At 73.5% G+C, this 57,671-nt stretch carries 43 protein-coding genes and 1 tRNA gene (2 of these 44 running past the window's edge); 22 read left to right on the top strand and 22 right to left on the bottom strand.

Annotation, left to right across the window (positions count from 1 at the left end; genetic code table 11):
- Positions 1–2,338 carry the 3' portion of an ATP-dependent helicase HrpB gene (gene hrpB / locus ACIBAI_RS09665; RefSeq protein WP_399032558.1) on the top strand. It extends 209 nt beyond the left edge of the window, so only the last 2,338 of its 2,547 coding nucleotides appear in the window; its start codon lies beyond the left edge, outside the window; the stop codon is at positions 2,336–2,338.
- 109 nt (positions 2,339–2,447) lie between these two features.
- Here the strand turns inward: hrpB and ACIBAI_RS09660 are convergent, their stop codons facing one another.
- Both ACIBAI_RS09660 and polA read right to left on the bottom strand, forming a co-directional pair.
- A complete protein-coding gene (locus ACIBAI_RS09660; protein WP_399032556.1) occupies positions 2,448–4,256 on the bottom strand; it encodes a lytic murein transglycosylase in 1,809 nt (602 codons plus the stop codon).
- Positions 4,257–4,836: 580 nt separating this feature from the next.
- Positions 4,837–7,557 carry a DNA polymerase I gene (gene polA, locus ACIBAI_RS09655; protein WP_399032554.1) on the bottom strand — a complete coding sequence of 907 codons (2,721 nt, stop codon included), beginning with the start codon at positions 7,555–7,557 and terminating at the stop codon, positions 4,837–4,839.
- Between the two features lie 461 nt (positions 7,558–8,018).
- Here polA and ACIBAI_RS09650 point away from each other — a divergent pair, with 461 nt between their 5' ends.
- The 8 genes from ACIBAI_RS09650 (at position 8,019) to ACIBAI_RS09615 (ending at position 18,372) form a co-directional block, all read left to right on the top strand.
- Positions 8,019–10,298 carry an FdhF/YdeP family oxidoreductase gene (locus tag ACIBAI_RS09650; protein WP_399032552.1) on the top strand — a complete coding sequence of 760 codons (2,280 nt, stop codon included), beginning with the start codon at positions 8,019–8,021 and terminating at the stop codon, positions 10,296–10,298.
- Positions 10,299–10,368: 70 nt separating this feature from the next.
- Positions 10,369–10,857 (top strand): PaaI family thioesterase, encoded by a 489-nt coding sequence (locus ACIBAI_RS09645; RefSeq protein ID WP_399032550.1) that lies wholly within the window; start codon positions 10,369–10,371, stop codon positions 10,855–10,857.
- Positions 10,858–10,998: 141 nt separating this feature from the next.
- The gene (locus ACIBAI_RS09640; protein ID WP_399032548.1) at positions 10,999–11,871 is read left to right on the top strand and encodes a trypsin-like serine protease; all 873 of its coding nucleotides are present in this window, start codon (positions 10,999–11,001) and stop codon (positions 11,869–11,871) included.
- Between the two features lie 817 nt (positions 11,872–12,688).
- Positions 12,689–13,903, top strand: a complete 1,215-nt coding sequence (locus ACIBAI_RS09635; protein WP_399032546.1) for a branched-chain amino acid ABC transporter substrate-binding protein — start codon at positions 12,689–12,691, stop codon at positions 13,901–13,903.
- A gap of 116 nt (positions 13,904–14,019) precedes the next feature.
- Positions 14,020–14,949, top strand: a complete 930-nt coding sequence (locus ACIBAI_RS09630; RefSeq protein WP_399032544.1) for a branched-chain amino acid ABC transporter permease — start codon at positions 14,020–14,022, stop codon at positions 14,947–14,949.
- Positions 14,950–14,954: 5 nt separating this feature from the next.
- On the top strand, positions 14,955–16,781 hold the full coding sequence (locus ACIBAI_RS09625; RefSeq protein ID WP_399032542.1) for a branched-chain amino acid ABC transporter permease: 1,827 nt from the start codon (positions 14,955–14,957) through the stop codon (positions 16,779–16,781).
- A 5-nt stretch (positions 16,782–16,786) separates the two neighbouring features.
- Positions 16,787–17,659, top strand: a complete 873-nt coding sequence (locus tag ACIBAI_RS09620; RefSeq protein WP_399032540.1) for an ABC transporter ATP-binding protein — start codon at positions 16,787–16,789, stop codon at positions 17,657–17,659.
- A complete protein-coding gene (locus ACIBAI_RS09615; protein WP_399032538.1) occupies positions 17,656–18,372 on the top strand; it encodes an ABC transporter ATP-binding protein in 717 nt (238 codons plus the stop codon). Before ACIBAI_RS09620 ends, ACIBAI_RS09615 begins: the two co-directional genes overlap by 4 nt.
- A gap of 79 nt (positions 18,373–18,451) precedes the next feature.
- On the opposite strand, the gene ACIBAI_RS09610 is transcribed toward ACIBAI_RS09615, so the two are convergent.
- Positions 18,452–19,108 (bottom strand): response regulator, encoded by a 657-nt coding sequence (locus ACIBAI_RS09610; RefSeq protein WP_344601017.1) that lies wholly within the window; start codon positions 19,106–19,108, stop codon positions 18,452–18,454.
- Positions 19,109–19,213: 105 nt separating this feature from the next.
- Here ACIBAI_RS09610 and ACIBAI_RS09605 point away from each other — a divergent pair.
- Both ACIBAI_RS09605 and ACIBAI_RS09600 read left to right on the top strand, forming a co-directional pair.
- A tRNA-Leu gene (locus tag ACIBAI_RS09605) sits at positions 19,214–19,286 on the top strand.
- A gap of 106 nt (positions 19,287–19,392) precedes the next feature.
- Positions 19,393–20,148 (top strand): transcriptional regulator, encoded by a 756-nt coding sequence (locus ACIBAI_RS09600; protein ID WP_399032536.1) that lies wholly within the window; start codon positions 19,393–19,395, stop codon positions 20,146–20,148.
- A 41-nt stretch (positions 20,149–20,189) separates the two neighbouring features.
- Here ACIBAI_RS09600 and pyk read toward each other — a convergent pair whose 3' ends face one another.
- Positions 20,190–21,626: a pyruvate kinase gene (gene pyk / locus ACIBAI_RS09595; RefSeq protein ID WP_399032534.1), complete on the bottom strand. Its 1,437-nt coding sequence runs from the start codon at positions 21,624–21,626 to the stop codon at positions 20,190–20,192.
- 641 nt (positions 21,627–22,267) lie between these two features.
- On the opposite strand from pyk, the gene ACIBAI_RS09590 reads away from it, so the two are divergent.
- Positions 22,268–24,070: a bifunctional metallophosphatase/5'-nucleotidase gene (locus ACIBAI_RS09590; protein ID WP_399032532.1), complete on the top strand. Its 1,803-nt coding sequence runs from the start codon at positions 22,268–22,270 to the stop codon at positions 24,068–24,070.
- Positions 24,071–24,316: 246 nt separating this feature from the next.
- Here ACIBAI_RS09590 and ACIBAI_RS09585 read toward each other — a convergent pair whose 3' ends face one another.
- The 4 genes from ACIBAI_RS09585 to ACIBAI_RS09570 all read right to left on the bottom strand — a co-directional run bounded on the left by ACIBAI_RS09585 (position 24,317) and on the right by ACIBAI_RS09570 (position 30,453).
- Complete coding sequence (locus ACIBAI_RS09585) at positions 24,317–25,720, bottom strand: lysine N(6)-hydroxylase/L-ornithine N(5)-oxygenase family protein (RefSeq protein ID WP_399032530.1); 1,404 nt, start codon at positions 25,718–25,720, stop codon at positions 24,317–24,319.
- A complete protein-coding gene (locus tag ACIBAI_RS09580) occupies positions 25,717–27,108 on the bottom strand; it encodes a pyridoxal phosphate-dependent decarboxylase family protein (RefSeq protein WP_399032528.1) in 1,392 nt (463 codons plus the stop codon). The genes ACIBAI_RS09585 and ACIBAI_RS09580 overlap by 4 nt, the downstream gene beginning before the upstream one ends.
- A 188-nt stretch (positions 27,109–27,296) precedes the next feature.
- Positions 27,297–29,846: an aminopeptidase N gene (gene pepN, locus ACIBAI_RS09575; protein ID WP_399032526.1), complete on the bottom strand. Its 2,550-nt coding sequence runs from the start codon at positions 29,844–29,846 to the stop codon at positions 27,297–27,299.
- Positions 29,847–30,099: 253 nt separating this feature from the next.
- Positions 30,100–30,453, bottom strand: coding sequence for a chorismate mutase (locus ACIBAI_RS09570; RefSeq protein ID WP_399032524.1), 354 nt, complete (start codon positions 30,451–30,453; stop codon positions 30,100–30,102).
- A 157-nt stretch (positions 30,454–30,610) separates the two neighbouring features.
- Between ACIBAI_RS09570 and ACIBAI_RS09565 the strand changes: the two genes are divergently transcribed.
- From ACIBAI_RS09565 to ACIBAI_RS09555, 3 genes are all read left to right on the top strand, one after another.
- Complete coding sequence (locus tag ACIBAI_RS09565; RefSeq protein WP_399032522.1) at positions 30,611–31,507, top strand: hypothetical protein; 897 nt, start codon at positions 30,611–30,613, stop codon at positions 31,505–31,507.
- 40 nt (positions 31,508–31,547) lie between these two features.
- Positions 31,548–32,189, top strand: a complete 642-nt coding sequence (locus ACIBAI_RS09560) for an SIMPL domain-containing protein (RefSeq protein ID WP_399032520.1) — start codon at positions 31,548–31,550, stop codon at positions 32,187–32,189.
- A 426-nt stretch (positions 32,190–32,615) separates the two neighbouring features.
- Positions 32,616–33,521 carry a chitosanase gene (locus tag ACIBAI_RS09555; protein ID WP_399032518.1) on the top strand — a complete coding sequence of 302 codons (906 nt, stop codon included), beginning with the start codon at positions 32,616–32,618 and terminating at the stop codon, positions 33,519–33,521.
- Positions 33,522–33,629: 108 nt separating this feature from the next.
- Here ACIBAI_RS09555 and ACIBAI_RS09550 read toward each other — a convergent pair whose 3' ends face one another.
- The 3 genes from ACIBAI_RS09550 to ACIBAI_RS09540 all read right to left on the bottom strand — a co-directional run bounded on the left by ACIBAI_RS09550 (position 33,630) and on the right by ACIBAI_RS09540 (position 40,817).
- Entirely contained in the window at positions 33,630–35,093 is a 1,464-nt protein-coding gene (locus ACIBAI_RS09550; protein ID WP_399032516.1) for a glutamate synthase subunit beta, read from the bottom strand.
- On the bottom strand, positions 35,086–39,678 hold the full coding sequence (gene gltB / locus ACIBAI_RS09545; protein ID WP_399032892.1) for a glutamate synthase large subunit: 4,593 nt from the start codon (positions 39,676–39,678) through the stop codon (positions 35,086–35,088). Before gltB ends, ACIBAI_RS09550 begins: the two co-directional genes overlap by 8 nt.
- Positions 39,679–40,085: 407 nt before the next feature.
- A complete protein-coding gene (locus tag ACIBAI_RS09540; RefSeq protein ID WP_344601039.1) occupies positions 40,086–40,817 on the bottom strand; it encodes a VIT1/CCC1 transporter family protein in 732 nt (243 codons plus the stop codon).
- A gap of 258 nt (positions 40,818–41,075) precedes the next feature.
- On the opposite strand from ACIBAI_RS09540, the gene ACIBAI_RS09535 reads away from it, so the two are divergent.
- The 6 genes from ACIBAI_RS09535 to ACIBAI_RS09510 all read left to right on the top strand — a co-directional run bounded on the left by ACIBAI_RS09535 (position 41,076) and on the right by ACIBAI_RS09510 (position 48,406).
- Positions 41,076–42,182: an ADP-ribosylglycohydrolase family protein gene (locus ACIBAI_RS09535; protein WP_399032513.1), complete on the top strand. Its 1,107-nt coding sequence runs from the start codon at positions 41,076–41,078 to the stop codon at positions 42,180–42,182.
- Positions 42,179–43,552 carry an ADP-ribosylglycohydrolase family protein gene (locus tag ACIBAI_RS09530; RefSeq protein ID WP_399032511.1) on the top strand — a complete coding sequence of 458 codons (1,374 nt, stop codon included), beginning with the start codon at positions 42,179–42,181 and terminating at the stop codon, positions 43,550–43,552. Before ACIBAI_RS09535 ends, ACIBAI_RS09530 begins: the two co-directional genes overlap by 4 nt.
- Before the next feature lie 7 nt (positions 43,553–43,559).
- On the top strand, positions 43,560–44,726 hold the full coding sequence (locus ACIBAI_RS09525; RefSeq protein WP_399032509.1) for an ADP-ribosylglycohydrolase family protein: 1,167 nt from the start codon (positions 43,560–43,562) through the stop codon (positions 44,724–44,726).
- A complete protein-coding gene (locus ACIBAI_RS09520; protein ID WP_399032507.1) occupies positions 44,714–46,075 on the top strand; it encodes an ADP-ribosylglycohydrolase family protein in 1,362 nt (453 codons plus the stop codon). The genes ACIBAI_RS09525 and ACIBAI_RS09520 overlap by 13 nt, the downstream gene beginning before the upstream one ends.
- Positions 46,076–46,403: 328 nt before the next feature.
- Complete coding sequence (locus ACIBAI_RS09515; protein ID WP_399032505.1) at positions 46,404–47,594, top strand: CaiB/BaiF CoA transferase family protein; 1,191 nt, start codon at positions 46,404–46,406, stop codon at positions 47,592–47,594.
- A complete protein-coding gene (locus ACIBAI_RS09510) occupies positions 47,591–48,406 on the top strand; it encodes an HpcH/HpaI aldolase/citrate lyase family protein (protein ID WP_399032503.1) in 816 nt (271 codons plus the stop codon). Before ACIBAI_RS09515 ends, ACIBAI_RS09510 begins: the two co-directional genes overlap by 4 nt.
- 75 nt (positions 48,407–48,481) lie before the next feature.
- Here ACIBAI_RS09510 and lgt read toward each other — a convergent pair whose 3' ends face one another.
- The 11 genes from lgt to hisI form a co-directional block, all read right to left on the bottom strand.
- Positions 48,482–49,489 (bottom strand): prolipoprotein diacylglyceryl transferase, encoded by a 1,008-nt coding sequence (gene lgt / locus ACIBAI_RS09505; protein WP_399032501.1) that lies wholly within the window; start codon positions 49,487–49,489, stop codon positions 48,482–48,484.
- A 93-nt stretch (positions 49,490–49,582) separates the two neighbouring features.
- Positions 49,583–50,359, bottom strand: a complete 777-nt coding sequence (locus ACIBAI_RS09500; protein WP_399032499.1) for a DsbA family protein — start codon at positions 50,357–50,359, stop codon at positions 49,583–49,585.
- A gap of 83 nt (positions 50,360–50,442) precedes the next feature.
- On the bottom strand, positions 50,443–51,261 hold the full coding sequence (gene trpA, locus ACIBAI_RS09495) for a tryptophan synthase subunit alpha (protein ID WP_399032497.1): 819 nt from the start codon (positions 51,259–51,261) through the stop codon (positions 50,443–50,445).
- Entirely contained in the window at positions 51,258–52,544 is a 1,287-nt protein-coding gene (trpB, locus tag ACIBAI_RS09490) for a tryptophan synthase subunit beta (protein WP_399032495.1), read from the bottom strand. The genes trpA and trpB overlap by 4 nt, the downstream gene beginning before the upstream one ends.
- Positions 52,545–52,678: 134 nt before the next feature.
- The gene (trpM, locus tag ACIBAI_RS09485) at positions 52,679–52,849 is read right to left on the bottom strand and encodes a tryptophan biosynthesis modulator TrpM (protein WP_399032493.1); all 171 of its coding nucleotides are present in this window, start codon (positions 52,847–52,849) and stop codon (positions 52,679–52,681) included.
- 22 nt (positions 52,850–52,871) lie between these two features.
- Positions 52,872–53,681 (bottom strand): indole-3-glycerol phosphate synthase TrpC, encoded by an 810-nt coding sequence (trpC, locus tag ACIBAI_RS09480; RefSeq protein ID WP_344601051.1) that lies wholly within the window; start codon positions 53,679–53,681, stop codon positions 52,872–52,874.
- A gap of 143 nt (positions 53,682–53,824) precedes the next feature.
- Positions 53,825–54,265, bottom strand: coding sequence for a DUF2752 domain-containing protein (locus ACIBAI_RS09475; protein ID WP_399032491.1), 441 nt, complete (start codon positions 54,263–54,265; stop codon positions 53,825–53,827).
- A gap of 95 nt (positions 54,266–54,360) precedes the next feature.
- Complete coding sequence (locus ACIBAI_RS09470) at positions 54,361–54,612, bottom strand: HGxxPAAW family protein (RefSeq protein WP_399032489.1); 252 nt, start codon at positions 54,610–54,612, stop codon at positions 54,361–54,363.
- A gap of 190 nt (positions 54,613–54,802) precedes the next feature.
- On the bottom strand, positions 54,803–55,444 hold the full coding sequence (locus ACIBAI_RS09465) for a TIGR02234 family membrane protein (protein ID WP_399032487.1): 642 nt from the start codon (positions 55,442–55,444) through the stop codon (positions 54,803–54,805).
- A 25-nt stretch (positions 55,445–55,469) separates the two neighbouring features.
- On the bottom strand, positions 55,470–56,966 hold the full coding sequence (locus tag ACIBAI_RS09460) for an anthranilate synthase component I (RefSeq protein WP_399032485.1): 1,497 nt from the start codon (positions 56,964–56,966) through the stop codon (positions 55,470–55,472).
- An 8-nt stretch (positions 56,967–56,974) separates the two neighbouring features.
- The gene (gene hisI, locus ACIBAI_RS09455; RefSeq protein ID WP_344601061.1) at positions 56,975–57,373 is read right to left on the bottom strand and encodes a phosphoribosyl-AMP cyclohydrolase; all 399 of its coding nucleotides are present in this window, start codon (positions 57,371–57,373) and stop codon (positions 56,975–56,977) included.
- 83 nt (positions 57,374–57,456) lie between these two features.
- Here hisI and ACIBAI_RS09450 point away from each other — a divergent pair, with 83 nt between their 5' ends.
- Positions 57,457–57,671, top strand: partial view of a TIGR03085 family metal-binding protein gene (locus ACIBAI_RS09450; RefSeq protein WP_399032484.1) — the 5' portion only. The gene runs 421 nt beyond the window's last position; the window shows 215 of its 636 coding nt (coding positions 1–215); its start codon is at positions 57,457–57,459; its stop codon lies off the right edge, out of view.

Raw genomic sequence — 57,671 nt, 5'->3', positions numbered from 1 at the left:
GGCGGCGGCCCGGCGGATGGCGTGGCTGCTGGGCGAGCAGGCCGGCGACAGCGTCGGGTACACCGTGCGCGGGGAGCGGGTCGTCGGGCGGCGCACGCGCGTGGAGGTGGTCACCACGGGCGTGCTGCTGCAGCGGCTGCAGCGGGACCAGGAGCTGGCCGGCGTCGACGTGGTGGTGCTCGACGAGTGCCACGAGCGGCACCTGGACGCGGACACGGCGGCGGCGTTCCTGTGGGACGTCCGCCAGTTGCTGCGGCCGGGGCTGCGCCTGGTGGCGGCCTCCGCGACGACCGACGCCGAGGGGTGGGCGCGGCTGCTGGGCGGGGCGCCGGTGGTCGAGGCGCGCGGGGCCGCGTACGAGGTGGAGGTGGTCTGGGCGCCGCCGCGGCGCCCCTCCCCCGCTCCCGCCCGGGCGGGGGGCGCTCCCGGGGCGTCGCACGGCCCGGGGGCCGATCCGGCGCTGCTGGCGCACGTGGCGTCGGTGGTGCGGCGGGCGCTGGCCGAGCGGGCGGGGGACGTGCTGTGCTTCCTGCCGGGGGTCGGTGAGATCGCGCGGGTGGCGGGGCTGCTCGGGGACCTGGAGGGCGTGGAGGTGCTCCAGGTGCACGGGCGGGCGCCGGCGGCCGTGCAGGACGCGGTGCTGACGCCCGGGCGGCGGCGCCGGGTGGTGCTGGCGACCTCCGTGGCCGAGTCGTCGCTGACGGTCCCGGGGGTGCGGGTGGTCGTGGACTCGGGGCTGGCGCGGGAGCCGCGGGTGGACCACGCGCGCGGGCTGAGCACGCTGACGACCGTGCGGGCCTCGCGGGCGGCGGCGCGGCAGCGGGCGGGGCGGGCCGGGCGCGAGGCGCCGGGTGTGGTGTACCGCTGCTGGTCTCAGGCGGAGGACGCCCGGCTGCCGCGGTTCCCGTCCCCGGAGATCAAGGTGGCCGATCTGACGGCGTTCGCGCTGCAGGCGGCGTGCTGGGGCGATCCGGAGGCGTCCGGGCTGGCGCTGCTGGATCCGCCGCCGGGCGGGGCGATGGCGGCGGCGCGGTCGGTGCTGGCGGCGGTGGGGGCGGTCGACTCCGCCGGGCGGGTCACGGAGCGGGGGGCGGTCCTCGCGCGGCTGGGGCTGCATCCCCGCCTGGGGCGGGCGCTGCTGGACGCGGCGCCGCTGGTGGGCGCGGAGCGGGCCGCCGAGGTGGTCGCCCTGCTGAGCGAGGAGGCGCCCCGGGAGTACGGGGACGACCTGGCGTCCGCCCTGCGGGCCGCGCGGCGCGGGGGCGACGCCTATGCCGCGCGGTGGCGGGCGGAGGTGCGCAGGCTGCGGGCCGTCGCCGGGGAGGCGGTCCGGGCGCACGGCGGCTCCGGCGGGGCCGGCCTGCCGGAGGACGGGGCCGTCGGGCTGGTCGCCGCGCTCGCCTTCCCCGAGCGGGTCGCCAGGGCCGACGGCGGCTCGTGTCTGATGGTGTCCGGGACCCGGGCCGAGGTCGGTGAGGGGAGCGGGCTGCGCGGGGCGCCCTGGATCGCCGTCGCCGTGGCCGACCGGCCCGCCGGCGGGCGGCACGCGCGCGTGCGGCTGGGCGCGGCCGTCGACGAGGGGATCGCCCGGCGTGCCGCGGGGGCGCTGCTGACGGAGCGGGACGAGGTCCACTGGGGCGACGGGGACGTGGTGGCCCGGCGGGTCGAGCGGCTGGGGGCCGTGGAGCTGGCGGTGCGCCCGCTGCGGGACGCCGATCCCGGTCTCGTGCGCGCCGCGCTCGTCGAGGGGCTGCGGCGGGAGGGGTTCGGGCTGTTGCGGTGGTCGCCGCGGGCCGGTGTGGTGCGGCAGCGGCTCGCGTTTCTGCGGCGGCACCTGGGGGAGCCCTGGCCGGACGTCTCCGACGACGCGCTGCACGCGCGGCTGGCGGAGTGGCTGGAGCCGGAGCTGAGCCGGGCCCGGCGGCGGGCGGACCTGGCGCGGATCGACGCCGGGGAGGCGCTCGGGCGGCTGCTGCCCTGGGCCTCGGGGCAGGCGGCGCGGTTCGACGAGCTCGCCCCGGAGCGGATCACCGTACCCAGCGGGTCCAGGGTCCGGATCGACTACTCCGATCCCGAGCGGCCCGTGCTCGCGGTGAAGCTGCAGGAGATGTTCGGGCTCCGGGAGTCGCCCGCGGTCGCCGGGGTGCCCCTCCTGGTCCATCTCCTCTCCCCCGCCGGCCGGCCCGCCGCCGTCACCGCCGATCTGGCCTCCTTCTGGAGGGACGGCTACCGGGCGGTGCGGGCCGAGCTGCGCGGGCGGTATCCGAAGCACCCGTGGCCCGAGGACCCGGCGAGCGCCGAGCCGACGCGGCACACCACCGCGCGGCTCGGGCGGTGACGGGTTCCCGTCCGGGCCTTCCGCGCGCGAAGCGGCGGGAGGGGGAGACGGCGCCCGTACGGCGGCGGCGCTCCTCCGGGCGGAGGAGCGCCGCCGTGTCGTACGAGCGTCACGCGCCGGGGCTCGCCGACGGGCCGGCGCCTGCGGAGGGGCTGGTGGCGGGGCTGGGGGACGCCTCGGCCGCCGCCACGGTCAGCGGGACGTCGAGCGTGGCCCCGCCCGCGGTGGTGAGGCGGAGGACGAACGTGCCGGCGGTGTCGTCCGCGTACAGCTCGGGCAGCGTCAGCAGGCCGTCGGCGTCGGTCCGCAGGCCCGTCAGGGTGCGTACGGGTGCGCCGGCGGCGTCCTTGAAGTAGGGGCCCTTGTCGTTCTCGGCCGGGTCGGACGCCGACTTGACGAGGGTCGCCGTGACGGCGACCCGGCCGGCGGCGGCGCCCCGGTACGTGGCCCGCACCGCGACCCGGTCCGCGAACTCGCCGCCCGCGGTGCAGGTCAGGGCGGCGTCGTCGGTCCGGGTGAGGGTGTCGGCGACACGCTCGGTGACGGTCGCCGCGTAGTCGACGGTGGCGACCGCGCGGCCGACGACGGTGGCGCGGACCGTGAAGCCGCCGGTCTTCTCGCCGGCCCGCAGGACGGGCGCGACGGCCACGCCGGAGGCGTCGGTGAGGACCGTGGCGACGCGCTCGCCGCCGGTGAAGACGGCGTCGGTGTCACCGACGATCGTGAAGCGGATCCGCACCTTGGCGACGGCCTTGCCGCTCCCGGTCTCGGCGCGGGCGCCGATCCGCTCGGCGAACGCGGCGCCCGCCGTCGCGGTGAGCTCGGCGGCGCCGGCGTGCTCCAGGTGGTCCACCGTGTCGGTGGGGGTGGCGGGCGGCGAGGCCGGGGGCTGCGACGGGGACGGGCCGGGGTTCTGGGAGCCGCCGTCGCCGCCGGGCGGGGTGCTCGGCGGGGTGGTGTCCTCCGGCGGCGTGGAAGGCGACCCGGTCCCGCCGTCGCCGGAAGCGGAACCGGTGCCGGTGCCGGAACCGGTGCCGGAAGCTGCATTGGAGCCGGAGCCGGAAGCTGCATTGGAGCCGGTGCCGGTGGTGTCGCTGCGGTTGACCGGGATCGTGCCGGTGCCGTCGGGGACCTCGTGCGTGCCCTTGCGGTAGTACTCCAGCCACGACAGGACCGTGTTCAGGTAGTCCCGGGAGTTGTTGTAGCTGAGGATCGCGCGGTCGAGGTCGGCCTGGACGGACAGGTCCCAGCCGTTGCGGCACAGGTAGTGGCCGGCCGCGAGCGCCGCGTCGTAGATGTTGTTGGGGTCCTTCTTGCCGTCGCCGTTGCCGTCGCGGCCCGCCCACTCCCAGGTGGACGGGATGAACTGCATGGGGCCGACGGCCTGGTCGTAGCTGCTGTTGTCGTCGTAGGCGCCGTTGTCGGTGTCCTTGATGAGCGCGAAGCCGTTGCCGTCGAGCTGCGGACCGAGGATCGGGCTCAGCGTGTTGCCCTCCGCGTCGACCCGGCCGCCGCGGGCCTGACCCGACTCCACCTTGCCGATGGCGGCGAGGAGTTCCCAGGGCAGGTTGCAGCCCGGCTTGGCGGAGCGCAGCGCCGCCGCGGCCCGCTGGTAGGCGTCGAGGACGGTGGCGGGGATGCCCGCCTCCGCCGCGCCCCGGGCGACGGGGGTGCCCGCGGTCGGCGAGGGGCTCGGGCTGTTGAGCGGCGGCAGGTCCGTGTAGTACGGGGAGTTGCCGGTCGCGCTGCCGTCGGCGTTCGCCTCGGGTGAGGGCGTGGCATCGGTGGTGGACTGTCTGCCGAGGCCGTCGACCGTCGCCCCCGGAGCCTGGGACGCGGACAGGGCCGCGACCGCCAACGCGGCCACGGCTGTGGTTGCCGCTCCCTTGCGCAGCCTCCTGCCGAATTGCGCCGCCATAGAGTGAACCCCTCCTGTGGGCGCCCGAGCGCCCGTCCGCGTCTGCTGTGCTCGCCCTGGTGTGACGATCGGCCGGCGCCACTGGTTGCCCTCGCGGCGCGTCTGCCTGCGTTGTTCACTTGTCGTCGGCACGCGGCCGTTCCCTCGGCCCGCCTGCCCGGCCGGGACCCCGCCATGCCGACCCAGGCGACCCTACGACAACTTCCTTCGCCCGGACACCCGTTCGCGCCCGATTTTCACCGGTTGGCCATACGGCGTCGTCGCACCGGCCCTGCCCCGCGCCGAGGGCGCCCGATCGTCCGAGCCGGCCCCCGGCCAACACCCGGCGCGGGCAGCCGGGTTGCCGTTCCCCGAGTCGCGCGGCGGCCGCGCTGCCCGCCGCGCGCACCGCCGGGACCGGGCGGGGGGCAGGCGCCCCCCGCTCGCCGCACCGGCCGAGAACCCGAGCGCATCCGGCACGTCCGTACGCCCGTGCGGTCGGTGCGTCCGGCGCGTCCGGTGCGGGGGCTTCGGGCCGGCACGCCGGGAGCGCGCACCGGCCCCGCCGCTCCCCGGCGCGCGGGCGGCGCCTGCCGGGACGCTAGTGGGCCGCCGACTCCCAGTCCGGGCCGGCGCCCACCGAGACGCCCAGGGGGACGCGGAGGCGGACGGCGCCGGCCATCTCGCGGCGGACGAGTTCCTCCGCCGCCTCGCGCTCGCCGGGGGCGATCTCCAGGACGATCTCGTCGTGCACCTGGAGCAGCATGCGGGACTTCAGGTCCGCTTCCCGCAGCGCCCGGTCCACGTTGAGCATGGCGATCTTGACGATGTCGGCCGCCGTGCCCTGGATCGGGGCGTTCAGCGCCATGCGCTCGGCCGTCTCGCGGCGCTGACGGTTGTCGCTGTTCAGATCGGGCAGGTAGCGGCGGCGGCCGAAGAGGGTCTCCGTGTAGCCCGTCGCCCGCGCCTCGTCGACGACCCGGCGCAGATAGTCCCGTACGCCGCCGAAGCGCTCGAAGTACGCGTCCATCAGGGCACGCGCCTCGGCCGCCTCGATGTTCAGCTGCTGGGACAGGCCGAAGGCCGACAGCCCGTACGCCAGGCCGTACGACATCGCCTTGATCTTGCGGCGCATCTCGGCGTCCACCGCGGCGGGCTCGACCGAGAAGACCTGGGCGGCCGCCGTGGTGTGCAGGTCCTCGCCCGAGGTGAAGGCCTCGATCAGGCCCTCGTCCTCGGACAGGTGGGCCATCACGCGCAGCTCGATCTGGCTGTAGTCCGCCGTCATCAGGCACTCGAAGCCCTCGCCGACCACGAAGCCGCGGCGGATCGCCCGGCCCTCGTCCGTGCGCACCGGGATGTTCTGCAGGTTCGGGTCGGTCGAGGACAGCCGGCCGGTGGCGGCGACCGTCTGGTTGAACGTGGTGTGGATACGGCCGTCCGCGGCGATCGTCTTGATCAGGCCCTCGACGGTGACGCGCAGCTTCGCCTGCTCACGGTGGCGGAGCATGATCACCGGCAGTTCGTTGTCCGTCCGGGTGGCCAGCCACGCCAGGGCGTCGGCGTCCGTGGTGTAGCCGGTCTTGGTCTTCTTCGTCCTCGGCAGGCCCAGCTCGCCGAAGAGGACCTCCTGGAGCTGCTTGGGCGAGCCCAGGTTGAACTCGTGCCCGGCCGCCGCGTGCGCCTCCTTCACCGCCTGCTGCACCGCGCCGGCGAACATCCGCTCCATGGCCTGCAGGTGGGTGCGGTCGGCCGCGATGCCGTGCCGCTCCATCCGGGCCAGCAGCGCGGACGTCGGCAGCTCCACGTCGCGCAGCAGGTCCGCGGCGCCGACCTCCCGCAGGCGGCTCTCGAAGGCCTGGCCCAGGTCGAGGACGGCGCGGGCCTGCCTCATCAGCGTCTCGGCCTCGGCGCCGTCGTCCGCGCCGAAGGCGAGCTGGCCGTCGGCCGCGGCGGGGGCCAGCTCCCGGTGCAGGTACTCCAGGGACAGCGCCTCCAGGTCGAAGGAGCGGCGGCCCGGCTTGACCAGGTAGGCGGCGAGCGCGGTGTCCATGGTGACGCCCTCGACGCGCCAGCCGTGCTCGGCGAAGACCCGCATCGCGCCCTTGGCGTCGTGGAAGACCTTCGGCCTGCCGTCGTCGGCCAGCCAGGACGCGAACGCCCTCTCGTCGGTCTCGTCCAGCTGGGACGGGTCGAACCAGGCGGCCGGTCCCTCGGGCGCGGCCAGCGCGATCTCGGCGACCGAGCCGGTGCCGAGCGCCCAGGTGTCGACCGTGGCCACGCCGAGGACCTGGGTGCCGTGCTCGGCCAGCCAGCCGGCCAGCTCTCCGGTGCCGAGCACCGTGCCGTCCAGCTCCACGCCGTCCGCCTCGACCGGCGCGGACTCGGTCTCCCCGGCGCCGGGGTCGACGGCGAAGAGCCGCTCGCGCAGGGAGGGATTCCTGATCTCCAGGGTGTCCAGCACCAGCGCGACGGCCTTGCGGTCGTACGGCACCCGCTCCAGGTCCGTGACCGTCTTGGGCAGCTGGACCTGCCGCTCCAGCTCGGTGAGCCGGCGGTTGAGCTTGACGGCCTCCAGGTGGTCGCGGAGGTTCTGTCCGGCCTTGCCCTTGACCTCGTCGGCGCGCGCGACCAGCTCGGCGAAGGAACCGAACTGGTTGATCCACTTCGCGGCGGTCTTCTCGCCGACCCCCGGGATGCCCGGCAGGTTGTCGGACGGGTCGCCGCGCAGGGCCGCGAAGTCGGGGTACTGGGCGGGCGTCAGTCCGTACTTCTCGACGACCTTCTCCGGGGTGAACCGGGTCAGCTCCGAGACGCCCTTCGTCGGGTACAGCACCGTGACCTGGTCGCTGACCAGCTGGAAGGAGTCGCGGTCACCGGTGACGATCAGCACCTCGAAGCCCGCGGCCTCGGCCTGGGTGGCGAGCGTGGCGATGATGTCGTCCGCCTCGTACCCCTCGACGGCGAAGCGGGAGACGTGCATCGCGTCGAGCAGCTCGCCGATCAGCTCGACCTGGCCCTTGAACTCGTCCGGGGTCTTGGAGCGGTTCGCCTTGTACTCCGTGAACTCCTCGGACCGCCAGGTCCTGCGGGAGACGTCGAACGCCACCGCGAAGTGCGTGGGGGACTCGTCACGCAGCGTGTTCGCCAGCATCGACGCGAAGCCGTAGATCGCGTTCGTCGGCTGGCCCGTCGCGGTCGTGAAGTTCTCCGCGGGCAGCGCGAAGAACGCGCGGTAGGCCAGCGAGTGCCCGTCCATGAGCATCAGGCGCGGGCGGCCGCCGGGGGTGGTGTCGGTCTTCTTCGATGCTGTTTCTGCCACGCCCCCGATCCTGCCACGAGCCGCTGACAGTCGGCCGCCATCCGGGTCCGGTCGGCCCGGCACCGCCGGTCCGGGTTCGTCGTGACCGGTCACCGGCGTGGCGGGGAATCGCCCGAGGACCGGATGGCCTCCGGCGGCGGGAGCGGCTCCGCACGGCAGGGGTCCCGCCGGCGGGAGCAACCGCCGGCGGCGGGGCCCCGGCGGCGGGAGCGGTCCCCGACGGCGGGGCTCCCGGCGGCACGAGCGCGCGAGCGGGGGCTGTCCGGCCGGGAGTTGTCCGGTCCGTCGGCTCGCCCCGCGGCAGCCGCTCCGCCGCGGGCGTCGCTCCCGCTTCTCCGCACGCCCGTGGTCGCCGTCGGTGCACGTCCGTGATCGTCGTCGGTGTCCCGTGCGAGGATCGGAGTCGTACCGCACGCGGACAGCCGAAGCCTCACGCAGGCAGTCGAATGGGGAGGGGCGCGATGGCCACGAAGCCGCCCAAAAGTGATCCGGTGCAGGACGCGCCGCGGGTCGCCGAGCCGCAGCACGCGGCGGCGGGCCTCCCGGCCGTCGGGCACACCCTGAGGATCGCCCAGCAGCAGATGGGCGTGCGGCGCACCGCGCTGACCCTGCTGCGCGTCAACCAGAAGGACGGCTTCGACTGCCCCGGCTGCGCCTGGCCGGAGCCGGAGCACCGGCACACGGCGGAGTTCTGCGAGAACGGCGCGAAGGCGGTGGCCGAGGAGGCCACGCTGCGCCGGGTCACCCCGGAGTTCTTCGCGGCGCACTCCGTCGCCGACCTCGCCGGCCGCAGCGGCTACTGGCTCGGCCAGCAGGGGCGCCTGACGCACCCCGTGTACCTCCCCGAGGGGGCCCGGCACTACGAGCCGGTCACCTGGGAGCGCGCCTTCGACATCGTCGCCGAGGAGATCGCCGCCCTCGGCTCCCCCGACGAGGCCGTCTTCTACACCTCGGGGCGCACCAGCAACGAGGCCGCCTTCCTCTACCAGCTGTTCGCCCGCGAGCTGGGCACCAACAACCTGCCGGACTGCTCCAACCTGTGCCACGAGTCGTCCGGCTCGGCCCTGTCGGAGACCATCGGCGTCGGCAAGGGCAGCGTGCTGCTGGAGGACCTGTACCGGGCCGACCTGATCATCGTCGCCGGCCAGAACCCCGGCACCAACCACCCGCGCATGCTCTCCGCCCTGGAGAAGGCCAAGGCGAACGGCGCGCGGATCATCAGCGTCAATCCGCTGCCCGAGGCCGGGCTGGAGCGCTTCAAGAACCCGCAGACGCCCAGGGGCCTGACCGCCGGCGCCGCGCTCACCGACCTGTTCCTGCAGATCCGCATCGGCGGCGACCAGGCCCTCTTCCGGCTCCTCAACAAGCTGATCATCGAGACCGAGGGCGCGGTCGACGAGGACTTCGTCCGCGAACACACCCACGGCTACGAGGAGTTCGCCGCGGCCGCCCGCGCCGCCGACTGGGCCGGGACGCTGACCGCGACCGGTCTGACGCGGGCGGAGATCGAGGAGGCCCTCCGCATGGTGCTCGCCTCGAAGCGCACCGTCGTGTGCTGGGCGATGGGCCTCACCCAGCACAAGCACGCCGTGCCGACCATCAGGGAAGTGGTCAACTTCCTCCTCCTGCGCGGCAACATCGGCCGCCCCGGCGCGGGCGTGTGCCCGGTGCGCGGCCACTCCAACGTGCAGGGCGACCGCACGATGGGCATCGTCGAGCGCCCCGCCCCCGCCTTCCTGGACGCCCTGGAGAGGGAGTTCGGCTTCGCCCCGCCCCGCGCGCACGGCCACGACGTCGTCCGGGCCATCCGCGCGCTGCGCGACGGCGAGGCGAAGGTCTTCTTCGCCATGGGCGGCAACTTCGTCTCGGCCTCGCCCGACACCGAGGTCACCGAGGCGGCGATGCGGCGGGCCCGGCTGACCGTGCACGTGTCGACCAAGCTGAACCGCTCGCACGTGGTCACGGGCGCGCGGGCCCTGATCCTGCCGACCCTGGGCCGCACCGAGCGCGACGTGCAGGCCGGCGGCGAGCAGTTCGTGACCGTGGAGGACTCCATGGGCATGGTGCACGCCTCGCGCGGCCGGCTCCGGCCGGCGAGCCCGCATCTGCTGTCCGAGCCGGCCATCGTGTGCCGGCTGGCCCGCCGGGTCCTCGGCGAGCGCAGCAAGGTGCCGTGGGAGGAGTTCGAGAAGGACTACGCGACGATCCGGGACCGCATCGCACGCGTGATCCCCGGCTTCGAGGACTTCAACGCGCGCGTCGCCCGCCCCGGCGGCTTCGCGCTGCCGCACGCCCCGCGCGACGAGCGCCGCTTCCCGACCGCCACGGGCAGGGCCAACTTCACCGCCGCGCCGGTGGAGTACCCCGAACTGCCCGAGGGGCGGCTGCTGCTGCAGACGCTGCGCTCCCACGACCAGTACAACACCACGGTCTACGGCCTCGACGACCGCTACCGCGGCATCAGGAACGGCCGCCGGGTGGTCATGGTCAACCCCGAGGACGCCGCCGCCCTGCGCATCGCGGACGGCTCGTACGTCGACCTGGTCGGCGAGTGGGGGGACGGCGTGGAGCGGCGGGCGCCCGGTTTCCGCGTCGTGTACTACCCGACGGCCCGCGGCTGCGCCGCCGCGTACTACCCGGAGACCAACGTCCTGGTGCCGCTGGACGCCACCGCGGACACCAGCAACACTCCGGCCAGCAAGTCCGTCGTCGTCCGTCTGGAACAATCGACGACCGACTGAGCGTTTGCTCAGCCGACGGGCAGCCGTCGGCGGGCAGCCGCACCGATCACGACGAACGGAGCCGGGTCCCATGGGCGAGCAGCAGCACGTGAAGTTCCCTCAGGAAGTCGTCGACGAGTACGCCGCGCTCGGCGTCGACCTGCCGGCGCTGTTCTCCGCCGGGCACCTCGGGACGCGGATGGGCGTGCGGATACGGGAGGCGTCGGCCGAGCGGGTCGTCGGGACGATGCCGGTGGAGGGCAACACCCAGCCGTACGGGCTGCTGCACGGCGGCGCCTCCGCGGTGCTGGCCGAGACGCTCGGCTCGATCGGGTCGATGCTGCACGGCGGCAGCTCGAAGACAGCGGTCGGCGTCGACCTCAACTGCACCCACCACCGGGGCGTGCGCTCCGGGCTCGTGACCGGCGTGGCCACCCCCGTCCACCGGGGCCGCTCCACGGCCACCTACGAGATCGTCATCACGGACGAGGACGGCAGGAGGGTGTGCACCGCACGGCTGACCTGCATGCTGCGCGACATGCGGCCCGGCGACGGGGAACAGGCCGGCGCGGCGAGCTGACCGGTTGCGCGCGGCGGGCCCGCCGACCGAGGGAAAACCCTGCGGAGGCGGACGCGCTCTTGCCGCGGCCGCCTCCGCGCGCTTCACTGACTCCCCCCCACAGGAGAACCCACGCCCCACCCCACCCCGGAAGGGTTTCTCTTGACCGTCGTACGCGCTCTCGCCGTCACCGCCGCGGCCGGTGCCGCCCTGCTCGCCACCGCGCCGCCGTCCTTCGCGATCAACTCCTACAACGCGACGCCCGCACCCGAACGCACCGAGGTCGGCGCGCTCGTGGCCACCTGGGACGACGACGGCGCCCCCGCCACCCCCGACCGGGTCGACTGGGTCTGCTCCGGCACCATGATCGACGCGGACACGTTCCTGACCGCCGCGCACTGCACCACCGACTGGCCGGACAACGTGCGGTTCCACGTCTCGCTGGACCAGGACGTGCAGGCCGGACTGGACGCCGCCGCGCGGAAGCATCCGGGGGACCCGGCCGCGCAGGCGAGCGCCGTCGCCGTCGAGGGCACCGCCCACAGCCACCCCGGCTATCCGGGCCCCGCCTCCGACACGCACGACATCTCGGTGGTCGAGCTGCCCGCCGCCGAGGTCGGGGCGCGCTGGAACTTCACACCGGCCACGCTGCCGACCGCCGGCCGGCTCGGCGAGCTGGGCCCGCGCGGACTGAACTCCGCCGACTGGTTCGTCGCCGGCTACGGCACCCGGGAGGCCGTCAACGGCCCCGGCGGCCAGATCCACCCGGGCGGCGGCGTCCGGATGAAGGCGCCCGTCGCCTTCGACGCCCTCAACGACTCCTGGGTGCGCCTGGGGATGACCGCGCCGCAGGGCAACGGCGGCGCGTGCTACGGCGATTCGGGCGGCCCCAACTTCGCGGTGATCGACGGCAGGACGGTCCTGGCCGCCACCACCATCACGGGCGACACCCCGTGCTACGCGACGAACGTGACGTACCGCCTGGACACGGCGGGCGCCCGCGCCTTCCTGGCGCCGTTCGTGAAACTGCCGTAACCCGGCGCCCACCGCGATCCGGCGCCCGCCGGGCCGGGTTTCCGCCCCGGCCCGGCACCGGGCCCACGGCCCGCGGCGGTTCGCCGAGCCGCCGCGGACGCACCCCCTCCCCCGCCTCCCCGCCCGCTCCCCGGCACGGGGCCCCGCGTCGTCCCGGGGCGGTGCCGGCGCCGCCGGCCGGCGCCCGGCGGCGCCGGCTCCGCGGCGGGGTGGCGAGCGCGCCCCGCCTCCGGTGACCGCTTCCCGGACCACGCGGCCCCGCCCGCGGCCTCCCGGCCGCACCGGCCCCCGAGCCCCTCCTCCGGACGACGCCGGACCCTCGGAGGATCTTGATCACGCCGCATGTGGCGAATTGCGTGAAAGTATCGAGGAACGCCGGATTCCCTTTCCTGGGCGTAACTCTACGTAATAAGCACGCAATACAAGCTCGCGGTTTCCTCCCGGTTACACGCTATGCGCACCACTTCACCGAAGCCTCACAGGTCGCCTGCAGCAACGATTCCGGGTAATTACCAAAACAGTCGAGACGCCTGAACTTCCCCGGCACGTCCTGCGGATTCTCACCATACGGACCGGGCGAATCGGCCAGAATTCCGCGCTTCCACCCCCTCGTTACCGCTCTGCATTACCTCGTGTCATAACAAGAGAGTCACAGCCTCTGCCAGACACTCCTCCACGTTCCCTACACACGCTTAGAGTCACGGCCAGTCACCGCGCCACCGGATTCAAAACCACTTCGGTCCAGCGCTCGACTCGGCGCGTCCTGTGGAGGGCCGTCGTGCCAGGGAAAGGACTATTCGTGCGTCAACGTTCGCTCATGGCCATCACCGCGGCGCTCGCGGCGGGATCGCTCACCCTCACCGCCTGCGGATCGCGCGACGACAGCAGCGACGGCAGTGGCGGCGGCGACAAGACCACCGTGGTGATCGGCGTCGACGCCCCGCTCACCGGTGACCTGTCCGCCCTCGGCCTCGGCATCAGGAACTCCGCCGACCTCGCGGTCAAGATCGCCAACAAGGAGGAGTACGTCAAGGGCATCGAGTTCAGACTCGAACCCCTCGACGACCAGGCCCAGCCCTCCGTCGGCCAGCAGAACGCCCAGAAGTTCATCAGCAACAAGGACGTCCTCGGCGTCGTCGGCCCGCTGAACTCCAGCGTCTCGCAGCAGATGCAGAAGCCGCTCAACGACGCCGGCCTGGTCCAGGTCTCCCCGGCCAACACCGGTACCGAACTGACCCAGGGCGACGGCTGGAAGACCGGCGACTCGGTCCGCCAGTTCAAGACCTTCTTCCGCACCGCCACCACCGACGAGATCCAGGGCGCCTTCGCCGCCGAGTACCTCTACACCAAGGCCGGCAAGAAAAAGGTCTACCTGATCGACGACCAGAAGACCTACGGCGCCGGCCTCGCCGCCTCCTTCAAGACCAACTTCACCAAGCTCGGCGGCACGATCGTCGGCAGCGACCACATCAACCCCGACGACCGCGACTTCAACGCCGTCGTCGCCAAGATCAAGAAAACCGGCGCCGAAGCCCTCTACTACGGCGGCGAATACCCCGCCGCCGCCCCGCTGAGCCAGCAGCTCAAGGACAGCGGTCAGAACATCCCGCTCATGGGCGGCGACGGCATCTACTCCGGCGAATACCCGAAGCTGAACAAGAAGGCCGAGGGCGACCTCGCCACCTCCGTCGGCAAGCCGGTCGAACAGCTCGACTCCGCCAAGGACTTCATCAAGAACTACGAGGCCGAAGGCTACGAGGACGACTACGAGGCCTACGGCGGCCTGACCTACGACGCCGCCTGGTCCCTCATCGAAGCCGTCAAGCTGGCCGTCGAGGACAACGACGGCGAACTCCCGTCCGACGGCCGCAAGGCCGTCCTGGACGCCATGAGCAAGGTCGAGTTCGACGGCGTCACCGGCACCATCTCCTTCGACGAGTTCGGTGACACCACCAACACGATGATGACCGCGTACAAGGTCAAGAACAACGCGTGGGCGCCCGAGCACAGCGGCTCGCCCAAGCTGAGCTGAGCAGGGGACGAGCAGAGCACACCCCCTCCTTCACACATCGATCCAGGCCGCGCGGGCAGCGTCCACCAGCGCTCCCGCGCGGCGCCGTATCCGAACCACTCCACGGAGGCCCTGCGGTGAACGAACTGCCGCAACAGCTGGCCAATGGACTCATCCTCGGCGCGATGTACGGACTCATCGCGATCGGCTACACGATGGTCTACGGCATCGTTCAGCTCATCAACTTCGCCCACGGCGAGATCTTCATGGTCGGGGGCTTCGGGGCCCTCACCGTCTGGCTCGTGCTCCCCGACGGCTTCGCCCTCGCCGCCGCCGTCCCCCTCATGATCCTCGGCGGCGTCATCGTCTCCGTCACCGTCGCCACCGCCGCCGAACGGTTCGCCTACCGCCCCCTGCGCACCGCACCACGGCTGGCCCCCCTCATCACCGCCATCGGCCTGTCCATCGTCCTGCAGCAGGTCGTCTGGATGTGGTACCCCGACGCGAAGAAGGATCGTTCCTTCCCGCAGTTCGAAGGCGACCCCATCGACATCCTCGGCGCCAACGTCCAGCGCGGGGACCTCTTCGTCCTCATAGCCGCCCCCCTGTGCATGATCGCCCTCGGTCTCTTCGTCACCAGGACCCGCTCCGGCCGCGGCATGCAGGCCACCGCCCAGGACCCCGACACCGCCAAACTCATGGGCATCAACACCGACCGCATCATCGTCATGGCCTTCGCCATCGGCGCCGCGTTCGCCGCCGTCGCCGCCGTCGCCTACGGCCTGAAAAACGGACAAGTCGGCTTCCGCATGGGCTTCCTGATGGGCCTCAAGGCCTTCACCGCCGCCGTCCTCGGCGGCATCGGCAACATCTACGGCGCCATGCTCGGCGGAATCGTCCTCGGCGTCGCCGAATCCCTCGCCACCGGCTACATCGGCGAAATCCCCGGCATGGACCTCTTCGGCGGCGGCGCCTGGAAGGACGTATGGGCATTCAGCCTGCTCATCCTCGTCCTGCTCCTCAGACCGCAAGGCCTGCTCGGCGAACGCGTCGCGGATCGGGCGTGATACCCATGACCACCAAAACCCCCATGGACCACACCACCGGCACCACCAGGGCGCCCGCCGGAACCGCCCCGATCATCCCCCTGCCGACCACCGCGGCCCGCGCGACCACCGCGGCCGGCTCCGCCCTCGCCCTCGCCGGCACCTTCCTCGCCTGGACCTGGACCGAGGAATTCCCCGGCAACCTCACCGTCACCGGCTACCCCGGCGGCCTCCAGGTCCTCACCCTCGTCGGAGCCGCCCTCACCCTGCTGCTCACCCTGGCCGGCCACGGCATCCGCGGCCTCCGCTGGCTCACCCCCGGCGGCACCAACAGCCCCGTCCGGCTCGCCGCCCTCGGCGTCCTCGCCACCACCGGCTACGCCATGGGCGCCATCTCCTACGAACTCGGCGGCCTGGTCAACCTCGAACCCGGCGCCTGGCTCTCCGGCACCGGCGCCCTCCTCGCCGTCATCGGCGCCCTCGGCCTCCCGGCCGACCAGCCCCACGACCCCGACGCCCCGGCCCCCGGCCTCCGGGGCCGGATCCGCCACTCCCTCACCGCCCCCGACCCCGGCCACCCCGAAGAACTCCCCTCCTGGGCCGAGATCCTCGTCATCGCCGCCGGCTTCGGCATCGGCCTGTACGTCTTCGCGTACGGCATCGGCACCGAATACTCCGAACTGTTCATCGGCTTCCTGATCACCGCCGGCTTCGGCTTCACCGCCGTCACCCGCGCGGGCCTCCTCAAGCGGCTCTCGGCCCTCACCGCCAAGCACCGCAACGTCGCCCTCACCGCCGCCTTCGCCGCCGCGATCTGCTTCCCCTTCACCCAGACCAACGACCAGTTCGCCCTCATCGGCGCCAACATCCTCATCTTCGCCACGGTCGCCCTGGGCCTCAACGTCGTCGTCGGCCTCGCCGGCCTCCTCGACCTCGGCTACGTCGCCTTCCTCGGCGTCGGCGCCTACGCCGCCGCCCTCGTCTCCGGCTCCCCCCAGTCGACCATCGGCGTCCACTTCCCCTTCTGGGCGGCCGTCCTCACCGGCGCCGCCGCCTCACTGGTCTTCGGCGTGGTGATCGGTGCGCCCACCCTGCGACTGCGCGGCGACTACCTCGCCATCGTGACGCTCGGCTTCGGCGAGATCTTCCGCATCACCATGAACAACCTCAACGGCAACAGCGGACCCGACGTCACCAACGGCTCCAACGGCATCCCGAACATCCCCGACCTGGAGATCTTCGGATTCAACCTCGGACTGCCGCACGACGTCCTCGGCCACGAACTCACCCGCTCCGGCAACTACTACCTGCTGATGCTGCTGTTCACAGCCATCGTCGTCCTGGTCTTCCGCCGCTCCGCGGAATCCCGCATCGGCCGCGCCTGGGTCGCCATCCGCGAGGACGAGACCGCCGCCACCGCCATGGGCATCAACGGCTTCCGCCTCAAACTCCTCGCCTTCGCCCTCGGCGCCTCCCTCGCCGGCCTCGCCGGCACCGTCCAGGCCCACGTCTCCTACAGCGTCACCCCCGAGCAGTACCAGTTCGCCGGCTCCGTACCGCCGAACTCGGCCTTCCTGCTCGCCGCCGTCATCCTCGGCGGCATGGGCACCATCAGCGGCCCCCTCGTCGGCGCCGCCCTGCTCTACCTCATCCCCGCCAAACTCCAGTTCATGGCCGAGTACCAGCTGCTCCTCTTCGGCATCGCGCTCATGCTCCTCATGCGCTTCCGCCCCGAGGGCCTGGTCGCCGACCGCAGGAAACAACTCGAATTCCACGAGACCGGACAGCTCGACGTACCGGAGGACGAACCGCTGCCCGAAGGCACCACCGGCGTCGCCAAGGCAGGGACGTGACCGCCATGACCACCACCACACCCACCACCACGACGGTCCTCGACGCCAGCGGCGTCACCATGCGCTTCGGCGGCCTCACCGCCGTCCGCTCCGTCGACCTCACCGTCGACACCGGCGAGATCGTCGGCCTCATCGGACCCAACGGCGCCGGCAAGACCACCTTCTTCAACTGCCTCACCGGCCTGTACGTCCCCACCGAGGGCACCGTCACCTACAAGGACACCGTCCTCCCGCCCAGACCCCACCTGGTCACCCAGGCTGGCATCGCCCGCACCTTCCAGAATATCCGGCTCTTCGCCAACATGACCGTCCTGGAGAACGTCCTGGTCGGACGGCACACCCGGACCAAGGAAGGCCTCTGGTCGGCACTCCTGCGCCTGCCCTCCTTCAAGAAGGCGGAGCAAGCCTCCCGCGAACGGGCCATGGAACTCCTCCGGTTCACCGGCCTCGCCGCCAAGGCCGACCACCTCGCCCGCAACCTGCCCTACGGCGAACAGCGCAAGCTCGAAATCGCCCGGGCCCTGGCGAGCGAGCCCGGCCTGCTCCTCCTCGACGAGCCCACCGCCGGCATGAACCCGCAGGAGACCCGCGCCGCCGAGGAACTGATCTTCGCCATCCGCGACAAGGGCATCGCCGTCCTCGTCATCGAGCACGACATCCGGTTCATCATGAACCTCTGCGACCGCGTCGCCGTACTCGTCCAGGGCGAAAAGATCGTCGAAGGCCCCGCCGAAGTCGTCCAGGCCGACGAACGCGTCATCGCCGCCTACCTCGGCACCCCCTTCGAAGGCGCACCGGGCAAGGAGGAAGCCGCCGAGGTCGAAGCCGCCGAAGCCGACGCCCAGGCGCACAGCACCACGGAAGGGGACGACAAGTGACCGCACTGCTGGAGGTCCAGGACCTCAGAGTCGCCTACGGCAAGATCGAAGCCGTCAAAGGCATCTCCTTCAAGGTCGACGCGGGCCAGGTCGTCACCCTCATCGGCACCAACGGCGCCGGCAAGACCACCACTCTCAGAACCCTGTCCGGACTGCTCCAGCCGGTGTCCGGCGAGATCAGATTCGACGGCACGTCACTGAAGAAGACCCCCGCCCACAAGATCGTCTCCCTCGGACTCGCCCACTCCCCCGAGGGACGGCACATCTTCCCCCGCATGACGATCGAGGACAACCTCCGCCTCGGCGCCTTCCTCCGCAGCGACAAAGAAGGCATCGAAAAAGACATCCAGCGCGCCTACGACCTCTTCCCCATCCTCGGAGAACGCAGGAAGCAGGCCGCGGGCACCCTGTCGGGCGGCGAACAGCAGATGCTCGCCATGGGCCGGGCCCTCATGTCCCGCCCCAAACTCCTCATGCTCGACGAGCCCTCCATGGGCCTCTCCCCGATCATGATGCAGAAGATCATGACGACCATCCGGGAACTCAAGGACCAGGGCACCACCATCCTGCTCATCGAGCAGAACGCCCAGGCCGCCCTCTCCCTCGCCGACCACGGCCACGTCATGGAAGTCGGCCGCATCGTCCTGTCCGGCACCGGCCAGGACCTCCTCCACGACGAATCCGTCCGCAAGGCCTACCTCGGCGAGGACTGAGACACCGCCCCCGGCCGCACGACGAGGCCCGCGCCCCCGGCCACCCGGGGAACGCGGGCCCCGCCCACGCACGAAGACGTCAGCCCTTGGACGCCTTCTTCTCCTGAGCGTCGTCGATGACCGCCTGCGCGACCTGCTGCATCGACATCCGCCGATCCATCGAGGTCTTCTGGATCCACCGGAACGCGGCGGGCTCCGTCAGCCCGTACTCCGTCTGCAGGATCGACTTCGCCCGATCGACCAGCTTCCGCGTCTCCAGCCGCTGCGAGAGATCGGCGACCTCCTTCTCCAGCTCCTTCAGCTCCGTGAACCGCGACACGGCCATCTCGATCGCCGGCACCACGTCGCTCTTGCTGAACGGCTTCACCAGGTACGCCATGGCCCCGGCGTCCCGGGCCCGCTCCACGAGGTCGCGCTGCGAGAAAGCGGTCAGCATCAGCACCGGCGCGATCCGCTCCTCGGCGATCCTCTCGGCCGCGGAGATACCGTCCAGCTTGGGCATCTTCACATCGAGGATCACCAGGTCGGGCCGGTGCTCACGCGCCAGCTCGACCGCCTGCTCACCGTCCCCGGCCTCGCCGACGACGGTGTACCCCTCCTCCTCCAGCATCTCCTTGAGATCGAGCCGGATCAGGGCCTCGTCCTCGGCGATGACGACACGGGTCGTCAGCGGAGGCACGTGCGACTTGTCGTCATCGGGCACGTCAACGGGCTGGGGCGACTCGGGGGCGCTCACGTGGGCTCCTTGGTACGGGGCAGACCGGTACTGCTCCCAAGAGCGTACCCAGCTGCGGTAAGGTGGGAGCACGGCGGGTGACTCCCGACCTTCGTTTTGAAGGGCGCCCCGGTAGCCCAGCGGTAGAGGCAATGGTCTCAAACACCATACAGCGTCGGTTCGAATCCGACCCGGGGTACTTTTCCTTCGGATTCAAGGTCGCCTTTACCGAGCGGATTTCCACGTTCTCGTGAACATCCGCTTTTCGCTGTGCCCGCTTACGATCAATAGCGCAGAGTGGCCGCATGTATGACGTGGGCACACGTAAGCGAGCCCTTGCGCTGCTCGCCCAAGGGCGCAGTCTGAATTCCGTCAGCAAGGAGACGGGGATATCCCGCCACGCGATCCGCTCCTGGCAGATCCGCCTCGAACCGTCGCCGCGCATCGCACCCACCGATCCCGGCCCGCCCGCCGATGAGGCCGCCTACGCCTATCTGCTCGGCCTGTATCTCGGCGACGGCTGCATCAGCGCACACCCCCACGGCGGCTACTACCTGCGCATCGCGTGCGCGGCCGCGTGGCCGGGCCTTCTGCAGCAGTGCCGCGAAGCCATCGCGGGAGTATGCCCCGGTATCGGCGTCTACAGCGTGCGGAAGCAGGGCTGCGTGGTGGTCACCAGCTACTCCCGGCACTGGCCCCGTCTCTTTCCCCAGCACGGCCCCGGCAGGAAGCACGAGCGCCGTATCGTCCTCGAGCCCTGGCAGCAGGCCGTCGTCGACGCCCGCCCCTGGGAATTCGTCCGCGGGCTGATCCACTCCGACGGGTGCCGGATCACCAACTGGACGACCCGTGTGGTCGCCGGTGAGCGCAAGCGGTACGAGTACCCGCGGTACTTCTTCACCAACAAGTCGGACGACATCCGGGCTCTCTACACCGGCACGCTCGACGGGCTCGGTGTGGAGTGGACCGCCTGCGCCCGTGACGGCGATCCGTTCAACATCTCCGTCGCCCGCAGGGCCTCCGTGGCCCTCATGGATCTCCATGTGGGGCCCAAGCACTGACCGTGCGGAAGGGGCCCCTCGTGCGGAGGGGCCCGGTCCCGCTAGCCGGCGGCCTCGTCCTCGCCGATGCGGTGGACGCGGACCATGTTGGTCGTGCCGGAGACGCCGGGCGGGGAGCCGGCCGTGATGACGACCACGTCGCCCTTCCGGCAGCGTCCGTACTTCAGCAGCAGCTCGTCGACCTGTTCGACCATCGCGTCCGTGGAGTCGACGTGCGGTCCCAGGAAGGTCTCCACGCCCCAGGTGAGGCTGAGTTGGGAGCGTGTCGCCGGCTCCGGGGTGAAGGCGAGGAGCGGGATCGGGGAGCGATAGCGCGAGAGGCGGCGTGCCGTGTCGCCGGACTGGGTGAAGGCGACCAGGAAGCGGGCGCCGAGGAAGTCGCCCATCTCGGCGGCCGCGCGGGCGACCGCGCCGCCCTGGGTGCGGGGTTTGTTGCGTTCGGTCAGGGGCGGGAGGCCCTTGGCGAGGATGTCCTCCTCGGCCGCCTCGACGATGCGGGCCATCGTGCGGACCGTCTCGACGGGGTACTTGCCGACGCTCGTCTCGCCGGACAGCATCACCGCGTCCGTGCCGTCGATCACCGCGTTGGCCACGTCCGAGGCTTCCGCGCGCGTCGGGCGGGAGTTGTCGATCATCGAGTCGAGCATCTGGGTGGCGACGATGACCGGTTTGGCATTGCGCTTGGCGAGCTTGATGGCGCGTTTCTGGACGACGGGGACCTGTTCGAGGGGCATTTCGACGCCGAGGTCGCCGCGGGCGACCATGATGCCGTCGAAGGCGGCGACGATGTCGTCGAGGTTCTCGACGGCCTGGGGTTTTTCGACTTTGGCGATGACGGGGAGGCGGCGTCCTTCTTCGTCCATGATGCGGTGGACGTCGAGGACGTCGCGCCCGGTGCGGACGAAGGAGAGGGCGATGACGTCGAAGCCGGTGCGCAGGGCCCAGCGGAGGTCGTCCTCGTCCTTCTTGGACAGGGCGGGGACGGAGACGGCGACGCCGGGGAGGTTGAGGCCCTTGTGGTCGGAGACGACGCCGCCCTCGATGACGGTGGTGCGGACGCGGGGGCCGTCGACGGCGGTGACCTGGAGGCAGACTTTGCCGTCGTCGACGAGGATGCGTTCGCCTTCGGTGACGTCGTCGGCGAGGCCGGGGTAGGTGGTGCCGCAGGTGTGGCGGTCGCCCTGGACGCCTTCTTCGACGGTGATGGTGAAGGTGTCGTCGCGTTCGAGGAGGACGGGTCCTTCGGTGAAGCGGCCGAGTCGGATCTTCGGGCCCTGGAGGTCGGCGAGGATTCCGACGCTGCGGCCGGTTTCGTCGGCGGCCTTGCGGACGCGCTGGTAGCGCTCCTCGTGTTCGGCGTGGCTGCCGTGGCTGAGGTTGAAGCGGGCGACGTCCATTCCGGCTTCGACCAGTGCTTTGATCTGGTCGTACGAGTCGGTGGCGGGCCCCAGGGTACAGACGATCTTTGCTCGGCGCATGGGGGTGAGCCTATGACTTACCGGCGGGTAGAGAATTGGCCGCGCATGACTACTCAACACACTTTTCGTGAAGGGTTATTGACAAGTGGCGAATTGCGCGCCGAGGTGCTCCGATGAGCATTCCGGGTGTCGCCGGTTGTGCTCTCGGGCAGTTGTGTGCCGCTTTTCCGGAAAGGGCGTGTGGTTCTCGGCCAGATATGCGAATTCCTGTCGGTCGCAGCCGGGGCGGGACGAGGGCGGAGGGTGTGTCGGTCCGGGCGTACCCGCCTTGCCGCCGCGGTTCGGGGCCGAGCGGCGCCGCGGCGGGTGAGGTCGTCGGGGCGGTGCGCCGGTCGCGGTCGCGACGGTGCTGCGGATGCGGGCGGGTCCGGGGGCGACGTCGCGGGGGCCTCGCCGCGGGCGGAAACGCGAGGGGCGCCGGGGGTGCCGCGGGGAGGCGGCGGGGTGCGGCTCGCCGGGCGGTGGGGTGGCCGTGTGTCCCGCTGTGTCACGCCTTGCGGGGTTACGGGTGCGGGAGCCCGCCGATGGAGTCACCGGATCGAAACCTGGCTGGTCTGTTGCGGCCGGCGGCGGCCGGGTCAGAATCTACGCGCGTTGTCAGATCGTTCGCCTGTTCGACCATCCGCCGAGGAGAGCCAGCCATGCCGTTGAACCGCCGGAAGTTTCTGCAGAGGTCGGCCGTGACCGGGGCGGGGGTGGCCGTCACGGGCGCGGTGGCGGCGCCGGCCGCCCGGGCGGCGGCCCCGGCGGCGAAGAAGCCGGTGAAGCGGTACTCCCTGACCGTGATGGGCACGACCGACCTGCACGGGCACGTGTTCAACTGGGACTACTTCAAGGACGCGGAGTACTCCGACGCCCAGGGCAACGCGCAGGGCCTGGCCCGGATCTCGACGCTGGTGGACCAGGTCCGCGAGGAGAAGGGCCGGCGCAACACGCTGCTGCTGGACGCGGGTGACACGATCCAGGGCACGCCGCTGACGTACTACTACGCGAAGGTGGACCCGATCACCGCCGAGGGCGGTCCGGTGCATCCGATGGCGCAGGCGATGAACGCGATCGGCTATGACGCGGTGGCGCTCGGCAATCACGAGTTCAACTACGGCATCGAGACGCTGCGGAAGTTCGAGCAGCAGTGCCGTTTCCCGCTGCTGGGTGCGAACGCGCTGGACGCGAAGACGCTGAAGCCGGCGTTCCCGCCCTACTTCGTCAAGAAGTTCCCCGTGCCGGGCGCCCCGCCGGTGAAGGTGGCCGTGCTGGGGCTGACCAACCCGGGCATCGCGATCTGGGACAAGGCGTACGTGCAGGGGAAGCTGACGTTCCCGGGGCTGGAGGAGCAGGCCGCGAAGTGGGTGCCGAAGCTGCGGTCCATGGGGGCGGACGTGGTGGTGGTGTCGGCGCACAGCGGTTCCTCCGGCACCTCGTCCTACGGTGACCAGGTGCCGTACGTGGAGAACGCGGCGGCCGAGGTGGCGCGGCGGGTGCCGGGGATCGACGCGATCCTGGTCGGGCACGCGCACGCGGAGATCGAGGAGCTGCTCGTGACGAACGAGCGGACGGGGAAGACGGTCGTGCTGTCGGAGCCGCTGTGCTACGCCGAGCGGCTCGCCCTGTTCGACTTCGAGCTGGTCTTCGCCGGGGGCCGGTGGCAGGTGGAGTCGGTGAGGGCGTCGCTGCGGAACTCGAACGCGGTCGCCGACGATCCGAGGATCGCCAGGCTGCTGTCGGACGAGCACGCGAAGGTGGTGGCGTACGTCAACCAGGTCGTCGGCAGGGCGACGGAGACGCTGACGACGGTGGAGGCGCGGTACAAGGACGCCCCGATCATCGATCTGATCACGAAGGTGCAGGAGGACGTGGTCAGGGCGGCGCTGGCGGGCACGGAGCACGCCTCGCTGCCGGTGATCGCGCAGGCGTCGCCGTTCTCCCGTACGTCGGAGATCCCGGCCGGCGACGTGACGATCCGGGATCTGTCGAGTCTGTACGTGTACGACAACACGCTGGTGGCGAAGTTGATGACGGGTGCTCAGGTGCGGGCGTACCTGGAGTACTCGGCGGAGTACTTCGTGCGGACGGCGGCGGACGCGGTGGTCGACGTGGACAGGCTGACCAACGCGAACGGCCGTCCGGACTACAACTACGACTATGTGTCGGGGCTGTCGTACGAGATCGACATCGCCCAGCCGGCCGGTTCGCGGATCAGGAACCTGACGTACGGCGGTGCGGCGCTGGACGATGCGCAGCAGTTCGTGCTGGCGGTGAACAACTACCGGGCCAACGGCGGGGGCGCGTTCCCGCACGTGGCGTCCGCGAAGGAGCTGTGGTCGGAGTCGACGGAGATCCGTACGCGGATCGCGGAGTGGGTGACGGCGAGGGGTGTGCTGGATCCGAAGGACTTCGCGTCGGTGGGCTGGAGGCTGACGCGGAACGGCACGCCGGTGTTCTAGGCCTGTCGTCGTCTTGCCGTCGTCCGCCCGCGGGGCGGGTCGCGCGGTGTCGGGTGTGTGCTTCCGGCGTGCCGGGTGCTGAGCCCCGTGCGAGGGTGCTCGGGGCGGGGCCCGGCGCGGCGGGCGGGTGTGCGCGGCGTCGTGCGGCGGGCGGGTGGCGGCGGGGTCCGGGGCCGTGGTGGCGGATCGGCGGCGTCGGCGTGGTTCTCGCGCCGGCGCCGCCGGCGTGTCGGCGGCCGGCGGGGGTCATCGTCCGTCGGTGAGCGGGGTGAAGCGGGCGGTGGGCGGGGTGCGGGGCTGGTGGAGGCCGAAGGTGGTGAAGGCGGTGCGGGCGGGGAGCGGGTAGGGCTCTTTGCCGGTGAGGGTGTTGAGGATGGTGGCGCTGCGCCAGGCGGCGAGGCCGAGGTCGGGGGCGCCGACGCCGTGGGTGTGGGTCTCGGCGTTCTGGACGTAGACGGCGCCGGTGACGCGGGGGTCGAGGGCGAGCCGGTGCCGCTCGTCGATGCGGGGGCGTCCGTGGTCGTCGCGGCGCAGGTAGGGCTCGAGTCCGGCGAGGAGCTGGTCGAGGGGGCGTTCGCGGTAGCCGGTGGCGAGGACGACGGCGTCGGTGGTGAGGCGGGTGCGGGTGTTCTGCTGGGTGTGTTCGAGGTGGAGTTCGATCCTGGTGGCGGCGACGCGGCCAGCGGTGCGGACGTGGACGCCGGGGACGAGGACGGCGTCGGGCCAGCCGCCGTGCAGGCTGCGGCGGTAGAGCTCGTCGTGGATGGCGGCGATGGTGTGGGTGTCGATGCCCCGGTGGAGTTGCCACTGGGCGGTGACGAGGTGGTCGCGGACGGGTTCGGGGAGGGCGTGGAAGTAGCGGGTGTAGTCGGGGGTGAAGTGTTCCAGGCCGAGCTTGGAGTACTCCATGGGGGCGAAGGCCGGCGTGCGTCCGATCCAGTGGATCCCCTCGTGTCCGGCGGGGCGGTTGCGGAGCAGGTCGAGGAAGATCTCGGCGCCGGACTGTCCGGTGCCGACGACGGTGACGTGTCCGGCGGTGAGGAGGGCGGCGCGGTGGTCGAGGTAGTCGGCCGCGTGGAGGACGAGGAGGCCGGGTGTGCCGGCGAGGGGTTCGAGGGGGCCGGGCAGGTGGGGTTCGGTGCCGATGCCGAGGACGACGTTCCGGGTGCGGGTGCAGCCGTGGGCGGTGGTCCGTCCGTCGGGGTCGAGCCGGGTGTGGTCGATTTCGAACAGGTCGTGTTCGGGGTTCCAGCGGACGGCGTCGACCCGGTGGCCGAAGTGGAGTCCGGGGAGGTTCTCGGCGACCCAGCGGCAGTAGGCGTCGTATTCGGCGCGGTGGATGTGGAAGCGTTCGGCGAAGTAGAAGGGGAAGAGGCGTTCGCGGGTCTTGAGGTAGTTGAGGAAGGTCCAGGGGCTGGCGGGGTCGGCGAGGGTCACCAGGTCGGCGAGGAAGGGGACTTGGAGGCGGGAGCCGTCGACGAGCAGGCCGGGGTGCCAGGTGAAGGCGGGACGCTGGTCGTAGAAGGCGGCGTCGAGTTCGGGGAGGGGGTGGGCGAGGGCGGCCAGGGAGAGGTTGAACGGGCCGATGCCGATGCCGACCAGGTCGCGGGGTGCGCCGGGCTCGGGGTGCGGGGGGTTGGTGGGGGTCATCGGGGGGTGTGTCCTTCCACGAGGTTCAGGAGGGCGGTGAGGTCGTCGGGGTGTGCGGTGGGGTTGAGGAAGGTGGCTTTGAGCCAGAGGCGTCCGTCGAGCCGGGCGCGGCCGAGGACGGCGTGGCCGTGGGTGAGGAGCCGTCGGCGTACGGCGGCGACGGTGGCGTCGGTGGCGTGGGCGGGCCGGAACAGGACGGTGCTGAGGGTGGGCGGGGCGTGGAGCTGGAAGGCGGGGTGGGCGTGGACGAGCGCGGCGAACTCGGTGGCGTGGGCGCAGACCCGGTCGACGAGTGCGCCGATGCCGCGGCGGCCGAGGGTTTTGAGGGTGACGGCGATTTTGAGGGTGTCGGGGCGTCGGGTGGTGCGCAGGGAGCGGCCGAGGAGGTCGGGGAGGCCGGCGTCGGTGTCGTCGTGGGCGTTGAGGTAGTCGGTGTGGTGGCGCAGTGCGGTGAGGTCGGTGGGGCGGCGGACGGCGATCAGGCCGGCGGCGGCCGGTTGCCAGCCGAGTTTGTGCAGGTCGAGGGTGACGGTGTCGGCGGTGTCGAGGCCGGTGAGCCGGTGGCGGTGGCGGTCGCTGAAGAGGAGTGCTCCGCCGTAGGAGGCGTCGATGTGCAGGCGGGCGCCGTGGGCGGCGCAGCGGGCGGCGATCTCGGGCAGTGGGTCGACGAGTCCGGCGTCGGTGGTGCCGGCGGTGGCGGCGACGAGCAGGGGGCCGGGCAGGGCGCGCAGGGTCTCGTCGAGGGCGGTGGGGTCGAGGGTGCCGGTGGGGGCGGGGACGGTGACGGGTTCGGGCAGGCCGAGCAGCCAGGCGGCGCGGGTCAGTGAGTGGTGGGCGTTGCCGCCGGTGACGAGGCGGACGTCCGGGCCCTGGGTGTGGCGGGCGAGCAGCAGGGCGAGCAGGTTGGACTCGGTGCCGCCGGTGGTGACGAGGGCGTCGGGGGTGTCGTGGCCCGGGCCGGTGGCCGTGCTCGGGTAGACCTCGCGGGCGATCGCCCGGGTCACCAGTTCTTCCAGCGCGGAGGCCGCGGGGGCCTGGTCCCAGGAGTCGAGGGAGGGGTTGAGGGCGGAGGCGGCGAGGTCGGCGGCGGTGGCCGCGGCGAGGGGCGGGCAGTGGAGGTGGCCCGTGCACAGGGGGTGCGCGGGGTCGGCGGCGCCTTCGGCGAGTGCGTGGACGAGGACGCGCAGGGCGTCGGGGTCGCCCTGGTCGGGCAGGACGTCGCCCACGGTGGTCCGCAGGCGTGCGGCGACCGCGTCCGGGCCGCCCGCGGGCAGGGGGCCGCCGCGGGTGCGGGCGCCGGTGCGCAGCGCGTCGAGGACGGTGTGGAGCAGTGGCCGCAGGGCGTCGGGGCCGTGGGTGCCTGAGGCGAGGGGCGCCGTGCTCGGCATGGGGACCTCCGGGGCGTGGGGCGGGGGATCCGCCGGGGAGGGCTCCAGCTTGTACCGGGATGTTCGGTCCCGCCCGAAAAGCCCGCCGATCGACCCGAAAGGGGGTATGTCGCCTTGCCCGGGTGCCGGGAGGGGTGCGGTGGCGCGGGCCGGTGCCCGGTGGGCCGGCCCGCGTCACGGCACCGGTGTCACGCCTTCCGCAGCCGCAGCGCCCGTGCCAGGTCGTCGAGCTGGTCGACGAGCTTGCGGCGCAGGGCGGGGGTGGGGTCGGCGTCGCGCAGGCATTCCTCGCCCAGGCGCAGGGTGTCGGGGTCGACGGCGTGGGCGGGGAAGGCGTACTGGCCGGCGGCCTCGGCGATGGCGGGGCCGCGGCGGGCGGCGAGGGCGACCGCGTCCTGGTAGAAGCGCGGCACGTACGGCCGTACCAGGTCGGCCTGTTCGGGCTGCCAGAAGCCCTGGGCGGTGGCGGTGAAGAGGTAGTTGGACAGGTCGTCGCGGGTGAACATCGCCTGCCAGGCGGCCGCCTTGGCGTCGGCGTCGGGCAGGGCGGCCCGGCAGCGGGCGGCGCCCTCCTGTCCGGTGGCGCTCGGGTCGTTCTCCAGCTCGGCGGCGATGGCGGCCTCGTCGACGGCGCCGAGGACGGCGAGGCGGGTGAGGATGCGCCAGCGCAGTTCGGGGTCGAGTTCGGGGCCGCCGGGCACGGTGCCCTCGGCGAGCCAGGCGGCGATGGCGTGGGGGTGGGCGGCGGCGTCGATGAAGTGGCGTACGGCGATCAGGCGCAGTCCGGGGTGGTCGCCGTCCTCGGTGCGGCGGATGAGGTCGCGGCACAGGTCGGTGAGGGTGGCCAGGACGGCGGGCCGCTGGTCGGGGCGGGCGTAGCGGTCGGCGATCCGGGTGGCGGCGAAGGCGAGGACGCCCTGGACGACGGCGAGGTCGGTCTCGTGCGGCAGGTGGGCGCGGGCGGTCTCCAGGTAGGCGGCGGGCGGCAGTTCGCCGTCGCGGACGGCGTCGCGCAGGGCGTTCCAGACGACGGCGCGGGTGAGCGGGTCGGGCAGGCCGGAGAGGGCGGCGCGGACGGTCCTGAAGGAGGTGTCGTCGAAGCGGATCTTGGCGTAGGTGAGGTCGCCGTCGTTGAGGACGACGAGTGCGGGGCGGGGGCCGGCGGCGCCGAGGGTGGTGTCGCCGTCGGCGGGGACGTCCGTCTCCAGGCGGTCGCGCGGGGTCAGGCGGCGCGCGTCGTGGAGGTCGTGGTCGTACAGGCCGACGGCGATGCGGTGCGGGCGGGTGCGGGCGTCGTGGTTCCCGGCCGGTCCGGGCGGGGTCGCGGGGCTGCCCCGGTGCCGGACGGCGAGGTGCCAGTTCCCGTCCTGGGCGCGGAGTTCGGGGACGAGGGTGTCGACGCCGGTGGTGCGCAGCCAGGCGTCGGCCCAGGCGTGGACGTCGCGGTCGGTGGCGGCGGCGAGGGAGTCGATGAAGTCGGCGAGGGTGGCGTTGCCGAAGCGGTGCCGGGCGAAGTGGGTGTTGATGCCGGCGAGGAAGTCCTTCTCGCCGAGCCAGGCGACGAGCTGGCGCAGGGCGGAGGCGCCCTTGGCGTAGGAGATGCCGTCGAAGTTGAGCAGTGCGGAGGCGGTGTCGGGGACGGCCTCGGGGGCGACGGGGTGGGTGGAGGGGCGCTGGTCGGCGTCGTAGCCCCAGGACTTGCGGGTGATGCCGAAGTCGGTCCAGGTGTCGGTGAAGCGGGTGGCCTCGGCGGTGGTCTGGTAGCCCATGTACTCGGCGAAGGACTCGTTGAGCCAGATGTCGTCCCACCACTTGAGGGTGACGAGGTCGCCGAACCACATGTGGGCCATCTCGTGGGCGATGACCATGGCGCGGGTCTGCCGTTCGGTGTCGGTGACGGCGGAGCGGTAGACGAACTCGTCGCGGAAGGTGACCAGGCCGGGGTTCTCCATGGCGCCGGCGTTGAACTCGGGGACGAACGCCTGGTCGTAGGAGTCGAAGGGGTAGGGCTCGGCGAACTTCTCGTGGTAGCGGTCGAAGCAGGCGCGGGTGACGTCGAGGATCTCGTCGGCGTCCGCCTCCAGGAAGGGGGCCAGCGAGCGGCGGCAGTGGATGCCGAAGGGCAGGCCGCGGTGTTCGGTGCGCACCGAGTGCCAGGGGCCGGCGGCGACGGCGACGAGGTAGGTGGAGATCGGCGGGGTGGGGGCCGCCTTCCACACGCCGCCGGTGTGCTCGGTGACGCTGTTGGCGAGGACGGTCCAGCCTTCGGGGGCCTTGACGGTGAGGTCGAAGACGGCCTTGAGGTCGGGCTGGTCGAAGGCGGCGTAGACGCGTTGGACGTCGTCCAGGAACAGCTGGGTGTAGACGTAGGTCTCGCCGTCGGTGGGGTCGGTGAAGCGGTGCATGCCCTCGCCGGTGCGGGAGTAGCGCATGGCGGCGTCGACCCGCAGTTCGTGCTCGCCCGGGGTGAGGTTCTTCAGCGGCAGCCGGTTCCCGTCCAGGGTCCCCGGGTCGAGGGGCTGTCCGTCGAGGGTGGCGGAGCGCAGTTCGGCGGGCTTGAGCTCGACGAAGGTGTCCGTGGCGTCCTGGCCGTCGCGGACGGCGAACCGGATGGCGGTGCGGGAGTCGAAGGTCTCGTCCCCACGGGTCAGATCGAGGTCGATCGTGTAGTGGTGGACGTCGAGGAGCTGGGCACGGTTCTGCGCTTCGTCGCGCGTCAGTACGGACATGCAGCACATGCTGCCTGATGGGGTCGGCAGCGCACAGGGGCGGATCGGTACGCGGTCTATGTCCGGTCCTGCGCCGGCGCGGCGCCCCCGGTGCCGCGTTGCGGCGGCACGCGCGGGCCGGGCGGCCGCCGGCGGGGCGGGTGGCCTACCGGGGCGGGCGGGGCGGGCGCTCGCGGGGCGGGGGCCTGCCGGGCGTCGTACGGGGCGGGCGGCCCGCCAGGCGGGGGGATCGGGCGGATCGGCCGGGTTCCCGGACCGGCGGTCAGGCCGGCGTCGACGCCGCGGTGCCGTTGCCGGACTCCTCCGCGATGCGTTCGTGGTGGCGGATCACCTCGGCGACGATGAAGTTCAGGAACTTCTCGGCGAACGCCGGGTCCAGCTTGGCGTCCTCGGCGAGCGCGCGCAGCCGGGCGATCTGGCGGGCCTCGCGGGCCGGGTCGGCGGGCGGGAGCTGGTGCCTGGCCTTGAGGTGGCCGACCTGCTGGGTGCACTTGAAGCGTTCGGCGAGCATGTGGACGACGGCCGCGTCGATGTTGTCGATGCTGTCCCGCAGCCGGGTGAGCTCCGCGCGGACGGCGGGGTCGACGTCATGGGTACCGGTGTCACTGGTGGTCATGGGCGCTCAGCCTACGGGGCGGCGGCTCCCCGCCCGCCGCCGGACGGCCCGGCCGGGGCCCGGGTACCGGCCGGAACCGGGCCGGAACCGGGCCGGGAGAATCCTCCCGGATCCCCGTAGAGTGGGAACCGGGCACAGGCGTCCTGGGGGTTCAGGCGTGGCGGACGACGGACCGGTCGAGCACGGCTATCCGCACCTGGAGACGGTGCGGGCCGCGGTCACCGCGCTGTACCGGCGGCTGTCGTGCGACACCGTCCGGACGTTCTCCACCAGCGTGGCCCCCGCCGACGTGGCGTTCTGCGACACCGACGACCTGTACCTGGGCGCGCAGCGGGTGGCCCGCGAACTGGTGCGCCACTACCGGCTCCCGGACGCCCGGCTGATCGTCGGCTTCCGCGCGATGCGGCACGCGGCGAACGTCGAACTCGCCGCGGGGCCGGAGTACTTCGTCGAGCTGAACGACCGGTTCCGCACCCATCGGCGGGACATCGGCGCGGCCCTCGCGCACGAGGTGATGCACGTGTACCTGCACCGCCTCGGCCTGTCCTTCCCCGGCGTCCGGGAGAACGAGATCCTCACCGACACGGCGGCGGTCTTCCTGGGCGCGGGGTGGCTGCTGCTGGACGCCTACCGGCAGGACGGGGTGTCCTCGCAGAAGCTGGGCTACCTCACCCCGGAGGAGTTCGGCTACGTGCTGGCGAAGCGGGCGCTGCTGTTCGGGGAGGACCCGTCGGTGTGGTTCACCAGCCCGCAGGCGTACACGGCGTACGTCGAGGGCATGGCGCGGGCCCGGCACGACGAGCGGCAGCCCCCGCTGACGGCGGCCGGCTGGGCGGGCCGCCGCCGCTACGCCCGGGACCGCCGCCGCGCCCAGGAGCACCCCGCCGCGAGTCCGCGGGCGGACGCGCCCTACTCCTTCACCCCCGACGGCCACGGCCCGCTGCGGGTCTGCTTCCCCTGCCCGACCTGCCACCAGCGGATCAGGGTGCCGGTGCGGGGGCGGGTGCGGGCGCGGTGCGCGCTGTGCCGCACGGTGCTGGAGTGCGACACGTGAGACCGCGGCATGGGGGTGCCGGGGGTGCTTCAATGCGCGCATGACGGAAACGATCAGGGAGCCCTGGGGGCTCAGTGTGTTCGGGGCGGGCAGTGTGCGGGTCGAGCCCCAGCTGGTGCGGGTGCGGCTGGCGGTGGACGTGCTCAAGCCGTCGCCGGACGAGGCCTTCCGGGAGGCGGGCGCGGCGGTGGCCCGGCTGCGCGAGGCGCTGCGCCGGCACGGCATACCGGACGCGGCGGTGTCGGGTTCCCGGCTGAAGCTGAGTTCGGAGTACGACGGTTACGGCGGTGAGCGCACGTTCGCCGGTTACCGCTGCCGGGCCTCGTACGCCGTGGAGGCCGAGGCGCTGGACTATCTCCAGCAGCTGATCGTGGACGCCGTCGAGGCGGGCGCGCACCACATCGACCACGTCGAGTTCGACGTGCGGGACAAGCCGGGGCTGCGGGACGAGGCCCGGCGCCGGGCCGTGGCCGCCGCCCGCCGCAAGGCCGAGGTGTACGCGGAGGCGGCGGGCGTGCGGCTCGGCCCGGTGGTGCACATCCAGGACGTGGACGCCGAGTCGTACGAGTTCGGGCAGCGCCGCGGGCACGGCGGCGGGGGCGGCGGCTCGGCGGGCGATCTGGCGCCGGGGATGGTGGAGGTGTCGGCGGGGGTGGTGATGGGGTTCGCGCTGGGCCGCTGACGCGCCCCGCGCGGCCGGGCCGCACGATCCTCCGGGCCCGCGCGGCCGGCGGCCGCTTCGGAACTCGTCCGGCGGACGGTCCCGCGGCCCGGCGCCGGACACCGCGCGCGGATGCCGGGGTGCGTCACGGCCGCCCCGCCTCTCCCTCCCCCCACAGGTGTTCGTTATTTTGTTCGCCGCCGTCCCCACCGGCTCAGCACCTGTCACCGTCCCCCTTCCCGAGGAGCCGGCCGTGGATCCCGAGTCCGCCGTCACGACCTGCCGCCGCCGTCCCGCGGCGGAGCGCCCCGTGCGCCGTCCCCGCCGCGAGCGGCACGTCCCCGCCGGCCGCGGCTGCCGGGGCCGGCGGGGGCCGGCGCGGGCGGTGGTCCGCGTGGGGCCGCCGCCGGTGGCGAAGGTGTCCGAACCGACCGGAGGTGTCGCCCAGTGAAACGCGTCGGTCTGCTGCTCTTCGCGGCCGTCCCCGTCGTCGCCGCGGCGGGGGTCTACGTCCTGTCCCCCGCGGACTCCCCCGAAGCGCCGGCGAAGCCTCCCGCCTCCTCCGCGCAGCTGTCCCGGGAGGAGGCCAAGGACCGGGCGGAGCAGGAGCGCGCCGAGGACGACAAGGTGATCGCCGGCCTGCCGCCGGGCCTGGCCGACCCCGCGAAGAAGGAGCTGGCCCAGCGGATCGTGTCGAGCGCCGAGACCTCCACCCTCGACTGGCGCAGCACCTACGGCTACATCGAGGACCTGGGCGACGGGCAGGGCTACACGGCGGGCATCGTCGGCTTCTGCACCGGCACCCACGACCTGCTCGCCCTGGTGGAGCGCTACACCGAGGAGCACCCCGGCAACGGCCTGGCCCGCTATCTGCCCGCCCTGCGCGCGGTCGACGGCACGGACTCCCACGAGGGCCTGGACCCCGGCTTCCCCGCGGCCTGGCGGGCCGAGGCCGAGGTGCCCGCCTTCCGCGAGGCCCAGGAGGAGGAACGCGACCGGGTCTACTTCGAGCCGGCGGTCCGTCTCGCCAAGCTCGACGGCCTGGGCACGCTCGGCCAGTTCGTCTACTACGACGCCCTGGTCTTCCACGGCCCCGACACCGACCCCGACGGCTTCTACGGCCTGCGCGAACGCGCGATGAAGCGGGCCGGCACCCCCGCGCGGGGCGGCGACGAGAAGGCCTACCTCGACGCCTTCCTCGACGTGCGCCGCGCGGCCATGAAGGCCAGGGGGCCGAACACCGACACCACCCGCGTCGACACCGCCCAGCGGCGCTGGCTGGACCAGGGGAACCTGGAGCTGCGGACTCCGCTGGAGTGGGCGGTGTACGGGGAGGCGTACCGGGTGCCGTAGCGGGGCGGGAAAAGGTGACGGCGCCTGCCCGGTCGTCCGGTCGGGGACAAGGGGGCGGGCGCCGTCGGTGTTCCGTACGCCGTTGTACGGGACGTCCGGTGCGGTCGCTCAGACCGTCAGCGCGCGGTCCGTCGGGCGGATCGGCGCCGGGAGGTCGCTGGCGCCCGTGAGGTAGCGGTCCACGCCGCGGGCCGCCGAGCGGCCCTCCGCGATCGCCCACACGATGAGCGACTGGCCGCGGCCGGCGTCGCCGGCGACGAAGACGCCCGGCACGTTGGTCTGGAAGTCGGCGTCGCGGGCGATGTTGCCGCGCGCGTCGAGCTCCAGGCCGAACTGCTCCACCAGGCCGTTCTCCCGGTCGGTGCCGGTGAAGCCCATGGCGAGGGTGACCAGCTGGGCCGGGATCTTTCGCTCGGTGCCCGGCTTGGGGGTCAGCTTGCCCTCGACGAACTCGACCTCGGTCATGTGCAGCCACTGCACGTTGCCGTCCTCGTCGCCCTCGAAGTGGGTCGTGGAGACGGAGTAGATCCGCTCGCCGCCCTCCTCGTGGGCGCTGGTGACCTTGTACAGCATCGGGAAGGTCGGCCACGGCTGGGAGACCGGGTTCCGCTCCTCGCCCGGGCGGGGCATGATCTCCAGCTGCGTCACGGAGGCCGCGCCCTGGCGGTGGGCGGTGCCCACGCAGTCCGCGCCGGTGTCGCCGCCGCCGATCACCACGACGTGCTTGCCCTCGGCCGAGATCGGGGAGGTGACGTAGTCGCCCTCCTGGACCTTGTTGGCCAGCGGCAGGTACTCCATCGCCTGGTGGATGCCCTTGAGCTCGCGGCCGGGGACCGGCAGGTCGCGCGGGGTGGTGGCGCCGACGGCGAGCACGACCGCGTCGTACCGCTTCTTCAGGTCGGTCGCCTTCAGGTCGCGGCCGATCTCGACGCCGGTGCGGAAGCGGGTGCCCTCCGCGCGCATCTGCTCGATGCGGCGGTTGATGTGCCGCTTCTCCATCTTGAACTCGGGGATGCCGTAGCGCAGCAGGCCGCCGATGCGGTCCGCTCGCTCGTACACCGCGACCGTGTGGCCCGCCCGGGTCAGCTGCTGGGCGGCGGCCAGGCCCGCCGGGCCCGAGCCGACGACGGCGACGGTCTTGCCGGACAGGCGCTCGGGGATGCGCGGGGCGACGTCCCCGGTCTCCCACGCCTTGTCGATGATGGAGACCTCGACGTTCTTGATGGTGACCGGCGGCTGGTTGATGCCGAGCACGCACGCCGACTCGCACGGCGCCGGGCACAGCCGCCCGGTGAACTCCGGGAAGTTGTTCGTCGCGTGCAGGCGCTCGGAGGCGGCGGCCCAGTCCTCGCGGTAGGCGAAGTCGTTCCACTCGGGGATCAGGTTCCCCAGCGGACAGCCGTTGTGGCAGAACGGGATGCCGCAGTCCATGCACCGGCTGGCCTGCTTGCTGATGATCGGCAGCAGCGAGCCGGGGACGTAGACCTCGTTCCAGTCCTTGACGCGCTCCTCGACGGGGCGGGTCCTGGCGACCTCGCGGCCGTGGTTCAAAAAGCCCTTCGGATCAGCCATTGATCGCCGCCTCCATCATCTTCTCGTGGGTCTCGGACTCGGAGAGACCGGCTCGCTCGGCGGCGTCCTTGGCGGCGAGCACTGCCTTGTACGTACTGGGGATGATCTTGCTGAAGCGCTCCACGGCGCTGTCCCACTCGGCGAGCAGCTTCCCGGCGACGGTCGAGCCGGTCTCCTCGTGGTGCCGGCGGACGACGTCGTGCAGCCACTGCCGGTCGGTGTCGTCGAGCGCCTCGATCGCGTCCAGGTTGCCGGCGTTGACGTTGTCGCGGTCCAGGTCGATGACGTACGCGACGCCGCCGGACATGCCGGCCGCGAAGTTGCGGCCCGTCTCGCCGAGGACCACCGCGTGGCCGCCGGTCATGTACTCGCAGCCGTGGTCGCCCACGCCCTCGGAGACGACCAGCGCGCCGGAGTTGCGGACGCAGAAGCGCTCGCCGACCCTGCCGCGCAGGAACATCTCGCCGCTGGTGGCGCCGTAGGCGAGGGTGTTGCCCGCGATGACGCTGTACTCGGCGAGGTGGTCGGCGGCCCGGTCCGGGCGGACGATGATCCGGCCGCCGGAGAGGCCCTTGCCGACGTAGTCGTTGGCGTCGCCCTCCAGGCGCAGCGTGACACCGCGCGGGACGAAGGCGCCGAAGGACTGGCCGGCGGAGCCGGTGAAGGTGATGTCGATGGTGTCGTCGGGCAGGCCCGCGCCGCCGAACTTCTTCGTCACCTCGTGGCCGAGCATGGTGCCGACCGTGCGGTTGATGTTGCGGATCGCGACCCGGGCGCGCACCGGCTGGGCGTCGGTGGCGGAGTTCGCGGCCAGGGCGTCGGCGGCGAGCCGGATCAGCTCGTTGTCGAGCGCCTTCTCCAGGCCGTGGTCCTGGGCGACGACCCGGTGGCGCGCCGCGCCCTCGGGCAGCTCGGGCACGTGGAACAGCGGCTCCAGGTCCAGGCCCTGCGCCTTCCAGTGGTTCACGGCGCGGGTGACGTCGAGGACCTCGGCGTGGCCGACGGCCTCCTCGATGGAGCGGAAGCCCAGCTCGGCCAGCAGCTCGCGGACCTCCTCGGCGATGAACCGGAAGAAGTTCACGACGAACTCGGCCTTGCCGGAGAACCGCTCGCGCAGCACCGGGTTCTGCGTGGCGATGCCGACCGGACAGGTGTCCAGGTGGCACACGCGCATCATGACGCAGCCGGAGACGACCAGCGGGGCGGTGGCGAAGCCGAACTCCTCGGCGCCGAGCAGCGCGGCGATGACCACGTCCCGGCCGGTCTTGAGCTGGCCGTCGGTCTGCACCACGATCCGGTCGCGCAGGCCGTTGAGCAGCAGCGTCTGCTGGGTCTCGGCCAGGCCCAGCTCCCAGGGGCCGCCCGCGTGCTTGAGCGAGGTCAACGGGGAGGCGCCGGTGCCGCCGTCGTGGCCGGAGATGAGCACCACGTCCGCGTGCGCCTTGGACACGCCCGCGGCGACCGTGCCGACGCCGACCTCCGAGACCAGCTTGACGTGGATCCGCGCCTGGGGGTTGGCGTTCTTCAGGTCGTGGATCAGCTGGGCCAGGTCCTCGATGGAGTAGATGTCGTGGTGCGGCGGCGGCGAGATGAGGCCGACGCCGGGCGTCGAGTGCCGGGTCCTGGCCACCCACGGGTACACCTTGTGGCCGGGCAGCTGGCCGCCCTCGCCGGGCTTGGCGCCCTGGGCCATCTTGATCTGGATGTCGTCGGAGTTGACCAGGTACTCGGACGTGACGCCGAAGCGGCCGGAGGCGACCTGCTTGATGGAGGAGCGGCGCGCCGGGTCGTACAGGCGCTCGGGGTCCTCGCCGCCCTCACCGGTGTTGGACTTGCCGCCCAGCTGGTTCATGGCGATGGCGAGGGTCTCGTGCGCCTCCTTGGAGATGGAGCCGTACGACATGGCGCCGGTGGAGAACCGCTTGACGATCTCGCTGGCCGGCTCGACCTCCTCGACCGGGATGGGCTTGCGGTCGGACTTGAAGCCGAACAGGCCGCGCAGCGTCATCAGGCGCTCGGACTGCTCGTTCACGCGCTCGGTGTACTTCTTGAAGATGTCGTAGCGGCCGGTGCGCGTGGAGTGCTGGAGGCGGAAGACCGTCTCCGGGTCGAACAGGTGCGGCTCGCCCTCGCGGCGCCACTGGTACTCGCCGCCGATCTCCAGCGCGCGGTGCGCCGGGGCGATGCCGGAGGCCGGGTAGGCCTTGGCGTGGCGGGCGGCGACCTCCTCGGCGATGACGTCGATGCCGACGCCGCCGATCTTGGTGGCGGTGCCGTTGAAGTACTTCTCGACGAAGGCCTCGTCCAGGCCGACGGCCTCGAAGACCTGGGCGCCGCGGTAGGAGGCGACGGTGGAGATGCCCATCTTGGACATGACCTTCAGCACGCCCTTGCCGAGCGCGTGGATCAGGTTGCGGATGGCCTTCTCGGGCTCGACGCCGGGCAGGAAGGTGCCCGCGCGGACCAGGTCCTCGACGGACTCCATCGCCAGGTACGGGTTGACGGCGGCGGCGCCGTAGCCGATGAGCAGGGCGACGTGGTGGACCTCGCGGACGTCGCCGGCCTCCACCAGCAGGCCCACCTGGGTGCGCTGCTTGGTGCGGATGAGGTGGTGGTGGACGGCCGCGGTGAGCAGCAGCGACGGGATCGGCGCGTGCTCGGCGTCCGAGTGGCGGTCGGACAGGACGATCAGGCGGGCGCCGTTGGCGATGGCGGCGTCGGCCTCGGCGCAGATCTCCTCGATGCGGGCGGAGAGCGCCTCGCCGCCGCCGTGCACCCGGTACAGGCCGGACAGGGTGGCGGCCTTGAAGCCGGGCATGTCGCCGTCGGCGTTGATGTGGATGAGCTTGGCCAGCTCGTCGTTGTCGATCACCGGGAAGGGCAGGACGACGCTGCGGCAGGAGGCCGCGGTCGGCTCCAGGAGGTTGCCCTGCGGGCCGAGGGAGGAGCGCAGGGAGGTGACCAGCTCCTCGCGGATGGCGTCCAGCGGCGGGTTGGTGACCTGCGCGAACAGCTGGGTGAAGTAGTCGAACAGCAGCCGCGGGCGCTCGCTGAGCGCGGCGATCGGCGAGTCGGTGCCCATCGAGCCGATCGGCTCGGCGCCGGTCTTGGCCATCGGCGCGAGGATGACGCGCAGCTCCTCCTCGGTGTAGCCGAAGGTCTGCTGGCGGCGGGTGACCGAGGCGTGGGTGTGCACGATGTGCTCGCGCTCGGGCAGGTCGCCCAGCTCGATCTCGCCGGCCTCCAGCCACTCCTGGTAGGGGTGCTCGGCGGCGAGCTGCGCCTTGATCTCGTCGTCCTCGATGATGCGGTGCTCGGCGGTGTCGACGAGGAACATGCGGCCCGGCTGCAGGCGGCCCTTGCGGACGACCTTGGCGGGGTCGATGTCGAGGACGCCGACCTCGGAGCCGAGGACGACGAGGCCGTCGTCGGTGACCCAGTAGCGGCCGGGGCGCAGGCCGTTGCGGTCGAGAACGGCGCCGACCTGGGTGCCGTCGGTGAAGCAGACGCAGGCGGGACCGTCCCAGGGCTCCATCATCGTGGAGTGGTACTGGTAGAAGGCGCGCCGGGCCGGGTCCATGGAGGTGTGGTTCTCCCACGCCTCCGGGATCATCATCAGCACGGAGTGCGGCAGCGAACGCCCGCCCAGGTGCAGCAGCTCCAGCACCTCGTCGAAGGAGGCCGAGTCGGAGGCGTCCGGGGTGCACACCGGGAAGATCCGCTCGAGGTCCTTGTCGCCGAACAGGTCGGAGACGAGCTGGGACTCGCGGGCGCGCATCCAGTTGCGGTTGCCCTTGACGGTGTTGATCTCGCCGTTGTGCGCGACGAACCGGTAGGGGTGTGCGAGCGGCCACGAGGGGAAGGTGTTCGTGGAGAACCGGGAGTGCACGAGCGCGATCGCGGAGGCGAACCGGCGGTCGGACAGGTCCGGGAAGAAGGGCTCCAGCTGGCCGGTGGTCAGCATGCCCTTGTAGACGATGGTGCGGGCCGACAGCGACGGGAAGTAGACGCCCGCCTCGCGCTCGGCGCGCTTGCGCAGCACGAAGGCCTTGCGGTCGAGGTCGAGGCCCGTCGAGGCGCCGTCGGTCACGAAGATCTGGCGGAAGACGGGCATCGTCGACCGGGCGGTGGCGCCCAGCAGGTCGGGGGCGGTCGGCACCTCGCGCCAGCCGAGGACGGTCAGGCCCTCGTCCGCGGCGATGGCGTCGATCCGCGCGACGGCGTCGGCGGTGGCGTCCCCCGGCAGGAAGGCGATGCCGACCGCGTAGGCGCCGGCCTCGGGCAGCTCGAATCCGGCCACCTCGCGGAAGAAGGCGTCCGGCACCTGCGACAGGATGCCCGCGCCGTCGCCCGAGTCGGGCTCGGAACCGGTGGCGCCCCGGTGCTCCAGGTTGCGCAGCACGGTGAGTGCCTGCTCGACCAGGGTGTGGGACGCCTCGCCGGTGAGGGTGGCGACGAAGCCGACGCCGCAGGCGTCGTGCTCGTTGCGGGGGTCGTACATACCCTGCGCAGCAGGGCGAGCATCCATGAACGACCAGTTCTGGCCGTTCGCGGAGTGCTGGGACGGCTGGCGCGGCGTACGCATCGGCTCTCCCGTCGTCGTCATGTGGCTGGTGGTGCTGCCTCCCGGGCGTGTGGGGCTCCGGGGGAACAGATGCCGAGGGACGACGCTGGCCCTCTGCGTAAGTACGAAATTTCGTGCAGGTTACATGATGGAGCGGTTCTCGGGAACCGGGATAACCCGTTCCAACATGCGGACGCCGCAAGGGTGGCGGCGGAGGCACCTCGCCCGGCGGCGGAAGCGGTGGGGGCGCGAGCGGACAGATCGGTGTCCGTCGGCCCGAGGGGGCGGGGGGAGCGTCGTCGCCCTCCCCGGGGGTGCGCGGCAGGCGTCGTTGCCCGCAGCGCTTACGGCTCATGCCCGGTGGTCGAGCGCCCGAAACCAGCGAGTAACGGCTACTTATGCGGCCCAACGCATAAGTTCGAGCCTCCTCATCCTACGGCGGTTCCGAACAGACTGCCCAGGGCGTACGTCACACCGGCCGCCGCGCCGCCCAGGACGAGCTGCCGCAGCCCGCTGTACCACCAGGTCCGCGCCGTCACCCGGGCCACCACCGCGCCGCACAGGAAGAGTCCGAGCAGGGCCAGCAGCACGGCCGGCCACAGGGCGCTCGCCCCCAGCAGATAGGGCAGCACGGGGATCAGGGCGCCCAGCGCGAAGGAGCCGAAGCTCGACACCGCGGCCACGGCGGGCGAGGGCAGGTCGCCGGGGTCGACGCCCAGTTCCTCGCGGGCGTGTATCTCCAGCGCCTGCTCGGGGTCGCGGGAGAGCTGCCGGGCGACCTCGCGGGCCAGCTCCGGCTCGACGCCGCGGGCCTGGTAGAGCGCGGCCAGCTCGGCCTCCTCGTCCTGGGGGTGCTTCCTCAGCTCGCGCCGCTCCACGTCCAGCTCGGCCTCGACGAGTTCGCGCTGCGAGGCGACCGAGGTGTACTCGCCGGCGGCCATGGAGAAGGCGCCGGCGGCGAGGCCGGCCAGGCCGCTCAGCACGACGGTGTGCTGGCCGGCCTGGCCGCCCGCGACACCGGTCATCAGGGCGAGGTTGGAGACCAGCCCGTCCATGGCGCCGAAGACGGCGGGGCGCAGCCAGCCGCCGTTGACGTCCCGGTGCGTGTGGTTGTCGCGGTGCGCCTCGTGCAGCGCCGCTTCCGTCTCGATGATGGCCATGCCGGTTCCCCTGAAAGCTTCCTTGGACTGATTCTATTTTTCGACAACGCCCAAAATACGCCTCCGCATTTCCTCCCGCCAGCAAGGAAAGGCTGGGCTTACCTGCACCTTTGCCTCTCTGTGCTCATCCGTGGGGGCAACCGCGCAGATGTCGACCGGGTGATGCTGAGGCCGGGGAGGCTGTCGGGCACACCGCACCGGGGACAGTTCCGCAAAGGGCTCCGCGCCTTCGGGCGCCCCCGGAAGGAGAGGCCCCGCATGGCACCGACCGCCCGCATCCCCCCGGCCCCCGGCGACGCCGTCGGACTCCGCGAGCGGGCGTGCGGCGCGCTGCTCGGGCTGGCCGTCGGAGACGCCCTCGGGGCGCCGGCCGAGAACATGCGGCCCTCCGAGATCCGGGCCAGATGGGGCCGCATCACGGGCTTCGTGGCCGAGCCCCCCTCGGGCACGGACGACACCGAGTACGCGATCTTCTCCGGCCTCCTGCTGGCCCGGCACGGCTCCGCGCTCGCCCCGGCCCACGTGGAGGCGGCCTGGCACGAGTGCATCGCGGACCGGGCGGAGGGCCCCTTCCGGGGCGCCGGCTTCAGCGAACGCGGCACCCTGGAGAACCTGCGCCGGGGCCTGGCCGCCCCCGTCTCCGCCCAGCACCGCCACGCCTGGAGCGACGGCCTGGCCATGCGGGCGGCCCCCTTCGGCGTCTTCGCGGCGGGCCGCCCCGCCGAGGCCGCCCGGCTGGTGGCGATCGACGGCTCGGTCAGCCACGAGGGCGAGGGCATCCACGGCGGCCAGGCGGTGGCGGCGGGGGTCGCGGCGGCGATGGCGGGCGCACCGGTCGTCGCGGTGGTGGCCGCCGCGCTGGCCGTCGTGCCGGACGACTCCTGGACGGCCCGCTCCCTGCGCCGGGCGGTGACGGCGGCCCACCGCGGCGAACGCGCCGTCCGCTCCGCGGTCGTCATCGGCGGCTACCCGTGGACCGACCTGGCGCCCGAGGCCGTCGCCCTGGCCTTCGGCGCGTACGCGGCGGCCGACGGCGACTTCGCGGACGCGGTCCTCACGGCCGTCAACATGGGCCGGGACGCCGACACCACGGCGGCGGTGGCCGGCGCCCTGGCCGGCGCGACCCGGGGGATCGCCGCCATCCCCCCGGACTGGGCGGCGGCCATCGGCCCGGCCCGCGGCAGCTGCCTGCCGGCCATGGCGGGGCGGCACGTGCTGGAGGTGGCGCGGCTGCTGACCGCCGGAGCGGACGGGACGCGGGCCCTCGCCCGGACCGGCGGCCCCGTACCGCCCGCCGGAGCGCCGTCACCGTCGCCGGCCGCGCACGGCCCGGCGGCGGACGAGGGGACGGGGGCCCGGCCGTGAGACCGCCCGCTCCGTGGGACGAGGCGCTGCCCACCGCGACGGCCGGCGCCGCGGCCCCGGCGGAACCGGACGGAGCCGCGGCCGCGGTCCGGCCGGACGAACCCGTCACCGCGCCGCGCCCGGGCGAAGCCGCGGCCGTCCCCGGCGCGGTCCCCCCGCCGGTGCCGCCCGCCCCCGGCGACGGGGGCGACACGGACGGCACGGGCGTACGGCGCGCCCCGGCCGAGGGCGCGGCGGGGGCCGGCGCCCCCCGCCCCCACCGCGTCGAGGGCCTCCTCCTCGGCCTGGCCGCCGGTGACGCCGCCGGCTGGCCCGCCGCCCGCCACCGCGCCGCCCGGATGCCCGAGTGGACCCGGCGCCTCACCCGCGAACTGGACACCTTCGCCGAGCAGAACGCGACCACCACCCTCCCCGTCCCCATCGCCCTGAACCAGCCCCCGGAGCCCCTGCGCCTCGGCCCCTCCGACGACGCCGAGTGGGCGGCGTTCGCCGCGGAGGCCGTGCTGCGGGCCGGGGACGACGGCGCTCTGGGCGACCTGAGCCGGGAGCGCCGGATGCGCGCCGCGATCGACCTGACCTGGAACGCCGTCGCCGGCGAGGTCGCCGCGGCGGCGGACCGCGCCCCCGAGGTGGAGTCGGCCGTGCTGCCGCTGCGCGCCCGCATCTCGGTCCGGGCCGGCCTGGGCAACCTCGCCGCCGGCCTGCGCCCGCCCGCCACCGGCCACGACAACCCGCACTACTTCGACGACGCCGCCTGCGTCCGGGCCTGCGTCCTGGCCGTCGCCCACCCCGGCGACCCCCGCCGCGCCGCCGGCCTGGCCGAGTTCGACGCCCGCTACACCCAGGACGGCGACGGCGTGCGCGGCGCCCGCGCCATGGCGGCGGCCGTCGCGCTCGCCCTGGCCGGCGCGGACGCCGCGGCCTGCGCGGCGGCGGCCCTCGCCGAGCTGCCCGAGGAGACGGAGATCGGCCGCAACGCCCGCCACGCCCTGCGCCTGGCCCGGGACGCCGACGGCGGCGCCTTCGCGCTGGTCCCGCGGCTGGAGCACCAGATCGTCGACCACGTCTACAGCTACGGCATCGCCGCCGCCGAGACCGTCCCGGTGGCCCTGGCGCTGGCCGTCGCCTCGGACGGCCGGATCGCCGAGGCCGTGCCCGCGGCGGCCTGCCTGTCCCGGGTGGCGGACTCCGCCCCGGCGCTGGCGGGCGCCCTGACCGGCGCGCTCGGCGGCCGCGCGGCGATCCCCGCCGCCTGGCGGGAGGCCTGCCGCACCCTCACCGGCTGCGTGCTGCCCCGGCTCACCGGCACCGACCTGGTGGAACTCGCCGGGCTCCTGGAAGCCGCGCAACCGGCCCGGCCCGGAGGATGATTCGGACATGGCACCCACAACACAGGAAACGGGGCTGGGTGAGCGGATCACCGGCGCCCTGGTCGGCGCGGCCGTCGGCGACGCGCTGGGCGGCCCGGTCGAGGGCTACTCCCCCGAGCAGATCGCCGAGCGCCACGGCGGCCGCGTCCACGGGATCGTCGGCCCCTGGCACGGCGAGGCCTGGCGCACCGCCCGCCCCCTCGCCCCGTACCACAAGGGCGACGGCCACGTCACCGACGACACGTTGATGACCCACGCGCTGATCCGGGTGTACGCGCGGGTCCGCGACCACCTCGACGCCCACGCGATCGCCGAGCACCTGGTCCCGGACCTGATGACGGCCCCGCGCTGGATCCCGGAGCTGGAGGCCGAGGCGCTGCCCCTGCACCGGGTCTTCCTGGCGGAGAAGTGGCTGGTCGCCCGCCTGCACTACGGCCACGTCGACCCGCGCGAGGCAGGCGTCGGCAACATCGTCAACTGCGGTGCGGCGATGTACATGGCCCCGGTCGGCCTGGTCAACGCGGCCAACCCGGCGGGCGCGTACGCCGAGGCCCTCGACGTCGCGGGCGCGCACCAGTCGTCGTACGGCCGTGAGGCGGCGGGTGTCCTCGCGGCGGCGGTGGCGGCGGCGTGCGTGCCCGGGGCGAGCCCGGACTCGGTGGTGGCGGCCTGCCTGGCGCTGGCGAAGGACGGCACGCGCACGGCGATCGAGCGGGTCTGCGAGGCGGCGTCCCGGCACACGGACTTCGAGTCGGCGCTGCGGCCCCTGCGGGAGGCGGTGGCCCCCTACGACACGGTGGGCCCGGACTACCGCGCGCCGTCCCTGGCCGCCCGCCGCCCGTCCCGGCTGCACGCGGTCGAGGAACTGCCCGTCGCCCTGGGGATGCTGGTGGTCGCGGGCGGCGACTTCCGGCACGCGGTGCTGGGCGCGGTCAACTACGGCCGCGACTGCGACTCCACCGCCACGATGGCGGGCGCGCTGGCCGGCGCACTGGGCTCGCCGGTGCCCGGGGAGTGGGCGAAGACGGTGGCGGAGGCCAGCCGCCTGGACCTGTGGCAGCCGGCGGCCGTCCTCACCGAGGTGGCCCGGGAGGTCTTCGCCCGGGACGTCGGCCGCCGCCGGGCGCACGAGGCGGCGTTCGCCGCGATCGGGGGGCCGTCGTGCTCCGGCTGACCTGGGTCCAGCCCGAGGACCTGATCGGCCACGAACTGCGCCAGGCCGCCCAGGACGGCCGCGAGCCGTCGGCGGTCGCGGACCGCTGGCGGGCGGCGGGCGGACTCCAGGCCCCGCCGCGCGCCGGCGCCTCGCCGGAACCGGCCTCCCGCCGCCTGCGGCTGCTCGCCCGGGACCTGCTGGACGAGCTGGCGGAGCTGCCGAGCGCGCTGGCGGACAGCGAGCCGACGGACCTGGAGCGGATCAGGGCGCTGTGCCCCGCCTGGCCGCGCACCCGGGAGGCGCCCGCGCCGGACCTGGCGTCCCGGCTGGAGGCCGCCTGGCTCGGCCGGGCCGTCGGCTGCCTGCTCGGCAAGCCCGTGGAGAAACTCCCCCTGGACGGCATCCGCCGCCTCGCCCGGGCCGCCGGCAACTGGCCCCTGCGCACCTACTTCACGGCCCGGGGCGTGCCCGGCGACCTCCTCGCCGCGTATCCGTGGAACCGCCGCTCGGCGGCCACCTGTCTGGCCGAGCACATCGACGGCATGCCCGAGGACGACGACCTGAACTACCCCCTGCTGAACCTGCTGCTGCTCCAGCGCCACGGCCGGGCGTTCACCACCGCCGACGTGGCCCGGATCTGGCTCGACGAACTGCCCGCCGGCCGCGCCTTCACCGCGGAGCGCATCGCCTACCGCAACCTGCTGTGCGGCCTGGAACCCCCGCACACGGCCCGCCACCGCAACCCCTTCCGCGAGTGGATCGGCGCCCTGATCCGCGCCGACGTGCACGGCTGGACCAACCCCGGCGACCCGGCCGCCGCCGCCGAGCAGGCCCACCGCGACGCCACCCTCACCCACACCGCCAACGGCGTCTACGCGGCGATGTTCACGGCGGCCGTCCTCGCCACCGCCGCCACCGGCCGCCACGACGTCCACGCCTGCCTGCGCACCGGCCTCACGGTCGTCCCGCCCGGCTCCCGGCTGGCCCGGGCCGTCCGCCACGCCGTCCGGCTGGCCGGGACCCGCGCCGGCTTCGACACGGTGGTCGACCGGCTCCACGCCGCGCACGCCGGGTACCACTGGGTCCACGCCGTCCCCAACACCGCCCTGATCGCCGCCGCCCTCACCCGCGCGGACGGCGACTTCACCGCCGCCGTCTGCCGTGCGGTGTCGGGCGGCTGGGACACCGACTCCAACGGGGCCACCGCCGGCAGCGTCGCCGCCCTGATCGCCGGCCGCCCCTCGGCCCTGCCCGGCCACTGGACGGCCCCGCTGAAGAACCGGCTGGCCACCTCCGTCGGCGGCTTCGACGGCACCGGCTTCGACACCCTGGCCCACCTCACCCACCGGGAGGCGTTCCGCCCATGACCCACATCGTCGTGCCGGGCAGCACCGACACGGATCCCGTCACCCGCGGCGCGGGGGAACCGCCGCGCGACGGGACCGCTCGGAGCCGCCGGCTCCGCACGGCCCCCGGCGGCCGGGGCGCCGCCGCGGCCCGGAGCCCACAGCCGTCCGCCGCCCCCGCGAACGGGGCTCCTCCGGGTCCGGGCGGGGCCGGGAGCCCGGCAGACCCCGGTGAGCCGCGCCCGGCGCGCCGGGCTCCGGTGCGAAGAGCCGCGGCGGCCGCGCCGGCCGGGCGGCGGCCCGGGACGCCGGCGCCGTACCGCCGGGAGGCCGGGGGGCGGTGGCCCGCGTGAGCGCCCCTGCCCTGACCGGTCTGCGCGTCCTCGACCTGGCCACCCTCTTCGCGGGCCCGCTGGCCGCCACGCTGCTCGGCGACTTCGGCGCCGAGGTGATCAAGGTCGAGCACCCGGCGAAGCCGGACCCCTCCCGCGGCCACGGCCCGTCGAAGGACGGCGTGGGCCTGTGGTGGAAGATGCTCGGCCGCAACAAGCGCACCGTCACCCTCGACCTGTCGAAGTCCGGCGGCCGTGCGGTCCTGCTGCGCCTGGCCGCGACCGCGGACGTCGTCGTCGAGAACTTCCGCCCCGGCACCCTGGAGAAGTGGGACCTGGGCTGGCCGGAACTGTCCGCCGCCAACCCGCGTCTGGTCCTCGCCCGGGTCACCGGCTTCGGCCAGTTCGGCCCCTACGCGCACCGCCCCGGCTTCGGCACCCTCGCCGAGGCGATGAGCGGCTTCGCCGCGATGACCGGCGAACCGGACGCGCCCCCGACCCTGCCCCCGTTCGGTCTGGCCGACTCCATCGCCGCCCTGACCACGGCGTACGCGGTGATGACGGCCCTCGCCGCCCGCGAGCGCACCGGCGAGGGCCAGGTCGTCGACATGGCGATCATCGAGCCGATGCTCGCGGTGCTGGGCCCGCAGCCGCTCTGGTACGACCAGCTCGGCCACGTCCAGCCGCGCACCGGCAACCGCTCCCAGAACAACGCCCCGCGCAACACCTACCGCACCGCCGACGGCACCTGGGTCGCCGTGTCGGCCTCGGCCCAGTCGGTCGCCGAGCGGGTGATGCGGCTGGTGGGCCGCCCGGAGCTGATCGGCGAGCCCTGGTTCGCCACGGGCGCCGGCCGGGCCCGCCACGCCGACGTCCTCGACGAGGCCGTCGGCCGCTGGATCGCCCGCCACACCCGCGACGACGTGCTGGCCGCCTTCGAGAAGGCCCAGGCGGCGGTGGCCCCCGTCCAGGACGTGCGGGACGTGATGAGGGACCCGCAGTACCAGGCCCTCGGCACCATCACCACCGTCGACGACCCGGAGCTGGGCCCGCTGCGCATGCAGAACGTCCTCTTCCGCCTCTCCGCCACGCCCGGCGCGGTCCGCTGGGCGGGCCGCCCGCACGGCGCGGACACCGAGGAGGTCCTGACCGAGCTGGGCCTGGCCCCGGCCGAGCTGGCCGCGCTGCGCGAGGAGGGCGCCCTGTGACCCCGCTGACCTGGCTGTACGCCCCCGGCGACCGGCCGGAGAGGGTCGCCAAGGCGCTGGTCGCCGGCGCCGACGTCGTGGTGGTCGACCTGGAGGACGCGGTCGCCCCGGACCGCAAGGAGTACGCCCGCGCGGCCACCGCCGAGCTGCTGGGCGAGCCGCAGCCGGTCCCGGTCCACGTCCGCGTCAACGCCCCGGGCAGCCCGCCGGCGGCGGCGGACCTGGCGGCGCTGGCCGCGCTGCCGGGCGTGTCGGGGCTGCGCCTGCCGAAGGTGGCCGCGCCCCGCCAGGTCGTGCGGGTCGCCCGGCGCACCGCCCGCGCCGGGACGCCCCTGTACGCCCTGCTCGAAACGGCCCTGGCCGTCGAACACGCGCACGCGATCGCCACCGCCCACCCCGCCCTGCGCGGCATCGCCCTGGGCGAGACGGACCTCCGGGCCGACCTGGGCGTACGCGACGACCGGGGCCTGGACTGGTCCCGCTCCCGGGTGGTCGTGGCCGCGCGGGCGGCGGGCCTGCCCCCGCCGCCGCAGTCCGTCCACCCCGACGTCCGCGACCTGGAGGGCCTGGCGGCGTCCTGCGCGCACGGCCGCGCCCTCGGCTTCCTCGGCCGCGCCGCCCTCCACCCCCGCCAGCTCCCGGTCATCGAACGGGCCTACCTCCCCACGCGGCGGGAGCTGGAGGAGGCGGAGACCGTCATCGAGGCGGCCGCGGCCGTCCCGGGGGCCCAGGTCCTGCCGGACGGCCGCTTCGTCGACGCCGCGGCGGTGGCGGCGGCCCGCCGCACCCTGTCCCTGGCGCGCCGCCCCTGACGCGGCCCGCTCCCCGCACATGACGCGAGGGCGCCCGGGAGACCCCGGGCGCCCTCGTCGGCGTACGGCCGGCCGTCAGGCCTTCTTCGCGGAGTCGGCCCCGTCCGCGACGGTTTTCCCGGCGGCTTCTCCGGTCCCGGCCTCGGCTTCCCCGGCGGTCTTCCCGGCGCCCTCCCCGGTCCCGCTCCCGGTTTCCCCGGCGGCTTCCCCGGTCCCGGCCTCGGCTTCCCCGGTGCTCACCGCGTCCTCGCCGGCCGCGCCGTCGGAGGCGCCCGGTTCCACCACCGCCTCCCGGCCCGGCCGCTTCCTCGCCGACACCACGAGGTACGCCACCGCCAGCAGGAACACGATCAGCGCGGTCCAGTTGTTCAGCCGCAGCCCGAGGATGTGGTGGGCGTCGTCGACCCGCATGTACTCGATCCAGAAGCGGCCCGCGCAGTAGGCGGCGACGTACAGCGCGAACGCCCGGCCGTGGCCCAGCCGGAAGCGGCGGTCCGCCCAGATGACCAGCAGCGCGACGCCGACGCACCACAGCGACTCGTACAGGAACGTCGGGTGGTACGTGCCCGGCACCCGGCCGCCCGCCGACGAGGTGATCTCCAGCGCCCACGGCAGATCGGTGCGCCGCCCGTACAGCTCCTGGTTGAACCAGTTGCCCCAGCGCCCGATGGCCTGCGCGAAGGCGATGCCCGGCGCGACGGCGTCGGCGTACGCGGGCATCGGGATGCCCCGGCGCCGGCAGCCGATCCACGCGCCCAGCGCGCCGAGCGCGATCGCGCCCCAGATGCCGAGGCCGCCTTCCCAGATCTTGAAGGCGTCCACCCAGTCACGGCCCTCGCCGAAGTACAGCTCGTAGTCCGTGACCACGTGGTAGAGCCGGCCGCCGACCAGGCCGAAGGGCACGGCCCAGACCGCGATGTCGGCCACCGTGCCGGCCCGTCCGCCGCGGGCGATCCAGCGCCTGTTGCCGAGCCAGACGGCGACGAAGACGCCGATGATGATGCAGAGGGCGTAACCGCGCAGCGGGACGGAGCCGAGGTACAGCACCCCGCGCGACGGGCTGGGAATGTAGGCAAGTTCCATGGCAGGGTCGACGCTACCGTGCCGGGCGGGACCCGCGGCGGGTGGCCCGGCTACGGGTCCATAACGGGCGGGCGGAAACGCCCGGGCGGCGGCTCATCCCTTCTCGGCGTCCTGCACCGTCTTCTTCAGCTTCGCCGGTGTCATCGTCCGGTCCTGGTAGATGTTCCTGCCGTCGAGCAGCACGGTCGGCGTGCCGCCGAAACCGCCCCGGTGGAAGGCGTCGTTGGACTTGTCGACCCAGCTGTTGTGCGTGCCGTCCTCGACGCACTCACGGAAGGCGGCCGTGTCCAGGCCGTCCACCTTGCCGGCCAGCTCGATCAGCTTGCCGTTCTCGGCGAAGGCGTCGTCGGTCTCCGGCGGCTGGTTGTCGTAGAGCACGTCGTGGTACGGGGTGAACTTCCCGGCGTCCTGGGCGCAGGCGGCGGCGTTGGCCGCGTTGCGGGAGCCGGTGCCGCCCATGCCGCCGTCGATGATCGTCGCCAGGCGGTACTCCACCTTGAGCTGCCCGGCGTCCGTCAGCTCGTGGATCGTCGAGCGGTACGCCTGCTCGAAGGCCTTGCAGGCCGGGCAGCGGAAGTCCTCCCAGATGGTGAGCGTCGACCTGGCGCTCTCCTTGCCGACCGGGATCACGAGGCTGTCCTTGCCCAGTGCCCCCGAGGGCGCGACGACCGGGCCCGCCGCCTCCTCCCCGTCGTCCCTGCCCGCGTTCGCGGCGACCACGCCGATCACCGCCGCGAGCCCGAGGACGCAGACCACGCTCGCGCCCACGACGAGCGCACGCCGTCGCTTGTCGGCCGCCTTCCGCTTCTCGCGTTCGACCGCCAGCCGCTCCCGGGCGGTGCGCTTTCCCTCACGGTTCTTCTCGCTCACACCCCGCAGAACGAACCGGGGAGGCGCACCGCGCCTCCCCGGTCCCAGGTCCACCCGTACGAGGGACCCGGCGGACGGACCGGTCACGCCTGTCCGCGTACGCCCTTCGCGAGCTCGCCCGCGAGCGCGCGGACGGCCTCGACGCCGGCCGCGTGGTCCGGCGCGTCCAGCATCCGCTTGACGAACGCGGAGCCGACGATCACTCCGTCGGCGAAGCCGGCGACCTCGGCGGCCTGGGCGGGGTTGGACACGCCCAGGCCGACGCAGACCGGCAGGCCGGTGCCGGTGGCCCGGGTGCGTTCCACCAGGTCCCGGGCCTGGGAGCCGACCGTCTCGCGGGTGCCGGTGACGCCCATGAGGGAGGCGGCGTAGACGAAGCCGCTGCCCGCCGCGGTGATCTCGGCGAGCCGTTCGTCCCTGCTGCTGGGGGCCACGACGAAGACGGTCGCGAGGCCGTGCTTGTCCGCGTGCTCACGCCACAGCGCCGATTCCTGCACCGGCAGGTCGGGCAGGATGCACCCGGCGCCGCCCGCCTCGGCGAGCTCGGCGGTGAACCGCTCGACGCCGTAGCGGTCGATGGGGTTCCAGTACGTCATGACGAGGATCGGCTTGCCGGTCGCCGCGTACGCCTCCCGGACCGTCCGCATGACGTCCGCGATCCGCACGCCGCCGCGCAGGGCGATGTCGTCGGCGGTCTGGATGACGGGGCCGTCGAGGACGGGGTCGCTGTGCGGCAGCCCGACCTCCACGACGTCGGCGCCGCCGTCGAGGACGGCCCGGACCGCCTCGATGCCGCCGTCCACGGTCGGGAAGCCGGCCGGGAGGTAGGCGATGAGCGCGGACCGGCCCTCGGCCCTGGCCGCGGCGAGGGTGTCGGCCAGTCCCTGGATGTTCCCGCTCACTTGGCGTCCCCCTCGATCTCGGCGGCGTCGGTGTCCTGGTCGGCGGCGACCTCGGCGTCGGTGTCGTACAGGCCGAAGTAGCGGGCGGCGGTGTCCATGTCCTTGTCGCCGCGGCCGGACAGGTTGACCACGATCAGCCCGTCGGGCCCCAGCTCCCGGCCGACCTCCAGGGCGCCGGCGAGCGCGTGGGCGCTCTCGATGGCCGGGATGATGCCCTCGGTCCGCGACAGCAGGCGCAGCGCCTGCATGGCGGCGTCGTCGGTGACCGCGCGGTACTCGGCGCGGCCGGAGTCCTTGAGGTAGGAGTGCTCGGGGCCGATGCCCGGGTAGTCGAGCCCCGCCGAGATCGAGTAGGGCTCGGTGATCTGGCCCTCGTCGTCCTGGAGGACGTACGAGCGGGAGCCGTGCAGGATGCCGGGGTCGCCCGCGGTGAGGGTCGCCGCGTGCTCGCCGGTCTCGATGCCGTGTCCGGCGGGCTCGCAGCCGATCAGGCGGACGTCGGCGTCGGGGATGAAGGCGTGGAAGAGGCCGATGGCGTTGGAGCCGCCGCCGACGCAGGCGACGGCGGCGTCGGGCAGGCGCCCGGCCCGCTCCAGGAGCTGGCGGCGGGCCTCGACGCCGATGACGCGGTGGAAGTCGCGGACCATGGCGGGGAAGGGGTGGGGGCCCGCGACGGTGCCGAACAGGTAGTGGGTGTGGTCGACGTTGGCGACCCAGTCGCGGAACGCCTCGTTGATGGCGTCCTTCAGCGTGCGGCTGCCGGACTTCACGGCGATGACCTCGGCGCCGAGCATGCGCATCCGGGCCACGTTGAGGGCCTGGCGGCGGGTGTCGACCTCGCCCATGTAGATGGTGCAGTCGAGGCCGAACAGCGCGCAGGCGGTGGCGGTGGCGACGCCGTGCTGGCCGGCGCCGGTCTCGGCGATCACGCGGGTCTTGCCCATGCGCTTGGTGAGCAGGGCCTGGCCGAGCACGTTGTTGATCTTGTGGGAGCCGGTGTGGTTGAGGTCCTCCCGCTTGAGGAAGACCCGGGCGCCGCCGGCGTGCTCGGCGAACCGGGGCACCTCGGTCAGGGCGCTGGGCCGGCCGGTGTAGTGGGCGAGCAGGTCGTCGAGCTCGCGGGCGAACTCGGGGTCGGCCTTCGCCTTCTCGTACTCGACGGCGACCTCGTCCACGGCGGCGACGAGCGCCTCCGGGATGAACTTGCCGCCGAACGCGCCGAAGTACCCCTCGGCGCTGGGGACCCGGCCCTCGGGGTCGGGAACGAAGAATTGACTGGGCATGCGAAAACCTCACGGTGGGTGTGGACGGACACCGGTCGCCGTGGGGGCGGGGCCCGGTCAGCCGGCCGCGGGCCGGCTGCGGCTCGTCGCGCGCACGCGGCAGGGCCGCGTGTTCCGACACGGTCCCGCGCCCCCTAGGGGGCGCACCATCGCCGCCCGTTCACCTGCCCGGGCTCGTCACCGATGACGTACCGCACCCGCCGCCCGTGCACCCGCCGGGCCGGCGCGCGGCAACCGCGCGGCCTGCACCCGCGGGCGAGACGGGCGTACGGGTCCCGGGTCGCCGTGGTGATCGAGGAAGTCATCGCCGCCCAGCCTACCGGTGGGTCAGCCCCGGCCGTGCCGCAATGCGGGATGCTCGCCCGCCGCCACCAGATCGGAGACGGCCGTCTTCGGGTCCTTGCCGGTGACGAGGGACTCGCCGACCAGGACGGCGTCGGCGCCGGCGTTGGCGTACGCGATGAGGTCGTGCGGACCGCGGACACCGGACTCGGCGACCTTGACGATCCCCTCGGGGATCTCCGGCGCGACCCGCTCGAACGTCCCGCGGTCGACCTCCAGCGTCTTGAGGTTGCGCGCGTTCACGCCGATCACCCGCGCGCCCGCGTCCACCGCGCGGTCCACCTCCTCCTCGTCGTGCACCTCGACGAGGGGGGTGAGCCCGATGGACACCGCGCGCTCGATCAGCGACTCCAGCGCCGGCTGGTCGAGGGCGGCGACGATCAGCAGCGCGAGGTCGGCGCCGTACGCGCGGGCCTCCCACAGCTGGTACGAGGTGACGATGAAGTCCTTGCGCAGGACGGGGATGTCCACGCGCGCCCGGACGGCCTCCAGGTCCGCCAGTGAGCCGCCGAAGCGGCGCTGCTCGGTGAGGACGGAGATGACGGCCGCGCCGCCCGCCTCGTAGTCCGCGGCGAGCCCGGCCGGGTCGGCGATCGCGGCCAGCGCGCCCTTGGAGGGGCTGGAGCGCTTGACCTCGCAGATCACCTTGACCCCGTCGCCCTTCAGCGCGGCGACCCCGTCCTTGGCGGCCGGGGCCTTCGCCGCGCGCTCCTTGAGCTCGTCGAGGCTGACGCGCGCCTGCCGCTCCGCGAGGTCGGCACGGACTCCGTCGATGATCTCGTCGAGCACACTCACGCGAGCGGCCCCCCTTCCCGAGGGTTGGCTGTCGAAGCGTTCGCTTCCGCCGCCGGCCCGCCGCATCGGGCGGGTCATCGGGCGAAACCGATGGTCACTTGTGATGGTATCCGCAGGAGGGCGGAGGGTTCGCATCCGGCCGGTCAGGGATGGAGCCAGCCGCCGAACGGCAGGTTCCGGACCACGGTGAAGAGCAGCAGCAGCGCGCCCGCCGCCCACAGGTACGCCGGGGCGACGTCGATCCGCAGGGGCCGGCCGCGCGCCGCGTGGACCACCCAGACGGTCCACAGCACGGCGAAGCCCAGATAGCCGGCGACGGCCGCCGCGTTGTCCCGCAGCGCCGCCAGGAGGTCCCCGTGGACGACGGCGTGGGCGCTGCGCAGGCCGCCGCAGCCGGGGCAGTACAGCCCGGTGTACCGCAGCAGCGGACAGGCGGGGTAGTGGCCGGGCTCGTTGGGGTCGACGGCGCCGACGTAGGCCAAGGCGCCGGCGACGGCCGCGAGCACCCCGGCGGGGGCGGCCAGCCGGGCCGCCACGGCCCGGGCACGCGTGCTCCTGCGGCGGTCGGTGGTCACATCGGGCATTGTGCCCCGCGCACGCGTGAGGGGCGGCCCCGGCACCACCGTGCCGGCCGCCCCTCCACGGAGTCGGCGGAGCCGTGCGCGGCCGCCGCCCGGGATCAGCCCTTGGCGGACGCGGTCTCGCGCTCCTCGGTGACCTGGTGCACCGGGTGGACGTCCTTGGGCTGGCCGAGCCCCATCATGCGCATGATGCCGCCGACGACACCCCCGAGAAGCACGACCGCCATGCTGGCCCAGAAGCCCACCGGCTGGGCCATCACGATGAACGCGCCCGCGGCGCAGAAACCGATGAAGGCGATGATGACACCGGTCCAGGCGGCCGGGGTGTGACCGTGACTGCTGCCCGCCATTGCTTGCTCCTCGTTGCTGTGATGCGTGTCCGAGCTGGACGCTCGGGCTCATTGTCCCGCACCCGTGCGGGTGCGGTGAGCGGGGGTGCTCCCTGCGGGCGCGCACGGGGCCGGATGCCCGCGCGGCCGCGGGCGAACGGGGGTTCCGGGCGCGTGTGCGGCCGGTTCGCCGACGCGGTCGCCGGCGGGGTCAGGCCCCGGTCGGGTCCTCGCCCCGGTCCAGGGCCTTCCACAGGTCCTCGGGGCGGTCGGGGTCGGTCGCGGGGGCCGCGCGGCGGGGCCGGGGGGCGCCGCCGCGCTCGTAGCGGCCGGACATCGCGGGCCACCGGCGGCCGTGGCGCAGGGCGAGCAGCCCGGCCAGCAGGATCAGGGCGCCGCCCGCGGCGGCCACGTACGGCCAGGCGGTGTGGCTGAGGGCGTGCACGGTGGCGGAGGTGTCGCCGGCGGCCTGTGCGGCCTTCTCGTCCAGCGCGGAGCCGTCGGAGGCGCCGAGCAGCGCGGCGACGACGGTGCCGGCGCCGCACAGCGCGAGCAGCGCGGCGACCACGACCCGGCCGGCCCGGCGGACGGCGAAGACGGCGACGAGCGCGGCGAGGCCCACTACGGCGAGCGCCGCGGGGACGCCCGTGACGTCGCTGCCCCTGGCGGTGAGGGGGAAGGAGCCGCCGGCCACCGCCGCGGTCCCTTCCGACCAGCGCTGCCGGGTGGCGAGCAGGGCCACGGCCGCGCCCAGCGCGCCGCACAGCAGCGCGAGGGCGAGGCTGCGGCGGCCGCCCCGGGCGGGGCCGGCGGCTTCGGAACGGGGGTGAGGTACGGCAGTCACGTACTCCACTATCGCCCGGACGCCGGGCGGACCCTCAGCCGGGGTTGCCCAGGCGGTTCGCCGTGTGCACGGCCCGCAGCACCGCCGCCGCCTTGTTGCGGCACTCGGTGTCCTCGGCGACCGGGTCGGAGTCGGCGACGATCCCGGCGCCGGCCTGCACGTACGCGGTGCCGTCCCGCAGCAGCGCGGTGCGGATCGCGATCGCGGTGTCGGAGTCGCCCGCGAAGTCGAGGTAGCCGACGCAGCCGCCGTACAGGCCACGCCGGGACGGCTCCAGCTCGTCGATGATCTGCATCGCGCGCGGCTTGGGCGCGCCGGAGAGCGTCCCGGCCGGGAAGCACGCGGTGAGCACGTCGAAGGCCGTGCGGTCCGGCGCCACGCGTCCGGTGACGGTGGAGACGATGTGCATGACGTGCGAGTACCGCTCGATGGACATGAACTCGACGACCTCCACCGAGTCGGGTTCGCACACCCGGCCGAGGTCGTTGCGGCCCAGGTCGACGAGCATGAGGTGCTCGGCGCGCTCCTTGGGGTCGGCGAGCAGTTCCTCGGCGAGGGCCTGGTCCTCCTGCGGGGTGGCGCCGCGGTGCCGGGTGCCGGCGATGGGGTGCAGCACGGCCTGCCCGTCCGCCACCTTGACCAGCGCCTCGGGGGAGGACCCGACGATGTCGAAGCCGTCGAGGCGGAGCAGGTACATGTACGGGGACGGGTTGGTCGCCCTCAGGACCCGGTAGACGTCCAGCGCGCTCGCGGTGCACGGCGTCTCGAACCGCTGCGACGGCACGACCTGGAAGGCCTCCCCGGCGCGGATGCGCTCCTTGACGTCCTCCACGGCCTCCTGGAAGTCGGGGCCGCCCCAGCGGGCCGTGTACCCGGGGAGCTCGGAGGGCGGCAGGACGGCCGGGGGCTGGGCGACCGCGCGGGAGAGGTCCGCCTCCATGGCGTCGAGCCGGGCGACCGCGTCCAGGTAGGCCTCGTCGACGCCGGTGTCGAGGTCGTTGTGGTTGATCGCGTTGGCGATCAGCAGGACCGAGCCCTCCCAGTGGTCCATGACGGCCAGGTCGCTGGTGAGCAGCATGGTCAGCTCGGGCAGCTTCAGATCGTCGCGCTCGCCGGGGCCGATCTTCTCCAGGCGGCGCACGATGTCGTAGCCGAGGTAGCCGACCATGCCGCCGGTGAAGGGCGGCAGGCCCAGGTCGTGGGCGAGGTCGCGGGGGGTGTGCAGGGTGTCGAGGGTGGCGCGCAGGGCGGCCAGCGGGTCGCCGTCGGTGGGCACGCCGACGGGCGGGGTGCCGAGCCAGTGGGCCCGGCCGTCGCGCTCGGTGAGCGTGGCGGCGCTGCGGACCCCGACGAAGGAGTAGCGGGACCAGGAGCGTCCGTTCTCGGCGGACTCCAGCAGGAAGGTGCCGGGGCGCTCGGCGGCGAGCTTGCGGTAGAGCGCGACCGGGGTGTCGCCGTCGGCGAGGAGCTTGCGCGTCACCGGGACGACCCGCCGGTCGGCGGCCAGCTTGCGGAAGGTCTCGAGGTCCATGCCGGCCCTCACCGGTTCCCGGCGGGGGCGCCGGGGCCGGCGTCCTTCAGCAGCACGTCGGCGTCGAAGCAGGTGCGGGCGCCGGTGTGGCAGGCGGCGCCGACCTGGTCGACCTTGACCAGCACGGTGTCGGCGTCGCAGTCCAGGGCCACGGACTTCACCCACTGGACGTGGCCGGAGGTGTCGCCCTTGACCCAGTACTCCCGGCGGCTGCGCGACCAGTACGTGCAGCGGCCGGTGGTCAGGGTGCGGTGCAGCGCCTCGTCGTCCATCCAGCCGAGCATCAGCACCTCTCCGGTGTCGTACTGCTGGGCGATGGCGGGCAGGAGGCCGTCGGGGCTGCGCTTGAGGCGCGCGGCGATCTCCGGGTCGAGTGCGCCGGGCTGCCGTGGGGGCGTGCTGGTCATGCGTGCCATTGTGCCGCGCGCCACCGGCGGCGCCGGGCGGGTGTCCACTGTCCGGACCCGCCGCCCGGCCGTAGGCTGGCTCCATGTCGACCTTCGCCAAGCGTGAACGGCTTCTTCTCGCCGATCTGCTGGAGACCGCGGGTCCGCACGCCCCCACCCTGTGCGAGGGCTGGACCACCCGGGACCTGGCCGCGCACGTGGTGGTGCGCGAGCGCCGGCCGGACGCGGCCGGCGGCATCCTGGTCAAGCAGCTCGCGCCGCGCCTGGAGCGGGTGACGGCGGAGTTCACCGCGAAGCC

This window comes from Streptomyces sp. NPDC051041 (assembly GCF_044456065.1).
GTDB classification, from domain to species: domain Bacteria; phylum Actinomycetota; class Actinomycetes; order Streptomycetales; family Streptomycetaceae; genus Streptomyces; species Streptomyces glaucus.
The sequence above is the reverse complement of the archived record's forward strand: the minus strand, read 5'-3'. Positions and strand labels throughout refer to the sequence as shown.

Bases quoted from the DNA above. Each gene is read 5' to 3' on its own strand.
- ACIBAI_RS09660 (WP_399032556.1), bottom strand. From the start codon at position 4,256: ATGGCGGCGCAATTCGGCAGGAGGCTGCGCAAGGGAGCGGCAACCACA.
- ACIBAI_RS09650 (WP_399032552.1), top strand. From the start codon at position 8,019: ATGGCCACGAAGCCGCCCAAAAGTGATCCGGTGCAGGACGCGCCGCGG.
- ACIBAI_RS09645 (WP_399032550.1), top strand. From the start codon at position 10,369: ATGGGCGAGCAGCAGCACGTGAAGTTCCCTCAGGAAGTCGTCGACGAG.
- ACIBAI_RS09635 (WP_399032546.1), top strand. From the start codon at position 12,689: ATGGCCATCACCGCGGCGCTCGCGGCGGGATCGCTCACCCTCACCGCC.
- ACIBAI_RS09625 (WP_399032542.1), top strand. From the start codon at position 14,955: ATGACCACCAAAACCCCCATGGACCACACCACCGGCACCACCAGGGCG.
- ACIBAI_RS09620 (WP_399032540.1), top strand. From the start codon at position 16,787: ATGACCACCACCACACCCACCACCACGACGGTCCTCGACGCCAGCGGC.
- ACIBAI_RS09600 (WP_399032536.1), top strand. From the start codon at position 19,393: ATGTATGACGTGGGCACACGTAAGCGAGCCCTTGCGCTGCTCGCCCAA.
- pyk (WP_399032534.1), bottom strand. From the start codon at position 21,626: ATGCGCCGAGCAAAGATCGTCTGTACCCTGGGGCCCGCCACCGACTCG.
- ACIBAI_RS09590 (WP_399032532.1), top strand. From the start codon at position 22,268: ATGCCGTTGAACCGCCGGAAGTTTCTGCAGAGGTCGGCCGTGACCGGG.
- ACIBAI_RS09585 (WP_399032530.1), bottom strand. From the start codon at position 25,720: ATGACCCCCACCAACCCCCCGCACCCCGAGCCCGGCGCACCCCGCGAC.
- ACIBAI_RS09580 (WP_399032528.1), bottom strand. From the start codon at position 27,108: ATGCCGAGCACGGCGCCCCTCGCCTCAGGCACCCACGGCCCCGACGCC.
- pepN (WP_399032526.1), bottom strand. From the start codon at position 29,846: ATGTGCTGCATGTCCGTACTGACGCGCGACGAAGCGCAGAACCGTGCC.
- ACIBAI_RS09570 (WP_399032524.1), bottom strand. From the start codon at position 30,453: ATGACCACCAGTGACACCGGTACCCATGACGTCGACCCCGCCGTCCGC.
- ACIBAI_RS09560 (WP_399032520.1), top strand. From the start codon at position 31,548: ATGACGGAAACGATCAGGGAGCCCTGGGGGCTCAGTGTGTTCGGGGCG.
- ACIBAI_RS09550 (WP_399032516.1), bottom strand. From the start codon at position 35,093: ATGGCTGATCCGAAGGGCTTTTTGAACCACGGCCGCGAGGTCGCCAGG.
- gltB (WP_399032892.1), bottom strand. From the start codon at position 39,678: ATGCGTACGCCGCGCCAGCCGTCCCAGCACTCCGCGAACGGCCAGAAC.
- ACIBAI_RS09540 (WP_344601039.1), bottom strand. From the start codon at position 40,817: ATGGCCATCATCGAGACGGAAGCGGCGCTGCACGAGGCGCACCGCGAC.
- ACIBAI_RS09535 (WP_399032513.1), top strand. From the start codon at position 41,076: ATGGCACCGACCGCCCGCATCCCCCCGGCCCCCGGCGACGCCGTCGGA.
- ACIBAI_RS09525 (WP_399032509.1), top strand. From the start codon at position 43,560: ATGGCACCCACAACACAGGAAACGGGGCTGGGTGAGCGGATCACCGGC.
- lgt (WP_399032501.1), bottom strand. From the start codon at position 49,489: ATGGAACTTGCCTACATTCCCAGCCCGTCGCGCGGGGTGCTGTACCTC.
- trpB (WP_399032495.1), bottom strand. From the start codon at position 52,544: ATGCCCAGTCAATTCTTCGTTCCCGACCCCGAGGGCCGGGTCCCCAGC.
- trpM (WP_399032493.1), bottom strand. From the start codon at position 52,849: ATGACTTCCTCGATCACCACGGCGACCCGGGACCCGTACGCCCGTCTC.
- ACIBAI_RS09475 (WP_399032491.1), bottom strand. From the start codon at position 54,265: ATGCCCGATGTGACCACCGACCGCCGCAGGAGCACGCGTGCCCGGGCC.
- ACIBAI_RS09470 (WP_399032489.1), bottom strand. From the start codon at position 54,612: ATGGCGGGCAGCAGTCACGGTCACACCCCGGCCGCCTGGACCGGTGTC.
- ACIBAI_RS09460 (WP_399032485.1), bottom strand. From the start codon at position 56,966: ATGGACCTCGAGACCTTCCGCAAGCTGGCCGCCGACCGGCGGGTCGTC.
- hisI (WP_344601061.1), bottom strand. From the start codon at position 57,373: ATGACCAGCACGCCCCCACGGCAGCCCGGCGCACTCGACCCGGAGATC.